The organism is Pseudomonas sp. Pdm06, from assembly GCF_014851795.1.
Classification (GTDB): Bacteria; Pseudomonadota; Gammaproteobacteria; order Pseudomonadales; family Pseudomonadaceae; genus Aquipseudomonas; species Aquipseudomonas fluorescens_AA.
Genome location: NZ_JACVAH010000012.1, coordinates 111478 through 168145 on the forward strand (window position 1 = coordinate 111478; position 56668 = coordinate 168145).

Below are 56668 nucleotides of genomic sequence, written 5' to 3' on the forward strand. Positions count from 1 at the left end.
CGTCAGGCTCCCGGTTTCCACCACCTTCACGTAAACGGTCATTGCCTGGAACAGGTCCATTATCAAGCTCGGCTTTTAAATGATTGAAGTAAAGCAGCGTTTATCCAGCCTTGGTTGCTAACCATACTGGAAAAAACCACCCGATGGAGCTTGATGCCATGACCGCTGCCTGCCTGATGACCACTTACCAACCCCTGGCGCTGAATTTCACCCATGGCTTGGGGACGCGCCTGTGGGACCAGGACGGTCGCGAATACCTCGATGCGGTGGCGGGCGTGGCGGTGACCAATGTCGGCCATTCCCACCCGCGGCTGGTGGCCGCCATCAGCGAGCAGGCCGGCCTGCTGTTGCACACCTCCAATCTGTACAGCATCGATTGGCAGCAACGCCTGGCGCAAAAGCTCACCCAGCTGTCGGGGATGGAGCGGGCGTTTTTCAATAACTCAGGCGCCGAGGCCAACGAAACCGCGCTGAAGCTGGCGCGCCTCTACGGCTGGCACAAGGGTATCGAGCAGCCCTTGGTGGTGGTCATGGACAACGCATTCCATGGACGCACCTTGGGCACCATGTCAGCCAGTGATGGCCCGTCCGTACGGCTGGGCTACAACCGGTTGCCGGGGGACTTCCTCAAGGTACCGTTCGGCGATCTCGCGGCGCTGGAACAGATTCAACAGGCTCACGCCGAGCGCATCGTCGCGGTGCTGGTGGAGCCGATCCAGGGTGAGAGCGGTGTGCAACTCGCTCCACCGGGGTACCTCAAGGCCTTGCGGCAGTTGTGCAGTCGGCGCGCCTGGCTGTTGATGCTTGACGAGATCCAGACCGGCATCGGGCGCACCGGCCAATGGTTCGCGTTCCAGCACGAGGGCATCGTGCCGGATGTCATGACCCTGGCCAAAGGCCTGGGCAACGGTGTGCCCATCGGTGCCTGCCTGGCACGGGGCAAGGCTGCCGAGCTGTTTACCCCAGGCAGCCATGGCAGTACGTTCGGCGGTAATCCGCTGGCCTGCCGGGTCGGTTGCACAGTGTTGGACATCATCGAGGAACAAGCGCTGGTGGATAACGCCAGGCACCAGGGCGAACAATTGCTGAGCCGGCTGCGGACCGAGCTGGCGGACAACCCGAATGTCTTGGCGATTCGCGGCCAGGGCTTGATGATCGGCATCGAACTCAAGCAACCGGTCCGCGACCTGACCCTTCGCGCCGCCCGGGACCACGGCCTGCTGATCAATGTCACCCGGGGCCAGACCATCCGCCTGCTGCCGCCACTGACGATCGATGGGCGGGAAGTGGAGATGATTGTCAGGGGTGTGAGCCGCTGTCTGGCGCAAGGCTGAGGCAACCCGCCCAGACGACGGTTTTTTCTGAAGCAGCCGGGCGAAGCGCAACGCAGCGGGACGGAATTTTTAACGATTGCCGCGTTCCAACGCCTGCCAGAGTCGATTGCCTACGCCCTGGCACTTCAGACTGAAAACCAGGAGCATTCCATGTTCACCTCGCGTCGCTTGATCGTTGTCGCTACTGCTGTGGCCTTGTTGTCCGGCTGTGCGTCGCCTAACCCCTATGACAACCAGGGCCAGGCCTCTACCGAATCGTCGGGCATGAGCAAAACCGCCAAGTACGGCGGCCTCGGTGCGCTGGCGGGGGCGTTGGCCGGTGCGGCCATCGGTCACGATAACCGGGGCAAGGGTGCGTTGATCGGTGCGGCGGTGGTGGGGGCTTCCGCGGCCGGCTACGGTTACTACGCCGACCAGCAGGAAAAGAAACTGCGCGCCAGCATGGCCAATACTGGCGTTGAAGTGCAGCGCCAGGGCGACCAGATCAAGCTGATCATGCCGGGCAACATCACCTTCGCCACCGACTCGGCGAACATCGCGTCCAGCTTCTACCAGCCGCTGAACAACCTGGCCAACTCCCTCAAGGAGTTCAACCAGAACCAGATCGAGATCGTCGGTTACACCGACAGCACCGGCAGCCGCCAGCACAACATGGACCTGTCCCAGCGCCGTGCCCAGAGCGTGGCGACCTACCTGACGTCCCAGGGCGTGAGCGGTGCCAACCTCTCGGCCCGTGGCGCCGGCCCGGACAACCCGGTGGCCAGCAACGCCGACGTCAATGGCCGCGCGCAAAACCGTCGTGTCGAGGTCAACCTCAAGGCCATTCCTGGCCAGCAATATCAGGAGGCGCCGCAGCAGCAGGGGCAGACTTACCAACAGTACCCATAACGGCTGGGCGGTAAATGAAACGGGGGCTCTGGAAACAGGGCCCCCGTTTTTTGTGGCTGGCGCCAACCCCTGTGGGAGCGAGCTTGCTCGCGATAGCGGTCTGTCTGAGCCGGTGATGTGGGATGTGCCGCCATCATCGCGAGCAAGCTCGCTCCCACAGGGGGAGGGATTTTCCTGGACTAAAAAAAAGCCCGCCCGATCATGTGATCGGGCGGGCTTTTGGTGTCGCTCGCAAATTACTTCTTCAAACCGTAATGCTCATCGAGCATGCCGGGCGAATTCGGGGCCTTGGGGGCGTAGTCCCGCGGCGGTTCCTGGATCCCTTTTGGTGGGGTCAGGCGTTCCCGTGGAGTCTGTGCCGCATCGGCTTGCAGGGCGGCCAGCAGGCGCTGGCGAGTCTGCTCGTCCAGGGCCAGGCGATTGGCACCCTCGGACAAATGATCCTGGACATCCTGGTAGCTCTGGGTGAGTTTTTTCACCAGAGAAGCGGTGCTGTTGAAGTGGGTGACCACTTCATTCTGATAACTGTCGAAACGTTCCTGAATGTCGTCCAGCTGACGTTGCGTGCTGTTGGGCACCGCATTGGGCAGCAGTCGGGCAAGCAGGAATCCAATGGCGACACCGGCAACCAGGGCAAGAGTCGGCAACAACCAAACTAAGAGCGAGTGTTCCACGAGTCCTTCCTCTATAAACGGCTTTGCTTTACGTTAACGGCTCGGACCTGCGCTGTATACCGCGAAGAACATCGCAATCATGCCAGGCACAGACTTTAGCTAGACGAGTCGACCCAATTCGGGGTCACGGAGTTCTTTCCCTTGCTTATGCGCGAAACCCCTGTCGTCATCGATGGCCCCGTGGGCCAACTGGAAGCCTTATACCTGGACAGCGAGGCCCCCCGTGGCCTGGCGCTGATCTGCCACCCGAACCCGGTGCAGGGCGGGACCATGCTCAACAAAGTGGTCTCGACCCTGCAACGCACTGCCCGCGATGCTGGGCTCGTTACGTTGCGTTTCAATTATCGTGGCGTGGGTGCCAGTGCCGGCACTCATGACATGGGCACCGGCGAAGTGGATGACGCCCAGGCTGTCGCCCAATGGTTGCGTGAAAAATACCCGCAATTGCCCCTGACCCTGTTCGGTTTTTCCTTCGGCGGCTTTGTCGCCGCCAGCCTGGGCGGGCGCCTGGAAGCCCAGGGGCAACCGGTCAAGCACCTGTTCATGGTGGCCCCGGCGGTGATGCGCCTGGACGAGCGATCGCCCTTGCCGACCGGTGGCGAGTTGACCGTGATCCAGCCGGAAACCGACGAAGTGGTCGATCCGCAGCTGGTTTACGAATGGTCCGACACGCTCCAACGCCCCCATGAGCTGCTGAAAGTGGCAGAATGCGGACACTTTTTTCATGGCAAGCTGACCGATCTCAAGGATCTGATCCTGCCGCGCCTCTCGAATTGATAGCAGTCTGACAAGCGATAACCCATGACGACGCGTACCCGTATCCTGACCGGCATCACCACCACCGGCACCCCGCACCTGGGCAACTATGCCGGCGCCATCCGTCCGGCGATTCTCGCCAGCCGCGACAGCAACGCCGATTCGTTCTACTTCCTGGCCGACTACCACGCCCTGATCAAGTGCGATGACCCGCTGCGTATCCAGCGTTCGCGCCTGGAGATCGCCGCCACTTGGCTGGCCGGCGGCCTGGACGTGGAGCGCGTGACGTTCTATCGCCAGTCCGATATTCCCGAGATCCCGGAACTGACCTGGCTGCTGACCTGCGTCGCGGCCAAGGGCCTGCTCAACCGTGCCCACGCCTACAAGGCTTCGGTGGACAAGAATGTCGAGGCCGGTGAAGACCCGGACGCCGGTGTCACCATGGGCCTCTACAGCTACCCGATCCTCATGGCCGCCGACATCCTGATGTTCAACGCCCACAAGGTCCCGGTCGGCCGCGACCAGATCCAGCACGTGGAAATGGCCCGTGACATCGGCCAGCGCTTCAATCACCTGTTCGGCCAGGGCAAGGAGTTCTTCACCATGCCCGAGGCGCTGATCGAAGAAAGCGTGGCCACGTTGCCGGGCCTAGATGGCCGCAAGATGTCCAAGAGCTACGACAACACCATCCCATTGTTCAGCAGCGCCAAGGACATGAAGGACGCGATCTCGCGGATCGTCACCGACTCCCGTGCCCCGGGCGAAGCCAAGGATCCGGACAATTCGCACCTGTTCACCCTGTTCCAGGCCTTCGCCACTGCCGAACAGTCCGCCGAGTTCCGCAGCGAACTGCTGCAAGGCCTGGGTTGGGGCGAAGCCAAGAACCGCCTGTTCCAGTTGCTCGACAACGAGCTGGGTGAAGCGCGCGAGCGCTATCACCAGTTCATCGAACGTCCGTCGGACCTTGAAGATATCCTGCAACTGGGCGCGAGCAAGGCCCGGGCCGTGGCAACGCCGTTCCTCAACGAACTGCGCGAGGCCGTTGGCCTGCGTTCGTTCGTCAGCCAGGTCCAGGTGGCAACCCAGGCCAAAAAGAAAGCGGCCAAGGCCGCACGTTTCGTCAGCTTCCGCGAGGATGACGGCAGTTTCCGTTTCCGCCTGCTTTCTGCCGATGGCGAGCAACTGTTGCTCTCGAACAATTTTGCCGACGGCAAGACCGCAGGGCAGGTGACCAAGCAATTGCAATCCGGCCAACCCTTGGACGTACGCAGCGACGACCTGGGTTTCAGTGTCTGGCTCGACGGTGAGTGCGTGGCGAACAGCCCGGCCTTCGCCGACAGCGCCGCCCGGGATACGGCCATCGATACGCTGCGCGTTGCCCTGACGCCTGCCCAGGACTGATTCAGGCGCGCTACCCGACCATCGGCCCGAATAAGGGCCGATTGCCATTCCTCTGGGCCATCGCTACAGTGACGGCCCGTTTTTGTTGCCTTGCTAACGAATATGACGCCCCTAGAACGATATCAAGCTGATCTGAAACGCCCGGAGTTCTTCCACGACGCAGCCCAGGAAACGGCGGTGCGGCATTTGCAGCGCCTGTACGACGACTTGGTCGCGGCCTCGAACAACAAGCCGGGCCTGTTGGGCAAACTGTTCGGCAAAAAAGACCTGGCACCGGTCAAGGGCCTGTATTTCTGGGGCGGCGTTGGCCGTGGCAAGACCTACCTGGTGGACACCTTCTTCGAAGCGCTGCCGTTCAAGGAAAAGACACGCACGCACTTCCACCGCTTCATGAAGCGCGTGCACGAGGAAATGAAGACCCTGGGGGGCGAGAAGAACCCGCTGACCATCATCGCCAAGCGTTTTGCCGACGAGACCCGGGTGATCTGCTTCGATGAGTTCTTCGTTTCCGACATCACCGACGCCATGATCCTGGGCACCTTGATGGAAGAGCTGTTCAAGAATGGCGTGACCCTGGTCGCCACCTCGAACATCGTGCCGGACGGCCTGTACAAGGACGGCCTGCAGCGGGCGCGGTTCCTGCCGGCCATCGCGCTGATCAAGGAACACACCGAAATCGTCAACGTCGACAGCGGCGTCGACTACCGCCTGCGTCACCTCGAACAAGCGGAGTTGTTCCACTTTCCGTTGGATGCCGCCGCCGAAGAAAGCCTGCGCAAGAGCTTCCGCGCCCTGACGCCGGAATGCACCCAGGCGGTGGAAAACGATGTGCTGATCATCGAAAACCGCGAAATCCGCGCCATCCGCACCTGTGACGACGTGGCCTGGTTCGACTTCCGCGAACTGTGCGACGGCCCGCGCAGCCAGAACGACTACATCGAGCTGGGCAAGATCTTCCACGCCGTGTTGCTCAGCGGCGTCGAGCAGATGAGCGTCACCACCGACGACATCGCCCGTCGCTTCATCAACATGGTCGACGAGTTCTACGACCGTAACGTGAAGCTGATCATTTCGGCCGAAGTCGAACTCAAGGACCTCTACACCGGCGGTCGCCTGACCTTCGAGTTCCAGCGGACCTTGAGTCGTTTGCTGGAGATGCAGTCCCACGAATTCCTGGCGCGAGCGCATAAGCCGTAGGGCGATTCGCAAAGCAAAAAAAGGCCTGCGATTGCAGGCTTTTTTGCGTGCGAAATTTAGCAGTTCACTACATGACCCTGTGGGAGCGGGCTTGCTCGCGAAGGGGGCGGCATGTTCAGCATAAATGCAAGCTGACCCACCGCTTTCGCGAGCAAGCCCGCTCCCACATGGGATTGCATTCAGCTCTGGTTCACGCCGCCTGCTGAAACTGCTGCCGATACTGGTTCGGCGACAGGTCGGTATGTTGCCGGAACAACCGTGCGAAAAAGCTCGCGTCGTCGTAGCCGACTTCGTAGCTGATGGTCTTGATGCTCTTGCGGCTGCCGGAGAGCAGGCCCTTGGCGGTTTCGATCCGCAGTCGTTGCAGGTAATGCAGCGGCTTGTCGCCCGTGGCAGTCTGGAAGCGGCGCATGAAATTGCGGATGCTCATGCCATGCTCCCGGGCAACATCCTCGAAGCGGAATTTATCGGCGAAGTGCTCTTCGAGCCACTGCTGGATCTGCAGGATGATCACGTCCTGATGCAGTTTCTGCCCGCCAAAGCCGATCCGTCCCGGCGAATAGCTGCGTTGCACTTCATACAGGATGTCCCGCGCCACGGCCTGGGCCACATTGGCGCCGCAGAAGCGTTCAATGAGGTAAATGTAGAGGTCGCAGGCTGAGGTCGTGCCGCCGGCGCAAAACAGGTTGTCGGCGTCGGTCAGGTGCTTGTCCTGGTTCAGGTGCACCTGGGGGAAGCGCTCCTTGAAGGCATTGAAGAAGCGCCAGTAGGTGGTCGCTTCCTTGCCGTCGAGCAGACCGGCTTCGGCCAGCCAGAACACCCCGGTGGCTTCGCCGCAGAGGACCGCGCCGCGAGCGTGTTGTTCGCGTAGCCAGGGCAGTACCTGGGGGTAGCGTTGGCAGAGGCTGGCGAAATCATCCCAGAAGGCCGGCAGGATGATGACGTCGGTGTTTTCCAGGCCTCCGTCCACCGGCATGATCACATCGCTGAAGCTGTTCACCGGTTTGCCATCGGGGCTGACCAGCCGGGTTTCAAACGCCGGTGTCAGACCGTGGCCCAGCTGTTTGCCATAGCGCAGGCTGGCCAGGTGGAAAAAATCCTTGGCTTGCATGAGGGTGAAGGCGAAGACCCGGTCGATTGCCAGGATGCTGACGCGCCGCAAGGGCGTGGAGGCGTGCATAGACATAATTCATCTTTATTTTTATAGGGGAAAGTGGTCACTAGACGGCTGGATCGTCTTATTTTTTGTCGGATGTGTCCAGTGTCCTGTCGTACACCGCAGGCTTAGGCTCTGTCGGATAACCACGTCCAACAATAATCAAAGGTGCGCCATGATCCCAAGAACACTGTTCAGTCCCGAGCACGAATTGTTTCGCGACAGCGTACGAACCTTCCTCGAAAAAGAAGCCGTGCCGTACCACAGTCAGTGGGAAAAACAGGGGCATGTCGATCGCCAGCTCTGGAACAAGGCGGGGGAGGCGGGCATGTTGTGCTCGCACCTTCCAGAGGCTTATGGCGGGCTGGACGCGGACTTCCTCTACAGCACGGTGGTGATCGAGGAGATCGGTCGCCTGGGGCTGACGGGGATCGGTTTCTCGCTGCATTCCGACATCGTCGCGCCGTACATCCTGCATTACGGCAGTGAGGCGTTGAAACACAAGTACCTGCCGAAACTGGTGTCTGGCGAAATGGTCACGGCCATCGCCATGACCGAGCCGGGCGCCGGTTCCGACCTGCAAGGGGTGAAGACCACGGCGGTGCTGGACGGTGACGAATACGTCATCAACGGCTCCAAGACGTTCATCACCAATGGTTTCCTGGCGGACCTGGTGATTGTGGTCGCCAAGACCGATCCCAAGGCTGGCGCCAAGGGCACCAGCCTGTTCCTGGTGGAGGCGGGCACGCCGGGCTTCGAAAAGGGCAAGCGCCTGGAAAAAGTCGGAATGAAGGCCCAGGACACGTCGGAATTGTTCTTCCAGGATGTCCGCGTGCCGAAGGACAACCTGCTCGGGCAGGCCGGAATGGGCTTTGCCTACCTGATGCAAGAGCTCCCCCAGGAGCGCCTGACCGTCGCCATCGGCGGCCTGGCTTCGGCCGAAGCGGCGCTGCAATGGACCCTGGACTACACCCGCGAGCGCAAGGCGTTCGGCAAAACCATCGCCGACTTCCAGAACACCCGTTTCAAGCTCGCGGAAATGGCTACCGAAATCCAGATTGGCCGGGTCTTCGTCGACCGCTGCCTGGAATTGCACCTGCAAGGCAAGCTGGACGTGCCGACGGCGGCGATGGCCAAGTACTGGGGTACCGACCTGCAATGCAAGGTGCTCGACGAGTGCGTGCAGTTGCATGGCGGCTACGGCTTCATGTGGGAATACCCGGTTGCCCGGGCGTGGGCGGATGCGCGGGTGCAGCGGATCTATGCCGGGACCAATGAAATCATGAAGGAGATCATTGCGCGGTCGCTTTGATGCAGGGTGAACTCAAGATCGTCTTCGCGAGCAAGCCCGCTCCCACAGGAGTCCTGCGTCGATCACAAAAGAGTGTTCAGACACAAATCCCCTGTGGGAGCGGGCTTGCCCGCGAAGACTTTTTACCGGCCGATCAAGGAGCAGGGTTCGGCTGATCCTTGTGAATCGCCTCGATCCCCGCCAGCACTTCGTCCGACAGCTTCAGGTCGACGCTGGCGATGTTGCTGTCCAGTTGCTCCAGCGTGGTGGCGCCAATGATGTTGCTGGTCACGAACGGCTGTTGGGTGACGAACGCCAGGGCCATCTGCGCCGGGTCCAGGCCATGTTCGCGGGCCAGGGCCACATAACGGCTGCAGGCCGCTTCCGATTGCGGGTTGAAGTAACGCATGAAGCGGCTGTACAGGGTCAGGCGGCCCTTGGCGGGCCGTGCGCCGTTTTCGTATTTGCCCGACAGGAAGCCGAACGCCAGGGGTGAGTAGGCCAGCAGGCCGCACTGTTCGCGGATAGCGATTTCCGCCAGACCGACCTCGAAGCTGCGGTTAAGCAGGTTGTACGGGTTCTGGATCGACACCGCCCGCGGCCAGCCACGGGCCTCGGCCAGGGCCAGGAACTTCATGGTGCCCCACGGTGTTTCGTTGGACAGGCCAATGTGGCGGATCTTGCCGGCCCGGACCTGCTCGTCCAGGGCTTCGAGGGTTTCCTCCAGTGGGGTGAACGTTTCGTCGGCCTTGTGCTGGTAGCCCAGTTGACCGAAGAAGTTGGTGCTGCGCTCCGGCCAGTGCAACTGATAGAGGTCGATGTAGTCGGTTTGCAGGCGCTTGAGGCTGGCGTCCACCGCTTCGACGATGTGCTGGCGGTTGTGCTTGAGGTTCTTGTCGCGGATGTAGTCGATGGTGTTGCCGGGACCGGCGATCTTGCTCGCCAGGATCCAGTCGGCACGGTCGCCGCGGCTTTTGAAATAATTGCCGATGTAGCGCTCGGTGGTGGCGTAGGTCTCGGCCTTGGGGGGCACCGGGTACATCTCGGCGGTGTCCATGAAATTGATGCCGGCACCCTTGGCGCGTTCGATCTGGGCGAAGGCCTCGGCCTCGCTGTTCTGCTCACCCCAGGTCATGGTGCCGAGGCACAGGGCACTCACGTTCAGATCGGTACGGCCTAGCTGGCGATAGTCCATCGGGAACTCCTTGGGCAAAACAATCATAAAAGCAGGTTGAAATATTTTTCGCAATCTGCATAATTGCGCACCTCTTTCTGCAGTGGAAGTGATGCGCCGCCGCCGAAGAATCTTGCCGTTGAACGGACGCGCCGACCCGAGCCCCCGAAAGCGTCTGTATCCGGCTGCCTTTGACTTGTCAAAGTACGCACTATTCAGTAAGATCCGCCGTCTAATTTACAGGGCGGCCCCTGAGGCTATAAAGAATGAAAACTTTTACTGCTAAACCGGAAACAGTAAAGCGCGACTGGTTTGTCGTCGACGCTGCTGGTCAGACCCTGGGTCGTCTGGCCACCGAAATCGCGAGCCGTCTGCGTGGCAAGCACAAGCCTGAGTACACCCCTCACGTTGACACCGGTGACTACATCGTCGTGATCAACGCTGAGCAAGTACGTGTTACTGGCGCTAAAACCACTGACAAAATGTACTACTCCCACTCCGGTTTTCCTGGCGGCATCAAGTCGATCAACTTTGAAAAGCTGATCGCCAAAGCCCCTGAGCGCGTGATCGAGACCGCGGTTAAAGGCATGCTGCCTAAGAACCCACTGGGTCGCGACATGTATCGTAAGCTGAAGGTTTATGCGGGCGCTGCTCACCCTCATACTGCTCAGCAGCCCCAAGAACTGAAGTTTTAACGGAATAGTTCATTATGTCGGCGACTCAAAATTACGGCACTGGCCGTCGCAAGACTGCAACCGCACGCGTTTTCCTGCGTCCGGGCACTGGTAACATCTCCATCAACAACCGCTCCCTGGATAACTTCTTCGGCCGCGAAACTGCCCGCATGGTAGTTCGTCAGCCGCTGGAACTGACCGAGACCGTCGAAAAATTCGACATCTACGTCACTGTTATCGGTGGTGGTGTAAGTGGTCAAGCTGGCGCAATCCGCCACGGCATCACTCGCGCCCTGATGGATTACGACGAGACTCTGCGTGGTGCTCTGCGCAAAGCCGGCTTCGTAACTCGCGATGCTCGCGAAGTTGAACGTAAGAAAGTCGGTCTGCGTAAAGCGCGTAAGCGTCCGCAGTACTCGAAGCGTTAATTTCGCTTCCGCTTTCAAAAGGCGCCCAGTTCCTCACGGAGCTGGGCGTTTTTTTATGGGCAAAAGAATTGCTCTGTGACAACTTGCCACATTCGTAGAGCCCCTATACTACAAGGCTTGGCGGTTTGGCCGCTTGGTAATTACCTTGTCAGAATTGGGGCTTTTCATTACCATTCGGCAAAATTTTTATAAGTTCAGATTTTTACTTAGTAGACGCCTGATCTAACAGGCCACAAAGCTGATGGGAGAGGACTGAATGAGCAATGACGGCGTGAATGCAGGCCGGCGTCGCTTCCTGGTAGCAGCCACATCCGTGGTGGGTGCTGCAGGAGCGGTGGGGGCTGCGGTCCCGTTCGTGGGGTCATGGTTTCCCAGCGCCAAGGCGAAAGCCGCAGGTGCACCGGTGAAAGTGAATGTCAGCAAGATCGAGCCAGGCCAGCAGATGATTGCTGAGTGGCGCGGCCAGCCGGTGTTCATCGTCCGCCGTACAGAGGAAATCCTGGGGAATCTGAAAAAGATCGAGGGTCAGTTGTCCGACCCGTCCTCCAAGAACTCTACGCAACCGACCTATGTCGACCCGCAGACGCGTTCGATCAAGCCAGAGGTCCTGCTGCTGATCGGGATCTGTACGCACCTGGGGTGCTCGCCAACGTTCCGTCCTGAAGTGGCGCCTGCCGACCTGGGCAAGGACTGGGTCGGTGGTTATTTCTGCCCTTGCCACGGCTCCCACTACGACCTGGCCGGTCGCGTCTACAAGTCGCAGCCTGCACCTCTGAACCTGCCAGTTCCCCCGCATTCCTATGAGACCGATGACATCATTGTCGTTGGCGTCGATACGGAGAAAGCGTGATGAGCAAACTAATGGATTGGGTTGATGCGCGCTTTCCCGCGACCAAAATGTGGGAAGACCATCTCAGCAAGTACTACGCTCCGAAGAACTTCAACTTCTTCTACTTCTTTGGCTCCCTGGCGCTGCTCGTTCTGGTCAACCAGATCGTCACCGGTGTCTGGCTGACCATGAGCTACACCCCGTCGGCGGAAGAAGCGTTTGCCTCTGTCGAATACATCATGCGCGACGTCGAGTACGGCTCGATCCTGCGTCTGCTGCACTCCACCGGTGCTTCGGCGTTCTTCATCGTGGTCTACCTGCACATGTTCCGTGGCTTGCTCTACGGTTCGTACCAGAAGCCGCGTGAACTGGTGTGGGTCTTCGGCATGCTGATCTACCTGGCGCTGATGGCCGAGGCCTTCATGGGCTACCTGCTGCCGTGGGGCCAGATGTCCTACTGGGGCGCCCAGGTGATCATCTCGCTGTTCGGTGCGATCCCGGTCATCGGTGACGACCTGACCCAGTGGATTCGTGGTGACTACCTGATCTCGGGCATCACCCTGAACCGCTTCTTCGCCCTGCACGTGGTCGCCCTGCCGATCGTGATCCTCGGCCTGGTGGTGCTGCACATCCTCGCGCTGCACGAAGTCGGCTCGAACAACCCGGACGGCGTGGACATCAAGAAACACAAGGACGAGAACGGCGTACCGCTGGATGGCATCGCCTTCCACCCGTACTACACCGTGAAAGACATCGTCGGCGTGGTGGTCTTCCTGTTCATCTTCTGCTCCATCGTGTTCTTCTTCCCGGAAATGGGCGGTTACTTCCTCGAGAAGCCGAACTTCGAGCAGGCGAACGCGTTCAAGACTCCTGAGCACATTGCCCCGGTCTGGTACTTCACGCCGTTCTACGCGATCCTGCGGGCGATCCCGGACAAGCTGCTGGGCGTTATCGCCATGGGCGCGGCCATCGCCGTGCTGTTCGTCCTGCCGTGGCTGGACCGCAGCCCCGTCAAGTCGATGCGCTACAAAGGCTGGCTGAGCAAGATCTGGCTCGTGGTGTTCTGCATTTCGTTCGTGATCCTGGGCGTGCTGGGCGTACTGGCACCGACACCGGGACGCACGCTGCTGTCGCAGGTTTGCACCTTCCTGTACTTCGCCTACTTCATTCTGATGCCGTTCTACACCAGGCTCGAGAAGACCAAACCGGTTCCGGAAAGGGTGACTGGCTGATGAAAAAGCTATTTGCTGTACTGATTCTTGCTGCTATGCCTGTACTGTCCTTCGCGGCTGAACACGGTGGTCCGGAGCTGGAAAAAGTCGACATCGACGTTTCCGACAAAGCGGCCATGCAGGACGGCGCACGTACGTTCGCCAACTACTGCATGGGTTGCCACAGTGCCAAGTTCCAGCGCTATGAGCGCGTTGCCGATGACCTGGGCATCCCCCATGAGCTGATGCTCGAGAAGCTTGTGTTCACCGGTGCCAAACTGGGCGATCACATGACCATCGGCATGCAGCCTGCGGATGCCAAGACCTGGTTTGGCGCCGCGCCACCGGACCTGACCCTGGTGGCCCGCGTGCGTGGCACCGACTGGCTTTACGGTTACCTGCGTTCGTTCTACGAAGACCCTGCACGTCCTTGGGGCGTGAACAACAAGGTCTTCCCGAACGTCGGCATGCCTAACGTTCTGGTCGGCCTCCAGGGGCGCCAGGTGGTAGGCTGCAAACAGGTTCAGATCGTTGAAGACGGCAAAAAGCAATTCGATCCGCTGACTGGCTCCGCTTTGACCCATGAAGCCTGCGACCAGCTGACCGTATTGCCGAACACCGGCAGCCTGACCCCGGAGCAGTTCGATGAGAAGGTCAAGAACCTGGTGACCTTCCTGGCCTACTCGGCCAACCCGGTGAAGCTGGAGCATCAGCGCATCGGTACCTATGTATTGTTGTACCTGGCGTTCTTCTTCGTATTCGCTTACCTGCTCAAGCGTGAATACTGGAAAGACGTGCATTGATAAAGCTGTAAGCCATTGCTGTGAATCGTGCGCGCCCAAGGGCGTCTCTAGACATGTAACGAGCCTGGCCCGCCAGGTGTTACGGGAGACGCCCTCTGGGCGCGCTCGTTTTTCCGTTTTTCGATAATTTCAACAAGCGAGGAGGATCGCCATGGGCGTGACCAATCGGTTGGCCTGTTACTCCGACCCCGCCGACCACTATTCCCACCGGGTACGCATCGTACTGGCAGAGAAGGGTGTCAGCGCCGAGATCATTTACGTCGAAGCGGGTCGTCAGCCGCCGAAGCTGATCGAAGTGAACCCTTACGGCAGCTTGCCCACATTGGTCGATCGTGACCTGGCGTTGTGGGAGTCGACCGTGGTGATGGAATACCTGGATGAGCGTTATCCGCATCCACCCTTGCTGCCGGTTTATCCTGTCGCGCGTGCCAACAGCCGTTTGCTGATCCATCGTATCCAGCGTGACTGGTGCGGGTTGGTGGATCTGATCCTGGATTCCCGGACCAAGGAGCCGGCGCGGGTCGTGGCGCGCAAGGAATTGCGTGAAAGCCTGACGGGCGTATCGCCGCTGTTCGTCGACAAGCCGTTTTTCCTCAGTGAGGAACAAAGTCTGGTGGATTGCTGCCTATTGCCCATACTCTGGCGTTTGCCGATTCTGGGTATCGAACTGCCGCGGCCTGCCAAGCCGCTGCTTGATTATATGGAGCGCCAATTTGCGCGTGAGGCATTCCAGGCGAGTCTGTCTGGTGTCGAACGCGACATGCGCTAAGGCTTAGGGAGCCGCTATGAACTCCAGTCGACCTTATCTGGTCCGCGCGCTCTACGAGTGGATTGTGGACAATGATTGCACCCCGCACATGCTCGTCAATGCCGAGTTTCCATCGGTGCAGGTGCCACAGGGTTTTGCCAATGATGGGCAGATTGTCCTGAACGTGTCGCCAGCCGCTGTGCGTCACTTGCACATGGATAATGATGCCGTCAGTTTTGAAGGGCGCTTCGGTGGTGTGCCACACACCCTGTACGTGCCTGTTGCTGCGATTCTGGGGATTTATGCCCGGGAGAATGGCCAGGGCATGGTGTTTGAGCTGGAAGCGCCGCTGGACGGTGAAGAAGAGTTCGAGCCGGATGATGACCTGCCACCGCCGGATGACGAGCCGCCGCGGCCTAGTGGTCGGCCTAGTCTTAAGGTGGTGAAGTAGCGGAGCAGGTAATCTGTTCGCTGTTCGCTGAGGAAAATGCCCGTGTCGTGAGATGCGGGCATTTTTTTGCTGTATTCGCTGGGGGATTGGTGTGTATATCCGTTTCTGCGGTAACGGCTACTGGCGGTTCCGCCCTTACGGCGGCTCACTTTTGAGAAGCGCAAAAGTAAGCAAAACGCTTTTTGCCCCACCACTAGGCACCTCGCCTAGGCTCGGTGTTCCCTCACTCCGGCATTGCTCCGTGGGCCGCCGCGAAGGGCCATCCATGGCCCAGCGCGGCTATCCCGGCATCCATGCCGGGATGCCCACTGCGCAATGCCTGCGTTCGGCCGGCGTGGTTAATGGGGCGCCCAGATCAAAAGCAAAAGCAAAGCAAAGCAAAAGCGAGGCGGCCTTGTAGCCGACCTGTCTCCTCCGGCTGTACCCGATCCCATTGTGGGAGCGAGCTTGCTCGCGATGGCGTCAGGTCAGCAGCATCGATGTTGGCTGATACACCGCAATCGCGAGCAAGCTCGCTCCCACAGTTGATTGGGGTGCAGCCAGGGGAGACAGGCCGGCTATAAGGCCGCCTCGCTTTTGCTTTTGATCTGGGCGCCCCCGACCAAGCAAAAAAACGGCGCTCCCCTGTGATGGATGAGCGCCGTTTTTTCCAGCCGCATGCAGCCTCAAGAGCCGCGAGTCGCCTCAGTCAATATATTCAAACAACTTGACGATTTTCTGCACCCCGGAAACCCCCTGCACCAGGTTGGTCGCCTGGGCGGCTTCCTGCTTGGTCAGCAGGCCCAACAGATAGACGATGCCATTCTCGGTCACAACCTTGATACGCGAGCCAGGAATGCTGGCGTCGGTGAGCATCTGGGTCTTGATCTTGGTGGTCAGCCACGCATCGTTCTGGCGCGCCAGCACCGAGGAGGGTTGCAGGACCTGCAGTTCGTTATGCACGGTCTTGACCCGCTGTACGGCGCTGGCTTCCTGCTCGGCCTTGGCCTTGAGGTCTGCGCGTGGGGTCTGGCCGGCCAGCAGTACGACACCGTTGAAGCTGGTGACGACGATGTGCGAGTTGTTGTCCAGGTCCGGGTCGGCCTTGGCAATGTTCACGCCGACCTTGGTTTCAATCAGGGAGTCGTCGATCTTGCTGCCGAAGGTGCGGGTGCCGCGGTCGTCTTCAATCGGCTTTTCCCGGCTGGCGTTAACCACCGATGTGCAGCCGCTGATGCCGAGGCATAGGGTCAGGGCCAGAAGGCCTAGGCGATTAGGGGTCATTCTTCACTCCCGAACAGTTGGCTGTCGATCAAGTCGCAAAGGCAGTGGATCGCCAGCAGGTGGACTTCCTGGATACGTGCGGTGACATTGGCCGGTACGCGGATCTCGACGTCTTCAGGCAATAGCAGTGATGCCATGCCACCGCCGTCACGACCGGTCAATGCTACGACAATCATTTCGCGATCATGTGCGGCCTGGATCGCTTGAATAATATTGGCCGAGTTGCCGCTGGTGGAAATTGCCAGCAGCACATCGCCGGGTTGGCCCAGGGCGCGGATCTGTTTGGAGAAGACTTCGTTGTAGCTGTAGTCGTTGGCGATCGAGGTGATCGTCGAGCTGTCGGTGGTCAGGGCGATCGCCGGCAGGCTCGGGCGTTCGCGCTCGAAGCGGTTGAGCAGCTCCGACGAGAAATGCTGGGCGTCGCCGGCCGAGCCGCCATTGCCGCACGAAAGCATTTTGCCCTCGTTGAGCAAGGCGTTGACCATCACTTGGCTGGCTTGCTCGATGTGCGGTGCAAGTACGTCCATCGCCTGTTGCTTGGTGTCGATACTGGCCTGAAAAAGCTGGCGAATTCGCGATTGCATGTCCATCTGTGTGACCTTAAGTAGCGCGGCTTATAGGCACAAACATGTGCGGCGCGCAAAGCAAAGAGCAAAAAAGTTGGGTGAAGGTGTCCGGCTCGGCATGGGCGCTCAACTGTCGAAGGCGTTCTGCAGCCAGTTCAACTGGGCGGCGTTGCTGTCGATGGCAACCACGTCGAAGCGGCAGGGGTAATCGGCCCAGCGAGACTCGCGTTGCAGGAAATACTGCGCGGCGAACACCAGCTTCTGGCGCTTGCGCTCGTCAATGCTGTCGAGCGCGCCACCCCATTGGGTATTTTTTCTGTAGCGGACTTCGACGAATACTACTGTATCGCCGTCAAGCATGACCAGATCAAGCTCGCCGCGTTTGCACAACCAGTTCTGCGCCACCAGCCGCAGGCCGTGTTGCTGGAGATGCGCGAGGGCCTGGCCCTCGGCATCCCGTCCGCTTTGCTGGCGTGATCGGTCAGGCATCAGCGCTGGGTGTCCGGCAGGCGCTGCACCTGGCCGTTGACGAACTCGGCCCATGGCAGTTGACGCTGTACACGCTGGGTGGAAGACACGGCCAGGCTGCCCGACAAACCTTCGATGCGGCTATCCGGCAGCGTCTTGAGTTGGCCCAGGCGTGGTGCCAGGCGATAGGCATCCGCGCCCATCGCGTATAGCCGACCCAGGCTGCCGCCCGCCTGTGGCCACTGCGCGGTGACCTGCTTGCGCAGCGGGTCATTGGCGTCGAGCAGCCACGGGGTTTCGCAGAAGCGGATGCCGCTCATGTCGTTGTACTGGTTCTGGTCGCCGCTGGCGCTGAACACCGAAGACGTCGCGTAGACCGGTACGTCGCCGGCGTATTGGAAGTTCAGGGTTGGCTTGATCTGCTGGGCCTGCTGCGGTGTCGAGGCCAGGAAGATGAACTCGATGTCCTGGCGACGGGACGGCTGGGCCGCGACTGTGGTGCCAACGGTGCTTTGCAGGCTCTTGGCGCGACCTTCGCTCTGGCGCAACTGGAACATGTCGGCGATCTGCTGGGCCAGTTGGACCGGCTGGTCGACACGTTCGATCGCGACGATGGTGCCGCCGTTGGCCTGCCAGTCCTGGCTGAAGGCTTTCAGTACGCGATCGCCCCATTCGCCCTTCGGTACCATGGCGGCGGCGCGGTGCAGGCCATCGGCGCGGGCGCGACGGGACACTTCGCGAGCTTCATCCTCGGGTGCCAGGCCGAACTGGAACAGTTGCGGTGGCCCTTGCTCGCCTTCGCTGTAGTTCAGCGCCAGGGTAGTGATTGGCAATTGCGGGCGGGTGCTGATCTGCTTGACCAGGGGTTTTTCCAGCGGGCCGATGACCAGTTGCACGCCGTCGGCCTGGGCCTTGCGATAGAACTCGTCCATGGAGGTCAGGCTGGCGCTGTCATAGAACTGGATGCTTGGCGGCGTTTGCCCGGCCTGCTGGGCCTGGTAGTGCGCGGCCATGAAACCCTCGCGCAAGGCCTTGGCAACCGCTGCCAGCTGGCCACTTTGTGGCAGCAGCAGGGCGATCTTGCTCAGTGGCTGGCTGGCCAGTTCCTTGAGCTTGACCAGGGGTGTCGGCAGTTGCAGGGCGGCGGGGTGCTTCGGGTTCTGTTCGCGCCAGTGGTCGATGGCCGCCTGCTGCTGTTCCAGGGTGCCGGCGGTCTTGACGGCCTGGGCCAGGCTCAACCAGCCGCCGAGGTCGTCGTTGGAGGCGGGCTGCAACTGGTCGGTGGGCAGTGAGGCGATCAGCGACCAGATGGCTTCGTGGTTTTTCGCCGCGGCGTCGTCCTTCAGCAAGGGTGCGATGAAGATGCGCTCCTTGGCGGCGGCCAGGGTCTGGCCGTCGGCTTCGAGCGCGCGGGCGCGGACGGTACCGGTGCGGACCTGCTGCTCCACTGGCATTTCGCTCAGGTGTTGCAGGCTTGGGTGGCTCAGGGCGGTCAGCGCGGCTTTGGGCTGGTTGCGGGTCATCGCCAGTTCCGCCGACAGCGTGCTGGCGAAAATCTGCTGGCCGGGCTTGAGTTGCTCCATCGGCACTTGTTGCAGGATCTGTGCGGACTGGCCGGCATTGCCCTGGCGGTAGGCCAGGTCTGCGGCGCTCAGGCGCAGCAGGGCGGCTTTTTCCGGGGTTTTGCTTTGGGTGGCCTGTTCGAGCAACTGCTCGATACTGGCATCCGGGGTCCGTGGAAGTTCGCCAAGGCTGGACGAGGGCGAGCTGGCGCAGGCCGCCAGGAGGGCAGCGAGGCAGAGGGCGGAGAGCAGCCGCAGGCAAGCGATCATGTAAGTGTTCCTGATACGAGATCAAATTAGCGTCGAATTGTACCCAAGCGCTGGCCGGGGCGCGATGTTACTGGCGTGAATCGATCAATTTAGGTATTTCAAAGAGTGCGGCGCGCCACAAAAGACAGGGTATTGCCTCTGTGGTGAACAGCTGAGACGGCCGTCACACGCTACAATGGCGGTTTTTACGATCATGAGGTGCGCGTTTTGACTGCTCCAGGTGCTTTGAATTCCGCTGCCGGCTCGCTTTATGTGGTGGCGACGCCCATCGGCAACCTGGACGATATCAGTGCCCGGGCGCTGAAAATCCTGCAGGAGGTTGCGCTGATCGCGGCTGAAGATACGCGTCACTCCCAGCGCCTGCTGCAACATTTCGGCATCTCCACACCGTTGGCGGCCTGTCATGAACACAATGAGCGGGACGAAGGCAGTCGTTTCATTACCCGGCTGTTGGCAGGCGATAACATCGCGCTGATTTCCGATGCGGGTACGCCGTTGATTTCCGATCCCGGCTATCATCTGGTGCGCCAGGCCCGGGCGGCGGGTATCAGCGTGGTGCCGGTGCCGGGGGCTTGCGCGTTGATCGCGGCGCTGTCGGCGGCAGGCCTGCCGTCGGACCGTTTCATCTTCGAAGGTTTCCTGCCGGCCAAGGCGGTGGGGCGGCGGGCGCGCCTGGAAGCTATAAAGGAAGAGCCGCGCACGCTGATCTTCTATGAGGCGCCGCACCGCATCCTGGAGTGCCTGCAGGACATGGAGCTGGTGTTCGGTGCCGAACGCCAGGCGCTGCTGGCCCGGGAGTTGACCAAGACCTTTGAAACCCTCAAGGGGCTGCCGTTGACCGAGTTGCGCGCCTTTGTGGAAAACGACAGCAACCAGCAACGCGGCGAGTGCGTCGTGCTGGTGGCGGGCTGGACGCCGCCGCAAAGCGAGGATGCCGTCAGCGGCGAGGCGATGCGCGTCCTGAACCTGCTGCTCGAGGAAATGCCCCTCAAGCGCGCCGCGGCCCTTGCGGCGCAGATCACTGGCGAGCGCAAGAATGTGCTGTATCAGGTCGCCCTGGGAAAACAGAAAGACCAGTGAAACCGGGACAAGGTGCTGGCCCGGGGCTTTTAGCGCTTGTTCTTCAAGCGCTCTACCGTTAACCTTCGCGGCGGAGAGTCGATCGGACAGTCGCTGCCCTCTATGAGAATTAGGGGGGGGAGGAAAGTCCGGGCTCCATAGGGCGAAGTGCCAGGTAATGCCTGGGAGGCGTGAGCCTACGGAAAGTGCCACAGAAAATAACCGCCTAAGCGTTTCGGCGCCGGTAAGGGTGAAAAGGTGCGGTAAGAGCGCACCGCACGGCTGGCAACAGTTCGTGGCTAGGTAAACCCCACTTGGAGCAAGACCAAATAGGGTCCCAAGGCGTGGCCCGCGCTGGGACCGGGTAGGTTGCTAAAGATGTCCAGTGATGGCCATCGTAGACGAATGACTGTTCAAGACAGAACCCGGCTTACAGATCGACTCTCCACCTTTTCCCTTCCTGCCGGAATCACTGGCAGACGCAGTTCCTAAGACCAAAAAAATCTTACTCTTAACAAATCACTTTAACTTGTGCGCGCAGTCCCCTGTGCTGCTTCAGGTTGGGGCGAATTTTCCTACGTCAGATTCTTGTTACCCCTCCTGAAACGCTCCTAAATCTCCGATCTATAAGGCTTTTCCTTCATTACGCGCCTTGACGGTGCGGTGGGCGCATTCCTATAGTGTGCGCAAGTGGCGGAAAGTGGCATGAAGTGGGTTTTTTTGAAGGTAAAACGCCAAAAAGTGGAGAAACGCTGACGTGTTTCGCGGAGCTAACGCTATCAGTCTCGATGCAAAAGGCCGGCTCGCCATGCCCAGCCGGTATCGTGACGAGCTCGTTTCGCGAAGTTCGGGGCAGTTAATCGTCACGATCGACGCCGTTGACCCATGTTTGTGTGTTTACCCTCTGGATGAGTGGGAAATCATCGAAACCAAACTGCGCGCACTGCCTTCGCTGCGTGAAGAAAACCGCCGTCTGCAACGCTTGCTGATCGGTAATGCCGTCGACCTCGAACTCGATGGCAGCGGTCGTTTCCTGGTGCCACCGCGCCTGCGCGAGTACGCCAAGCTGGATAAGCGCGCGATGCTGGTGGGCCAACTGAACAAGTTCCAACTGTGGGACGAAGATGCCTGGAATGCGGTTTCTGCCGCTGACCTCGCTGCTATTCAACAACCGGGCGCCATGCCTGACGAACTGCGTGATTTGATCCTGTGACTATTGATAGCGGCTTTAACCACATCACCGTACTGCTTGACGAAGCCGTCGAGGCTCTCGCCGTACGTCCTGATGGCTGCTATCTGGACGGCACGTTCGGGCGTGGCGGACACAGCCGGTTGATTCTCAGCCAGCTCGGTCCGGACGGCCGGTTGCTGGGGTTCGACAAGGATCCTCAAGCGATTGCCACCGGGCAAGCGCTGGCGGCCGAAGACGGCCGCTTTGTCGTTGTGCAGCGCAGCTTTGCCGAGCTGGGCGCGGAAGTCGCCGAGCGTGGCCTGGCCGGCAAGGTCAGTGGCGTGCTGCTTGACCTGGGCGTGTCGTCGCCACAACTGGACGACCCGGAGCGCGGCTTCAGTTTCCTCAATGACGGCCCGCTGGACATGCGTATGGACCCGTCCCGCGGGATCAGCGCCGCCGAATTCGTCAACACCGCCCCGGTGGAAGAAATCGCCCGTGTCTTCAAGGAGTACGGTGAAGAGCGTTTCTCCGGTCGCATGGCACGCGCCGTGGTCGAGCGCCGCGACATCAAGCCTTTCGAGCGCACCGGCGACCTGGCCGAGGTGTTGAAAGTGGCCAACCCGGCCTGGGAAAAGGGCAAGAACCCGGCGACCCGGGCTTTCCAGGGCCTGCGCATCCACGTCAATAACGAACTGGGCGATCTGCAGGTGGGTCTCGAAGCGGCGCTTGAGGCGCTGGAGATCGGCGGTCGTCTGGTGGTGATCAGCTTCCATTCCCTGGAAGACCGTATCGTCAAGCTGTTCATGCGCAAGCTCACCAAGGGTGAAGCCGATAACCTGCCGCGCAACCTGCCGGTGCGTTTCGAAGCCTTTGTGCCGAAAATCAAGATCCATGGCAAAGCGCAGTTCGCTTCCGAAGCCGAACTCAAGGCCAACCCACGCGCCCGTAGCGCCGTCATGCGCGTCGCGGAGAAGTTGCGGTGAGCAAGCTCTTCGCCAAGCCCCTGCCCGGCGGCAGCTTTTTCATGCTGCTGCTGTTTATAGGCGTGCTCGTGTCGGCCATCGCCGTGTCCTATAGCGCGCACTGGAACCGGCAGTTGCTCAATACCCTTTATAACGAACTCAGCGTGCGCGACAAGGCGCAGGCCGAGTGGGGGCGTTTGATCCTGGAACAGAGCACCTGGACCGCCCACAGCCGTATCGAAGTCCTGGCCACCGAACAGTTGAAAATGCGCATTCCCGGCGCCGCCGAAGTGCAGATGGTGGCGCCATGATGAAACTCGAAGGGGCGCTGTTCCCGTGGCGGTTTCGTCTGGTCCTGGGCTTGCTCGGGATCATGGTGGCGGCGATTTCGTGGCGCATCATCGACCTGCAGGTCGTCGACCGTGACTTCCTCAAGGGGCAGGGCGATGCCCGCAGTGTGCGGCATATTCCGATCCCGGCTCACCGAGGCCTGATCACCGACCGCAATGGCGAACCCCTGGCCGTGAGTACCCCGGTGACCACCTTGTGGGCCAACGCCAAGGAAATGCAGCTGGCCAAGGAAAAATGGCCGGCCTTGGCCGCCGCCCTCGGGCAGGACCCCAAGGCCCTGGCCGAGCGCCTCGAAGCCCAGGCCAACAAGGAATTCATTTACCTGGTGCGCGGCTTGACGCCCGAGCAGGGCCAGAGCGTGCTCGATTTGAAAGTACCCGGTGTCTACGGCATCGAGGAGTTCCGGCGTTTCTACCCGGCCGGTGAGGTCACGGCCCACATGGTCGGGTTTACCGACATCGATGACCGGGGCCGGGAAGGTGTCGAACTGGCCTATGACGAATGGCTCGCCGGGGTCGCCGGCAAGCGACAGGTCATCAAGGACCGGCGCGGCCGGCTGATCAAGGATGTCCAAGTCACCAAAAACGCCAAGGCCGGCAAGCCCTTGGCGTTGTCCATTGACCTGCGCCTGCAATACCTGGCCAACCGCGAGCTGCGCAATGCCATCGTCGAGAACGGTGCCAAGGCTGGCAGCCTGGTGATCATGGACGTGAAGACTGGCGAGATCCTGGCGATGGTCAACCAGCCGACCTACAACCCGAACAACCGTCGCAACCTGCAGCCGGCGATGATGCGCAACCGCGCGATGATCGACGTGTTCGAGCCGGGTTCGACCATGAAGGCCGTGTCCATGGCCGCCGCCCTGGAAACCGGGCGCTGGAAGCCGAGCGACACCGTCGAGGTGTACCCGGGCACCCTGCAGATCGGCAAGTACACCATCCGCGATGTGTCCAAGACCGAAGGTCCGGTGCTTGACCTGACCGGCATCCTGATCAACTCCAGTAACGTCGGCATGAGCAAGATCGCCTTCGATATCGGCGGCGAAACGATCTATCGCCTGGCCCAGAAAATCGGCCTCGGCCAGGACACCGGCCTGGGCTTCCCGGGCGAGCGTGTCGGCAACCTGCCGAACTACCGTGACTGGCGCAAGGCTGAAACCGCCACGTTGTCCTACGGCTACGGTGTTTCCGTGACCGCGATCCAGTTGGTCCATGCGTTTTCCGCCCTGGCGAACAACGGGCGCATGGCACCGCTGACCCTGATCAAGACCGACAAGGCGCCGCAGACCACCCAGGTGATCCCGGAAAATGTCGCCAAGACCATGCAGGGCATGCTGCAGCAGGTGATCGAGGCGCCGCGTGGTGTCTATCGCGCCCAGGTGCCGGCGTACCACGTGGCAGGTAAATCGGGTACGGCCCGTAAAACCTCCGTGGGCACCAAAGGCTACGCCGAGAACTCCTACCGTTCGCTGTTTGCCGGCTTCGGCCCGATGAGCGACCCGCGCTACGCCATCGTCGTGGTCATCGACGAACCGAGCAAGGCGGGTTATTTCGGTGGCCTGGTCTCGGCGCCGGTGTTCAGCAAAGTGATGTCCGGCACCCTGCGCCTGATGAACATTACCCCGGATAACCTGCCGCCGACCCAGCAGGCCAATACCGCACCGGTCGTTCCCTTGAAAGCCGAAGGAGGGCGTGGCTGATGTCCCTGAGCCTGAACAAGATTTTTGCCCACGCCGGTCACGATCTGCTGATTCGTGAATTGGCCCTGGACAGCCGCAATGTACGTGCCGGGGACTTGTTCCTGGCGGTGCCGGGCGCCCGTGTCGATGGCCGTGACCATATCGCCGACGCCTTGAAGCGTGGCGCGGCTGCCGTGGCTTATGAAGTGCAAGGTGCCACCGTGCTGCCCATCACTGATGTGCCCTTGATTCCGGTCAAGGGCCTGGCGGCGCAGCTGTCGGACATCGCCGGGCGTTTTTATGGCGACCCGAGCCGTCACCTGAACCTGGTGGGCGTGACGGGTACCAACGGCAAGACCAGCGTGACCCAACTGGTGGCCCAGGCATTGGACCTGCTCGGCCAGCATTGCGGGATTGTCGGCACCTTGGGTAACGGTTTTCATGGCGCGCTGGAAAGCGGCCTGCACACCACGCCGAACCCGATTGCCGTGCAAGCGACCCTGGCGGACCTGAAGAAGGCCGGTGCCAAGGCCGTTGCGATGGAAGTCTCGTCCCATGGCCTGGACCAGGGCCGAGTGACGGCGCTGGCATTCGATGTGGCGGTGTTGACCAACTTGTCCCGGGACCACCTGGATTACCACGGCACCATGCAGGCCTACGGCGAAGCCAAGGCCAAGCTGTTTGCCTGGAATGACTTGAAATGCCGGGTCATCAACCTCGATGACGAGTTCGGTCGGCAACTGGCCGCCGACAAGCGCGAGTCCCGGTTGATCACCTATAGCCTGGAAGATACCAGCGCCTACCTTTATATACGTCAGGCGCAGTTCAATGACGAAGGCGTACGCGCCACGCTGGTCACGCCCCAGGGCGAGCACCACGTGCGCAGCCCTTTGCTCGGCCGCTTCAACCTGAGCAACGTATTGGCGGCCATCGGCGCCTTGCTCGGCCTGGACTATGCGCTGGACGAAATTCTCAAGGTGTTGCCAAAGCTCGAAGGGCCAGCCGGGCGCATGCAGCGCCTGGGCGGTGGGGCCCAACCGTTGGTGGTGGTCGATTACGCCCATACCCCCGACGCGTTGGAAAAAGTCCTCACGGCCCTGCGTCCTCACGCCAAGGGCAAGTTGCTGTGCCTGTTCGGCTGCGGTGGCGATCGTGATCGCGGCAAGCGCCCATTGATGGCCGAAGTCGTGGAGCGGCTGGCAGACGGTGTGCTGGTCACCGACGACAACCCGCGCAGCGAAGACCCACTGCGAATTTTCGACGACATCCGCGCCGGTTTTACCGCTGTGGATAAGGTCAACTTCGTCGCCGGTCGCGGCCAGGCCATCGCCCAATTGATCGCCAGCGCTTCGGCGGACGATGTCATCGTCCTGGCAGGCAAGGGCCACGAGGACTATCAGGAAATCAACGGCGAACGCCATGCGTTCTCCGATCTGGTGGAAGCCGATCACGCCCTGACCGCGTGGGAGGTGGCTCATGCTTAAGGCCCTGAAACTCAGCGAACTGACCAACGCCCTGAATGCGCGCCTCATCGCCGCGGACGCCAGCTTCGACGGCGTCAGCATCGACAGCCGGGCGATCGCACCGGGGCAATTGTTCGTCGCCCTGGCCGGGCCGCGTTTCGACGGTCACGATTACTTGAACGAGGTCGCGGGCAAAGGTGCGGTCGCGGCCCTGGTCGAGCGGGAAGTGAGCAACAGCACGTTGCCGCAATTGCTCGTCAACGACACTCGCCAGGCCCTGGGCCAGCTCGGTGCACTGAACCGTGCGGCGTATGGCAACCCGGTCGCCGCCATCACCGGCTCCAGCGGCAAGACCACGGTCAAGGAAATGCTCGCCAGCATCCTGCGCACCCGCGGTCCGGTGCTGGCGACCCGGGGCAACCTGAACAACGACCTCGGCGTGCCGCTGACCTTGCTGGAGCTGGCGCCGGAGCACAGCGCCGCCGTCATCGAGCTGGGGGCTTCGCGGCTTGGCGAGATTGCCTACACCGTGGCGATGACCAAGCCTCATGTGGCGGTGCTCAACAACGCCGGTACCGCCCACGTCGGCGAGTTCGGCGGCCCGGAAAAAATTGTCGAGGCCAAGGGCGAGATCATCGAGGGGCTGGATGCCGATGGCGTCGCCGTGTTGAATCTCGATGACAAGGCTTTCGAAATCTGGAAGACCCGGGCAGGCGAGCGCAAGGTGCTGACCTTTGCCCTGAGCAACCTCGCCGCGAATTTCTACGCCAGCGACCTGGATCGTGATGCCCGCGGTTGCCCGGCCTTCAACCTGCACAGCCCCGACGGCGCCGAGCGGGTCCAGTTGAACCTGCTGGGCACCCATAACGTTGCCAACGCCCTGGCCGCCGCGGCTGCCGCCCATGCCCTGGGCGTGTCGCTGCCGGGCATCGTCGCCGGGCTGAACGCCGTGCAGCCGGTCAAGGGGCGCTCCGTCGCGCAACTGGCCAGCAACGGCATGCGCGTGATCGACGACACCTACAACGCCAACCCGTCGTCCATGTGCGCGGCCGTGGACATCCTCGCCGGTTTCTCCGGCCGCACCGTGCTGGTGCTGGGGGATATCGGTGAACTGGGCGAATGGGCGCAACAGGGCCATCACGACGTTGGTGCCTATGCGCGCGGCAAGGTCGATGCGCTGTATGCGGTCGGTCCGATGATGGCCCATGCGGTCGCCGCGTTTGGCGAACACGCGCGGCATTTCACCACTCAAGCCGAACTGATCCAGGCCCTGGGCGCCGAGCAGGACCCGAACACCACCTTATTGATCAAGGGCTCACGCAGCGCAGCGATGGAAAACATCGTCGCGGCACTGTGCGGCGCCTCCACGGAGAAACATTAATGCTGCTGCTGCTAGCGGAGTACCTGCAACAGTTCCACAAAGGCTTCGCGGTCTTCCAGTACCTGACCCTGCGCGGGATCCTGGGTGTGCTGACCGCGTTGTCGTTGTCGCTGTTCCTGGGCCCGTGGATGATCCGCACCCTGCAGAACCTGCAGATCGGCCAGTCGGTCCGTAACGACGGTCCGCAATCGCACCTGTCCAAATCCGGCACCCCGACCATGGGTGGCGCGTTGATCCTGTCGTCCATCGGCATCAGTACCTTGCTCTGGGCCGACCTGGCGAACCGCTACGTCTGGGTCGTGCTGTTGGTGACTTTGCTTTTCGGTGCCATTGGCTGGGTCGACGATTACCGCAAGGTGATCGAGAAGAACTCCCGGGGGCTGCCGAGCCGCTGGAAATATTTCTGGCAGTCGGTGTTCGGCCTCGGCGCGGCGATCTTCCTTTACATGACCGCCGCCTCGCCGGTGGAAACCACCCTGATCCTGCCGATGCTCAAGGACTACAGCATTCCGCTGGGCGCCGGTTTCATCGTGCTGACCTACCTGGTCATCGTTGGGTCGAGTAACGCGGTCAACCTCACCGACGGCCTCGACGGCCTGGCGATCATGCCGACGGTCATGGTCGGTGGCGCGCTGGGGATCTTCTGCTACCTGTCGGGTAACGTGAAATTCGCCGAATACCTGCTGATCCCTTATGTGCCGGGGGCGGGCGAGCTGATCGTGTTCTGCGGTGCACTGATCGGTGCCGGCCTGGGCTTTTTGTGGTTCAACACCTACCCGGCGCAAGTCTTCATGGGCGATGTCGGCGCGCTGGCGCTGGGCGCGGCCCTGGGCACCATCGCGGTGATCGTTCGCCAGGAAATCGTCCTGTTCATCATGGGCGGCGTGTTCGTGATGGAGACCCTGTCAGTCGTCATTCAGGTTGCTTCCTTTAAATTGACCGGCCGCCGCGTATTCCGCATGGCGCCGATTCACCACCACTTTGAACTCAAGGGCTGGCCCGAGCCGCGTGTGATCGTCCGTTTCTGGATCATCACCGTGATTCTGGTGCTGATCGGCCTTGCCACCCTGAAGCTGAGGTAGAACGAGTGTCCCTGATCGCTTCTGACCACTTCCGCATCGTTGTCGGCCTCGGCAAGAGCGGCATGTCCCTGGTTCGCTTCCTGGCGAACCGGGGCGTGTCGTTTGCCGTGGCCGACACGCGGGAAAATCCGCCTGAGTTGGCCACGCTGCGCCGTGACTATCCCCAGGTGGACGTGCGTTGTGGCGAGCTGGACGTCGAGTTCCTGTGCCGCGCCGATGAGCTCTACGTGAGCCCCGGCCTGGCCCTCGCGACTCCGGCCCTGCAGGCGGCCGCTGCCCGTGGCGTGAAACTGTCCGGCGACATCGAGCTGTTCGCGCGTAACGCCAAGGCGCCGATCGTTGCCATCAGCGGTTCGAACGCCAAGAGCACCGTCACCACCCTGGTGGGCGAGATGGCCGCGGCGGCCGGCAAGCGCGTCGCCGTGGGCGGCAACCTCGGTACCCCGGCCCTGGACCTGCTCAGCGACGACGTCGAGCTGTACGTGATGGAGCTGTCGAGCTTCCAGCTGGAAACCACCGACCACCTGGGCGCCGAAGTGGCCACCGTGCTCAACGTCAGCGAAGACCACATGGACCGCTACAGCGGCCTGCCGGCCTATCACCTGGCCAAGCACCGGATCTTCCGGGGTGCCCGGCAGGTGGTGTTCAACCGCCAGGACGCCTTGACCCGTCCGTTGCTGGGCGAGGGCATGCCGTGCTGGTCCTTCGGCCTGGGTGTTCCGGATTTCAAAGGCTTCGGTTTGCGCGAAGAGAATGGCGAGAAATACCTGGCCTTCGAATTCCAGAACCTGATGCCGGTGCGTGAACTGAAGATTCGTGGCGCCCATAACCAGGCCAATGCCCTGGCCGCGTTGGCCCTGGGGCATGCGGTCGGCCTGCCGTTCGACGCCATGCTATCGGCCCTGCGCACGTTTGCCGGTCTCGAACACCGCTGCCAGTGGGTGCGCGACCTCGATGGCGTGGCCTGGTACAACGACTCCAAGGCCACCAACGTCGGTGCCGCGCTGGCGGCCATCGAAGGGCTGGGGGCGGACATCGCAGGCAAGCTCGTGCTGATCGCCGGCGGCGACGGCAAGGGCGCCGACTTCAAGGACCTGCGCGATCCCGTGGCAGCCAACTGCCGTGCCGTGGTGCTGATGGGCCGCGACCGCGAATTGATCGCCCAGGCCCTCGGCGATGCCGTGCCGCTGGTTCGCGTCGGTTCGCTGGACGAGGCGGTGCAGCAATGCCGCGCTCTCGCGCACCCGGGCGACGCGGTGCTGTTGTCGCCGGCCTGCGCCAGTTTCGACATGTTCAAGAACTATGAAGAGCGCGGGCAGTTGTTCGCCCGGGCCGCGGAGGACTTGGCATGAGCCTGATGAACATCATCAAGCCGTACCCGTCGCCGTTGATCACCGGACGTGGCATCGACCTGGATTTCCCGATGCTCGCCGGTTGCCTGGCCTTGCTGGGCCTGGGCCTGGTGATGATCACCTCCGCGTCGTCGGAAGTGGCCGCCGTGCAGTCGGGCAACACCCTTTACCACATGATCCGCCACCTCGTTTACCTGGTGATCGGCCTGGGCGCGTGCATCGTCACCATGATGGTGCCAATCGCTACCTGGCAACGCCTGGGCTGGTTAATGCTGCTCGGTGCCTTCGGCCTGTTGGTGATGGTGCTGGTGCCGGGGATCGGCCGCGAGGTCAACGGCTCGATGCGCTGGATCGGCTTCAGCTTCTTCAACGTGCAGCCCTCGGAGATCGCCAAGGTCTTCGTGGTGATTTTCCTGGCCGGTTATCTGGTGCGTCGCCAGAAAGAAGTGCGCGAGAGCTGGATGGGCTTCTTCAAGCCGTTCATCGTCTTGCTGCCCATGGCGGGCCTGCTGCTGATGGAGCCGGACTTCGGCGCCACGGTGGTGATGATGGGCGCCGCAGCGGCGATGCTGTTCCTCGGTGGGGTCGGGCTGTTTCGCTTCATCCTGATGGTGGCGTTGGCGGTGGCGGCCGTGACCGTGCTGGTTCAGGCGCAACCGTACCGGATGGCGCGCCTGATCACCTTTACCGACCCGTGGGCCGACCAGTTCGGTTCCGGCTATCAATTGACCCAGGCCTTGATTGCCTTCGGTCGCGGCGAATGGTTGGGCGTGGGCCTGGGCAACAGCGTGCAGAAGCAGTTCTACCTGCCGGAAGCCCACACCGACTTCGTATTCTCGGTACTGGCCGAAGAGCTGGGCGTCGTCGGCTCCCTGTGCACCGTCGCCCTGTTCGTGTTCGTCTGTGTACGCGGCATGTACATCGGCTTGTGGGCCGAAAAGGCCAAGCAGTTTTTCGCCGCTTACGTGGCGTATGGCTTGTCGTTCCTGTGGATCGGCCAGTTCCTGATCAACATCGGCGTGAACGTCGGCCTCTTGCCGACCAAGGGTCTGACGCTGCCGTTCCTCAGTTATGGCGGCAGTTCCCTGGTGATCTGCTGCGCGTGCCTTGGTTTGTTGCTGCGCATCGAATGGGAGAGCCGAACCCACCTGGGCAGCGAAGAGATGGAATTCCAGGAGAGCGACTTCGCCGAGGAGCCGACTCATGGGCGCTAACGTGCTGATCATGGCGGGCGGTACCGGCGGGCACGTGTTCCCGGCGCTGGCCTGTGCCCGGGAGTTCCAGTCACGGGGCTACACCGTGCACTGGCTGGGTACGCCGCGGGGCATCGAGAACGAACTGGTGCCTGGCGCCGGCCTCGAACTGCACCGGATCGACGCCAGCGGCCTGCGGGGCAAGGGCAAGTTGTCGTTGCTCAAGGCGCCGCTGATGCTGCTCAAGTCGATCTGGCAGGCACGAGCGATCATTCGTCGGTTGCGCCCGGTGTGCGTGGTCGGGTTCGGTGGTTATGTGACCGGCCCTGGCGGCGTTGCGGCAAAACTGGCCGGCGTGCCGGTGATCGTCCACGAGCAGAACGCCGTGGCCGGTACCGCCAATCGGTTACTGGTGCCGTTGGCCGCCCGGGTCTGTGAAGCCTTTCCCGACACCTTTACCCTGTCGGGCAGCCGCCGCACCACCGGTAATCCGGTGCGTACCGAGCTGTTCCTGGAGACACCGCGCCCGGCCCTGGCTGGACGCAAGGCGCGTTTGCTGATCCTGGGTGGAAGCCTGGGGGCGGAACCGTTGAACAAATTGCTGCCCGAAGCCTTGTCGCTGGTCGCTCCCGACCTGCGGCCGGAAGTGTTCCATCAGGCTGGCAAAAATCACGATGAAGTGACCGCCGAGCGCTACCGCGCCGCTGGCGTCGAGGCGCAAGTGCAGCCTTTCATCAAAGACATGGCCCAAGCCTATGGCTGGGCCGACCTGGTGGTCTGCCGCGCAGGCGCGCTGACCATCAGTGAACTGGCTGCCGCCGGTCTGCCCTCGATGCTGGTGCCTTTGCCCCACGCCATTGACGATCACCAGACCCGTAACGCCGATTATTTGGCCCGTGAAGGCGCTGCCTTCCTGATGCCGCAAAGAACGACTGGCGCCGCGGATCTCGCCGCCCGCCTGACAGAGGTTTTGATGCAGCCGCAACGACTTGAAGACATGGCCCGCGCCGCCCGCCGCCTGGCCAAACCCGATGCCACGGCCCAAGTGGTCGATACCTGCCTGGAGGTGGCCCATGGTTGAGAATCGCAAAGCCATGCCGCAACCGGAAATGCGCCGTATCCGCCGCATCCACTTCGTCGGTATCGGCGGCGTGGGCATGTGCGGGATCGCCGAGGTATTGCTGAACCTGGGTTACCAGGTCTCGGGTTCCGACCTGAAAGCTTCCCCGGTCACCGAGCGCCTGGAGTCCTTCGGTGCGCAGATCTTTATCGGTCACCGTGCCGAGAACGCCGCCAATGCTGACGTGCTGGTGGTTTCCAGCGCCGTGAACACCTCCAACCCGGAAGTCGCCACCGCCCTGGAGCGTCGCATTCCGGTGGTGCCACGGGCTGAGATGCTCGCCGAGCTGATGCGCTATCGCCATGGCATCGCCGTCGCCGGTACCCACGGCAAAACCACCACCACCAGCCTGATCGCCTCGGTGTTCGCGGCCGGTGGCCTGGACCCGACGTTTGTGATCGGTGGTCGTCTGAATGCCGCGGGCACCAATGCCCAGCTGGGCACCAGCCGCTACCTGATCGCCGAAGCCGACGAGAGCGATGCGAGCTTCCTGCACCTGCAACCGCTGGTGGCCGTGGTGACCAACATCGACGCCGACCACATGGCGACCTACGACGGTGACTTCAACAAATTGAAGAAAACCTTCGTCGAGTTCCTGCACAACCTGCCGTTCTACGGTCTGGCCGTGGTGTGCCTGGACGACCCGGTGGTGCGTGAAATCCTGCCGCTGATCAAGCGTCCGACCGTGACCTACGGCTTTGGCGAAGACGCCGACGTGCGCGCCATCAACGTGCGCCAGCAAGGCATGCAGACGTTCTTCACCGTCTTGCGCCCTGATCGCGAGCCGTTGGACGTGTCGGTGAACATGCCCGGCAACCACAACGTGCTCAATTCCTTGGCCACCATCTGCATCGCCACCGACGAAGGCGTCAGCGATGAAGCCATCGTCCAGGGCCTGTCCGGGTTCCAGGGCGTGGGCCGGCGTTTCCAGGTCTACGGCGAACTGCCGGTGGAAGGCGGCAACGTGATGCTGGTGGACGACTATGGCCACCACCCGACCGAAGTCGCGGCGGTGATCAAGGCCGTGCGCGGTGGCTGGCCGGAGCGGCGCCTGGTGATGGTTTACCAGCCGCACCGCTATAGCCGCACCCGCGACCTGTATGACGATTTCGTCCAGGTGCTGGCCGACGCCAACGTGCTGCTGTTGATGGAAGTCTACCCGGCCGGTGAAGAACCGATCCCAGGGGCCGACAGCCGCCAGCTGTGCCACAGCATCCGTCAACGCGGCCAATTGGACCCGATCTACATCGAACGTGGCGTAGACCTCGCGCCGCTGGTCAAGCCGTTGCTGCGCGCCGGCGACATCCTGCTGTGCCAGGGGGCCGGTGACATCGGTGGCCTGGCCCCGAAACTGTTGAAAAGTCCGTTATTCGCCGGAGCAATCGTGGCCTCCAGCGAGGGGAAACTGAAATGACTGCTGCCTACGCCAACCTGGTCTCGACCCTCGATCCGAAAGCCTTCGGCCGCGTGGCCGTGCTGTTCGGTGGCAAGAGCGCCGAGCGCGAGGTGTCCCTCAAGTCCGGCAACGCCGTGCTGCAAGCCTTGCAAAGTGCCGGCGTCGACGCCTTCGGTATCGACGTGGGCGACGATTTCCTGCAGCGCCTGCTGAGCGAAAAGATCGATCGCGCGTTCATCATCCTCCATGGTCGCGGCGGCGAAGACGGCAGCATGCAAGGCCTGCTCGAATGCCTGGGGATCCCCTACACCGGCAGCGGCATCCTGGCATCCGCCCTGGCGATGGACAAACTGCGCACCAAGCAGGTCTGGCACAGCCTCGGCATTCCGACGCCGCGTCACGCCGTGCTGGCGTCCGAGGCCGATTGTATTTCGGCGGCCACGGAACTGGGCTTCCCTTTGATCGTCAAACCGGCCCATGAAGGTTCAAGTATCGGCATGGCGAAAGTGAATTCGCTGCCTGAGTTGACCGCGGCATGGAAGGACGCCAGTTCCTACGATTCGCAAGTGTTGGTCGAACAATGGATCACCGGTCCCGAGTTCACCATCGCCACCCTGCGTGACCAGGTGTTGCCCCCGATTGCGCTGGGCACGCCCCACACGTTCTACGACTACGACGCCAAGTACATCGCCAACGATACCCAGTACCGCATTCCCTGCGGGCTGGACGCTGCCAAGGAAAAAGAACTGATGGACCTCACGGCCAAGGCCTGTGAGGCGCTGGGTATCGCCGGTTGGGGCCGGGCAGACGTGATGCAGGACGCCGATGGGCAGTTCTGGTTCCTGGAAGTCAACACCGCGCCCGGCATGACCGATCACAGCCTGGTACCGATGGCGGCCCGTGCCGCCGGTCTGGATTTCCAGCAACTGGTGTTGTCGATCCTGGCGGCCAGTGTCGGCCCTCAAGAGCCAAGAGGTTAAGCCATGCAAGGCGCATCGCTTCGTCATCAGCCATCCGCACCCGGTCGCAAGCCGGTGCCGCGGGGTGCCAGCCGAATGGTGGCCAAAGAGCCGATGTCGGCGCGCTTGCCGAAAGCCAATTTTGGTTTTCTCAAGAGCCTGTTCTGGCCGGTGCTGCTGGTGGCGTTGGGGTTCGGTACCTATGAAGGCGCGCAACGGTTGCTGCCTTATGCCGACCGGCCGATCGCCCGGATCAACGTCCAGGGCGACCTGAGCTACATCAGCCAGCAGGCAGTGCAGCAGCGGATCGCCCCGTTCGTCGCGTCGAGTTTCTTCACCATCGACCTGGCGGGCATGCGCACGGAGCTGGAGCAGATGCCCTGGATCGCTCACGCCGAAGTCCGGCGGGTGTGGCCCGACCAGGTGTCGATTCGCCTGGAAGAGCAACTGCCGGTGGCCCGTTGGGGCGACGAGTCGCTGTTGAATAACCAGGGCCAGGCGTTTACGCCGCGAGAACTGGCCAACTATGAACATTTGCCACAACTGTTCGGTCCACAGCGGGCCCAGCAGCAAGTGATGCAGCAATACCAGGTGTTGAGCCAGATGTTGCGGCCGTTGGGCTTCTCCATCGCGCGCCTGGAATTGCGTGAGCGCGGCAGTTGGTTCCTGACCACTGGCGCGGGCAGCTCGGGGCCGGGCATCGAGCTGTTGCTCGGGCGCGGCAACCTGGTGGAAAAGATGCGCCGCTTCATCGCCATCTACGACAAGACGCTCAAAGAACAGATTACGAACATTGCGCGCATCGATCTGCGCTACGCCAACGGCCTGGCCGTTGGCTGGCGGGAACCTGTAGCGCCGACGACGGCCGAACCCGCCGTCGCGAAGAATTAAGAAGAGGCAGGACCCATGGCAAACGTGCAAAGCGGGAAAATGATCGTCGGTCTCGATATCGGCACTTCCAAGGTGGTGGCGCTGGTAGGCGAAGTCGCGGACGACGGCACGCTGGTCATCGTCGGGATCGGTACACACCCGTCTCGCGGCTTGAAAAAAGGCGTGGTGGTGAATATCGAGTCCACCGTGCAATCGATCCAGCGCGCCATCGAAGAGGCGCAGCTGATGGCCGGTTGCCGGATCCACTCGGCGTTCGTCGGCGTGGCGGGCAATCACATCCGCAGCCTGAACTCCCACGGCATCGTGGCGATTCGTGATCGCGAAGTCAGCTCCGCGGACCTTGAGCGCGTACTCGACGCGGCCCAGGCCGTGGCGATCCCGGCCGACCAGCGTGTGCTGCACACCCTGCCGCAGGATTACGTGATCGATAACCAGGAAGGCGTGCGTGAGCCCCTGGGCATGTCCGGCGTGCGCCTGGAAGCCAAGGTCCACGTGGTGACCTGTGCGGTGAACGCCGCGCAGAACATCGAGAAATGCGTGCGTCGCTGCGGCCTGGAAATCGACGACATCATCCTCGAGCAACTGGCCTCGGCCTACTCGGTGCTGACCGACGACGAGAAAGAACTGGGCGTGTGCCTGGTGGACATCGGCGGCGGCACCACCGACATCGCGATCTTCACCGAAGGCGCGATCCGCCACACGGCCGTGATCCCGATTGCCGGCGACCAGGTGACCAACGACATCGCCATGGCGTTGCGCACTCCGACCCAGTACGCCGAGGAAATCAAGATCCGTTACGCCTGCGCCCTGGCGAAGCTGGCCGGTGCCGGTGAAACCATCAAGGTGCCGAGCGTCGGCGACCGCCCACCGCGCGAATTGTCGCGCCAGGCCCTGGCCGAAGTGGTCGAGCCGCGCTACGACGAGCTGTTCACGCTGATCCAGGCCGAACTGCGTCGCAGCGGCTACGAAGACCTGATCCCGGCCGGCATCGTGCTGACCGGCGGTACGTCGAAGATGGAAGGTGCGGTGGAGCTGGCCGAAGAAATTTTCCACATGCCGGTGCGCCTGGGCGTGCCCCATGGCGTCAAGGGCCTGGATGACGTGGTCCGCAACCCGATCTATTCCACCGGCGTGGGCCTGTTGATGTACGGCCTGCAGAAACAGTCCGACGGGATCTCGTTTTCAGGGATCGGCAGCCGCGACAGCTACAGCAGCGACGAGCCGAAGGCACCGCTGTTCGAGCGGCTCCAGGCTTGGGTCAAAGGCAACTTCTAAACAGTTTCAAAGCTTCACGCGGCAGGTTTCAGGCTTGGCGCTGGAAGACGCAGCAAACGCAGTAGGCGAAAAAACTAGAGAATGAAAGGAGAGGGAAAATGTTCGAACTCGTAGACAACATCCCCGCTAGCCCGGTTATCAAAGTAATCGGTGTCGGCGGTGGCGGCGGCAACGCTGTCAACCACATGGTCAAGAGCAACATTGAAGGCGTTGAATTCATCTGCGCCAACACTGATGCCCAGGCGCTGAAATCCATCGGCGCGCGGACCATCCTGCAACTGGGCACTGGCGTGACCAAAGGCCTGGGTGCCGGCGCCAACCCTGAGGTCGGTCGTCAGGCCGCTCTCGAAGACCGTGAGCGCATCGCTGAAGTCCTGCAAGGCACCAACATGGTGTTCATCACCACCGGCATGGGCGGCGGCACTGGTACGGGTGCGGCGCCAATCATCGCCGAAGTGGCCAAGGAAATGGGGATCCTCACCGTTGCGGTGGTGACCCGTCCGTTCCCTTTCGAAGGCCGCAAGCGTATGCAGATCGCCGACGAAGGTATCCGTCTGCTGTCTGAAAGCGTCGACTCGTTGATCACCATTCCCAACGAGAAGCTGCTGACCATCCTGGGTAAAGACGCAAGCCTGCTGTCGGCTTTCGCCAAGGCTGACGATGTACTGGCCGGTGCCGTTCGCGGTATCTCCGACATCATCAAGCGTCCAGGCATGATCAACGTCGACTTTGCCGACGTACGGACTGTCATGAGCGAAATGGGCATGGCAATGATGGGCACTGGCTGCGCCAGCGGTCCGAACCGTGCACGCGAGGCCACCGAAGCGGCCATCCGCAACCCGTTGCTCGAAGACGTGAACCTGCAAGGTGCACGCGGCATCCTGGTGAACATCACCGCCGGTCCTGACCTGTCCCTGGGTGAGTACTCCGACGTGGGTAGCATCATCGAAGCCTTCGCTTCCGAGCACGCGATGGTCAAGGTCGGTACCGTTATCGATCCGGACATGCGCGACGAGTTGCACGTTACCGTGGTTGCCACCGGTCTGGGCGCGAAAATCGAGAAGCCTGTGAAGGTCATCGACAACACCGTTCACACCTCCATGGCTTCGCAACCGCAACAACAAGTGGCTTCGCGCCAGGAAGCGCCTGCGGTGAACTACCGTGACCTGGACCGTCCGACCGTCATGCGCAACCAGGCTCAGGCCGGTACTGCGACTGCCGCGAAGATGAATCCGCAAGACGATCTGGATTACCTGGACATCCCGGCTTTCCTGCGTCGTCAGGCCGATTGATGAAATGTATCAGGGGGATACGGGTGATTGGTGTTCAGCAAAGGTCTGGTCTGCTATCATCGCCAGCCTTTGTTGATACCAGTTCGCAATTTGCGCTGAAGCGGCCCATGCCATGATTAAACAACGCACCCTGAAGAATATTATCCGTGCCACAGGTGTCGGCTTGCACTCCGGCGAGAAGGTCTACCTGACCCTCAAGCCCGCGCCTATCGATACCGGCATTGTGTTTTGTCGTGCCGACCTCGACCCTGTGGTGCAGATTCCTGCTCGCGCGGAAAACGTTGGTGAAACCACTATGTCGACCACACTGGTCAACGGTGACACCAAAGTGGATACGGTGGAGCATTTGCTCTCGGCCATGGCTGGCCTGGGCATCGATAACGCCTACGTCGAGCTCTCCGCGTCCGAAGTCCCGATCATGGATGGCAGTGCCGGACCCTTCGTATTCCTGATTCAATCGGCTGGCCTGGAAGAGCAGGACGCAGCCAAGAAGTTCATCCGCATCCTGCGGGAAGTGACAGTGGAAGACGGCGACAAGCGCGCCACTTTCGTCCCTTTCGAAGGTTTCAAGGTGAGCTTCGAGATCGATTTCGATCATCCGGTTTTCCGTGACCGCACCCAAAGTGCAAGCGTGGATTTTTCCAGCACTTCGTTCGTAAAAGAAGTCAGCCGCGCCCGTACCTTTGGTTTCATGAGTGATATCGAGTACCTGCGCAAGCACAATCTCGCACTCGGCGGCAGTGTTGAAAACGCGATCGTGGTCGATTCCGATGGTGTATTGAACGAAGACGGTCTTCGTTATGAAGACGAGTTCGTCAAGCACAAGATCCTCGATGCAATCGGCGACCTCTACCTGCTGGGCAATAGCCTGATTGGTGAGTTCAAGGGCTTCAAGTCCGGCCACGCACTGAACAACCAGCTGCTGCGCAAGTTGATTGAGCAGAAAGATGCTTGGGAAGTCGTGACGTTCGAAGACGCCAGTACCGCACCAATCTCTTACATGCGCCCTGTCGCGGCGGTGTAAGCAAAAAACCTCTCTAGTTTTTTAAGGGCTGCCTTTGGGTGGCCTTTTTTTATGGCCGGGTTTTCGTTGGGAGCGATGGGAGAACCTGTGGCGAGGGAGCTTGCTCCCGCTGGGGCGCGCAGCGGCCCTGAAATCTGGCGCCGCGGTGTATCAAACTCATTAGCCAGGGCCGTTTGGGGCTGCTGCGCAGCCCCGCGGGAGCAAGCTCCCTCGCCACGGAGAGCTGTGTCCATAGCCTTTGGGTGTTGCGGTGTTACATCGCGCAGACCACACGGTTGCGCCCGCTGGCCTTGGCCTGGTACAGCGCCTTGTCCGCGGCGAACAAGAGTTGTGTGAGTTCGTTGTACGGTCCCTGAGTCCAAGTGGCGATGCCGATACTGACCGTCATGGGCGCTTCCCCCTCGGACACCGGTGGCAGTTGTTCGACCGCGTCGCGAATATTCTGGGCCATGGTGAAGGCGCCAGCGGTGGTGGTCTCCGGCAGCACCACCGAGAACTCCTCACCGCCATAGCGCGCCGCCAGGTCGGCGGGGCGTCGGACATGCTGGCCGATCAATTGCGCCAAGGTGCGCAGGGCCTCGTCACCTTGCTGATGACCATGGCGATCGTTGAACGCCTTGAAATGATCGGCATCGATCATCAGCACAGACAACGGTTGGCCCGAACGTTGGGCGCGCAGCCATTCCTGTTGCAACGTCTCGTCCAGTGTTCGTCGGTTGGCCAGGCCCGTGAGGGCGTCGACGGACGCCAGTTGGGCCAACTCCCGTTCAGCTCTGTAACGGCGGCGCAATTCGCGGCGCAGCAGCCAGGTGAGCCAGAGCAAACCGATGCACAGCGCGCCGGTGGCGCCGCTGACCAACAACGCCGTGCGTTGCCATGAGGCGAAGACCTCTTGGTAGGAGAGCGCTACCACGACAATCAATGGCAGGTCGCCCACCTGGGAAAAGGTGTACAGCCGCTGTGTCTGATCAACGCTGGAGATGCTGGTAAAACTGCCGTTACCTTCACGCAGGATGCGTACGAAGTTCGGTCGGTTGCTGAAGTCCTTGCCGATCATGTCGTCGGCCAGGGGCGGTTCCTGGGCCAACAGAATCCCATCGCGGCTGATCAGGTTGACCGTCCCGTGGCCGATGTTCAGGCTTTTGAACAACTGGCTGAAGTAGTTCAGGCGCATTGCGGCCTCGGCCACGCCCATGAATTCACCCCGCTCGTCGCTCAGTCGATAGCTGAAACTGATGCGCCAATCCTGGGCGGCACTCCTGGAACGGAACGGGCGACTGATCATCATGCCCAGGCTCGGGTCCTGGACATGGGACTGGAAATATTCCCGGTCGGCGTAATTGCCTTTGCGCGGTTCGAGCGAGGCGGAGTCGGCGATTACATCGCCACGCTTGTCGAGCAGCAGGATGTCGCCTTTGTAGGGGGCGGCGGTGGCGCGGTCGAACAGCGCCAGATGGCGAATCGCCGGCGAAACGTCTTTCAGGTCGTCGCGTTTGGCGGCGGCGGCCAAACCTTGCAGCGACAGATCGTAGAGCTCCACGTTACGCAGCACATCGGCGTCAATCAGTTGCACGATATTGGTCGCCGCACGTGTCGCAGCCTGTTGTGCGGCGGCATGTTCGCGAATCAACAGAAACGTCACGATGCTCAGGATGGCAATGACAACCAGCGAGCTGGCCAGTACGAATACCCGTTCCGAACGTCTCGAAAGCGGGGTGTTGCCGGGTGTCGCACTGCGCGCGCTCATGGTTCCGATGTCTGCATTGTCATGTGGCTGGGGTCCGTCCCAAAGGATTGCAAACCGGCAATGAACCAGATGCTGGCCTTTTGCTGATTGTGCTTGGATCAATGAGAGCGGGCAATCAGTGTTTGCGCAATTACCCGGTAATTAATGAAAGCTGGGGGGGGCGCGTTCGGACGGTATTCCGATTTTGCTACAGTTGGCTTTCGCCCAGCATTCATTGGTCTGGAAAGACTTGATGACGGATACAAACCTATGGGGGGAGGGGGTCAGGCTGGCAAGCGGATCCCGAACGTGTTGGCACCCTGGTCGCTGTGCACAAACACATCGCCACCATGCATCAGCGCAATGGCCTTGACGATGGCCAGCCCCAGCCCATGGTTGGCGCCACTGTTGCTGCGTGAGGCATCGACGCGATAGAAACGTTCGAACAGGCGTGGCAGATGCTCGCCGGCGATCGGTTCGCCGGGGTTGGTGACGGCGAGGGTGATCTGGTCGCCAAGGGCTTCGATGCGCACGTCGATCACTTGCCCGGGCGCGGTGTGCTGCACGGCATTGCTCAGCAGGTTGATCAGCGCCCGCCGCAGGTGAGCGATCTCGATGTTGGCCTGGGCGTCGCCGCTGACCCGGACCTGGACCTGGGCATCTTCCAGAATGAAGTCCAGGTAATCGAGGGTGGTCGCCACTTCGCCGGCCAGGGAGGCGCTGGTCAACTTGGTGGCCTTGCTGCCCTGGTCGGCGCTGGCCAGGAACAGCATGTCGTTGATGATCGAGCGCAGCCGCTCCAGCTCCTCGAGATTCGATTGCAACACTTCGAAGTAATGTTCAGCCGAGCGGCCACGGGTCAGCGCCACCTGGGTCTGGCCGATCAGGTTGGTCAGGGGCGAGCGTAATTCATGGGCGACGTCGGCATTGAACGACTCCAGCCGCGAGTAAGCCTGTTCGACCCGGTCCAGGGTGGCGTTGAAGGAGCTGACGAACTGGCTCAGCTCCGGCGGCAAGGGCGACAGTTGCAAGCGCCCAGAGAGGCGGGGTGGGGCCAGGCGCCGGGCTTCCTCGGACAGCTTGATCAGCGGTTTGAGACCGATGCGTGCGACCCAGTAGCCCAGCAACGAGGCCAGGACTACGCCGACAATCGCCAGGCTCACCAGCGCCACCAACAGGCGATGCTGGGTCTGGTAGAAGGTCTCGGTGTCGATGCCGATCATGAAGCGCAGCGGCGGGCGTTGGTCCTTGGCCGGGAATTGGCTCACCAGCACTTTCATCGGGTAGTGCCGATGGGGCAACGTCAGGTCGTGTTTACCCAGCGGGCCTTGGGCAAAGGTGCGGATCTGCGCATCGGGATCGCCGTATTCAAAGCGCGGATCGTCGCTGACGATCCAGAAATGGATGCGCTTGTCTTCTTCACCGAGCAATCGCAGCTTGTTGTTGATCTTCACCCAGTGTTCAGGCGTGCCGTAGCGGCCGACGGTGGACTCCAGGACACTGTAGCGGGCATCGAGCTCGGCTTCGGGCAACAGGCCCAGGCCCTTGCCGACCTGTTGGTACAAAGCGCCACCGATCAACAGGAACACCAGCGCCGCCACCAGCGTGAACATGGCGCTCAAGCGCAGGGCGATGCTCTCAGGGACGCTCATCGCTGCGACTCTCCAGCACATAACCCATGCCGCGAATGGTGTGTAGCAACTTCTGTTCGAATGGCCCGTCGAGCTTGGCCCGCAAGCGTTTGATCGCCACTTCCACCACGTTGGCGTCACTGTCGAAGTTGATGTCCCAGACCATTTCGGCAATGGCGGTTTTCGAGAGGATTTCGCCCTGGCGGCGAGCCAGGACGCTGAGCAGGGAGAACTCCTTGGCGGTCAGGTCCAGGCGCTGGCCGGCGCGGGTGGCCTTGCGGCTGATCAGGTCAATCCACAGGTCGGCGATGCTCACCTGCACCGGTTCATGGCCACCGCTGCGGCGGGTAAGGGCTTGCAGGCGGGCCACCAGTTCGAGGAAGGAGAAGGGCTTGCCCAGGTAGTCGTCGGCCCCGTCGCGCAAGCCCTTGATGCGGTCCTCGACCCGTTCCCGGGCGGTGAGCATGATCACCGGTGTCTGCTTGCGGGCGCGCAGGGCCCGCAGTACGCCGAAGCCGTCCAGGCCCGGCAGCATCACGTCGAGCACGATCACCGCATAGTCGGTTTCCAGGGCCAGGTGCAGCCCTTCGATGCCGTCCGGCGCCACGTCAACGGTGTAACCCTGTTCGGTCAGGCCGCGGTGCAGGTAGTCCGCGGTTTTTTCTTCGTCTTCGATGATCAGAACGCGCATGGCCCCGCCTCAGTGGTCTGTGCTCGCCAGCGCCGCCGTCGGCGCCGACCCTGGCTGCTGGGCGGGCCGATGGAACACTCGCTCGAGCCACAAGTATATGACCGGTGTCGTGAACAGCGTCAGCGCCTGGCTCACCAACAGGCCGCCCACCACCGCGATGCCCAGGGGCTGGCGCAGTTCCGCGCCGGGGCCATATCCGAGCATCAGCGGCAGGGCACCGAGCAGGGCCGCCAGGGTGGTCATCATGATCGGGCGGAAGCGTGTCAGGCACGCCTGGAAAATCGCCTCCTGGGGGGCCAACCCTTTGTTGCGCTGGGCGTCGAGGGCGAAGTCGATCATCAGGATGCCGTTCTTCTTGACGATCCCGATCAGCAGCACCAGCCCGATCAGCGCCATGATCGAAAAGTCCCGGCCCAGCAGCCAGAGCATGATCAGCGCGCCGAGGCCGGCCGAGGGCAGGGTGGAGATGATCGTCAGCGGGTGCACGAAGCTCTCGTAGAGCACGCCGAGAATGATGTACACGGCCACCAGCGCGGCGAGGATCAGCCACGGCTGGCTCGCCAGCGAGCTTTGGAAGGCCTGGGCCGCACCCTGGAAATTGCCAGTGATGGCGGCCGGCATGCCGATTTCGTTCTTCGCCTGGTCGAGCAGGCGCACCGCGTCTCCCAGGGCCACGCCGGGCGCCAGGTTGAACGACAGGTTGGCGGCCGGGAACATGCCGTCGTGGGCAATCGACAACGGGCCGTTGCTCGGCGCATCGAAGCGGGCCAGGGCCGAGAGCGGCACCATTTCCCCACTCAGGGGCGAACGCAGGTAGAAATACGCCAGGCTTTCGGCCTTGCCCCGCTGCGCGGTATCGAGCTCCAGGATCACGTTGTACTGGTTGGTCTCGGTCTGGAATTCATTGATCTGCCGCTGGCCGAAGGCGTCGTACAGGGCCTGGTCGACATCGGTGGCGGTGAGGCCGAAGCGGGCCGCCGCGCTGCGGTCGATGTTGATGTGGGTGATGCTGCCGCCCAGTTGCAGGTCGTTGGAGATGTCACGGAACGCCGGGTTGCCGCGCAGCTTGTCGGTGAGTTTTTGCGTCCAGGCGTTGAGGCTCGGCCCGTCGTTGCTCTTGAGCACGTATTGATACTGGGCGCGACTGGGACCGGAGCTGAGGTTGATGTCCTGCCCGGCCCTGAGGTACAGCACCACGCCGGGGATTTTCAGCAGTTGCGGGCGGATCCGGTCGATGAAGCCGCTGGCCGACACATCACGCTCGCCCCGGGGCTTGAGGGCGATCCAGAAACGGCCGTTGGCGATGGTCTGGTTGTTGCCCGAGACGCCGACGGAGTGGGAGAAGGTCTGCACCGCGGGGTCGGCGGCGACGATGTCGGCCAGGGCCTTGTGCTTGGCCACCATGTCCGGGAACGACACATCGGCGGCGGCTTCGCTGGTGCCCAGCACCAGGCCGGTGTCCTGTACCGGGAAGAAGCCCTTGGGAATGAACACATAGCCCACCACCGCCAGTGCCAGGGTCAGGCCGAACACGCCGATCATCAGCTTCTGATGGGCCAGGGCCTTGCGCAGGCCCCGCTCATACCCGCCCAGCAGACGTTCGCCGAACCCCGCCTTGCCATGGGCGTGATGTACCGGGGCGCGCATGAACAACGCGGCCAGGGTCGGCGCCAACGTGAGGGACACCACCACCGAGATCAGGATGGTCGAGGTGGCGGTCAGGGCAAACTCCTTGAACAGGCGCCCGACCACGCCGCCCATGAACAGCAGCGGAATGAACGCGGCGATCAGCGAGAAACTGATGGAGACCACGGTAAAGCCAATTTCGCCGGCCCCCTTGATCGCCGCCTCGCGCATGCCGTCGCCGGCCTCCAGGTGCCGGTGGATGTTCTCCACCACCACAATCGCATCGTCCACCACGAACCCTACCGAGATGACGATCGCCACCAGGGTCAGGTTGTTCAGGCTGAAACCCATCACGTACATCAGGGCGAAACTGGCGGTCAGCGACACCCCCAGCACCGCCGAGACGATCAGGGTCGCCGAGAGCTGGCGCAGGAACAACGCCATCACCGCCACCACCAGCAGTACCGCGATCAGCAAGGTGATTTCCACTTCGTGCAGCGAGGCGCGGATGGTCTGGGTGCGGTCGATCAGCACCTTGACCTGCACCGCCGCGGGCAACATGGCTTGCAGGGTGGGCAGGGCCGCCTGGATGCGGTCGACGGTCTCGACGATATTGGCCCCCGGTTGCCGGAAAATCACCAGGTTGACCCCGGGCTCGTTGTCGGCCCAGGCCTGGACGTAGGCGTTTTCCGAGCCGTTGACCACCTTGGCGATGTCCTTGAGGTGAACCGGTGCCCCGTCCCGGTAGGACACGATCAGCTCTCCATACTCCGCAGGCTTGAACAACTGGTCGTTGGTGGACAGGGTGGAAATGCTCGACTCACCGTACAAGGCGCCCTTGGCCAGGTTGAGGCTGGCCTGTTGGAGCGCCAGGCGAATGTCCGCCAGGGTCAGGCCGATGGCGGCGAGCCGGTCGGCCGAGGCCTGGACCCGGATCGCCGGACGCTGCTGGCCAGTGATGTAGATTTGTCCTACGCCATCGATCTGGCTGATCTGACGGGAGAGCAGGGTTTCGACGTAGTCGCTCAGTTCGGTGCCGGGCATCAGCGTGGAACTGATGCTGAGGATCAGCACCGGGCTGTCGGCAGGGTTGACCTTGCGCCAGGTCGGCAGGTTCGGCATGTCGTTGGGCAGTTTGCCGGCGGCGGTGTTGATCGCCGCCTGCACTTCCTGGGCGGCGGTGTCGATGCTTTTATCGAGGCTGAATTGCAGGATCAGGTTGGTCGAGCCCAGGGCGCTGCTGGAGGTCATCTGGGTAATGCCGGGAATGGCACTGAATTGCACTTCCAGCGGCGTCGCCACCGACGACGCCATGGTTTCGGGGCTGGCCCCGGGCAACTGGGCGTTGACCTGGATGGTCGGGAATTCCGCCTCCGGCAACGGCGCGACGGGCAGGCGAGGAAACGCGATCACCCCCAGCAGCACCAGGGCAAAGGTCAGCAGTACCGTGGCGATAGGGTGGTCGATGCACCACGCCGAAACCGAACCGCGTCCCTTCATGGCTGCGGCTCCGCGGTCTTGGCCAGGGCGGGTGGATCGCTGAGCACCTGGATGTGGCTGCCCGGCTTGAGCCGCGACTGGCCGTCGCTCACCAGTTGGTCGCCGGCGTTCACCCCCTTGATGATGTGCAGGTCGCTGTCCTGGTAAACCATCACCACCGGCACGCTCTCGACCTTGTCGCCCTTTATGCGGTACACGAAGTGTTGCTCCAGGCCGCGCTGGACCACGGTAGGCGGTACCACCAGGGCGTCCTTGTCGATGGCGGTCTGGATTTTCAGTGTCACCAGTTGCCCCGGCCACAGCCGTTGCGCGGCGTTGTTGAATTCAGCCTTGGCTCGCAGGGTTCCGGTGTTGGCGTTGATCTGGTTGTCGATGAGGCTCAGGCGCCCCTCGCCGAGCAGCTCCCCGGTGGCGCCATCGGCACCGATATAGGCCTTGACCAAGGCTTGCTCGGGGGCGGCGATCAACCGTTGCAAGGTGGGCAGCATTTGCTGGGGCAGGGAGAATTCCACGGCGATCGGGTCGATCTGGGTCACCGTGAACAGGCCTTCGGTGTCGCTGGTGCGCAGGAAGTTGCCTTCGTCCACGTTGCGAATGCCGACGCGACCGCTCACAGGGGAGCGGATCTGGGTATAGGACAGTTGCACCTGTGCCGAGTCAATGGCCGCCTGGTTGCCCTGGGCGGTCGCCTTGAGCTGGTTGACCAGCGCCTGTTGCTGGTCGTAGGTCTGCTTCGAGACGCCGTCATCGACGCTCAGCAATTTGTAGCGCTTGAGATTGACCTGGGCCACCGCCAGTTGTGCCTGGCTTTCGCCGAGCTGGGCCCGGGCCTGGTCGAGGCTGGCGCGGATCGAGCGGTCGTCGATGGTCGCCAGCAGGTCACCCTTCTTGACCAGTTGCCCTTCCTTGACCAGCAGCCGGGTGAGGATGCCGTCGATCTGCGGGCGGATCACCACGCTGTGCAGCGACAGCACCGTGCCGATGCCGCTGGCAAAGCGCGGTACATCCTGTTGAATCACGCTGACGGCCCGTACCGGAACGGCGGCGGGAGCGCCGGGCCTGGCGGTCACGGGCTTGAGCACAAACCAGAGGGCGAGGGCCGCCAGGGCGATCAGCAGCACGACAATCAGGACAGTTTTCTTCTGGATGCGCATGGATATGAAGGGCCGATTCGAGACGCAAGAGTTGGAGCTTTCTTATATAGCGTTGCGAGCCGGTCAGGAAGGTGACGCCTAACTGACAGGCTTGTCAGTTTTGTCCCGGCTTGCTGTCGGATGAATGCATATGCCGGATGAAACTGCCAGCGCGCAGTGATATCGGGCAGGTATACTGCCGCCTTTCGCGGCTCGCCCTTCGGGCCCGACTTGCATGCATGACCCGGAGCCTTACATGACTTCCCCGACACCTTCGCCCGCGGACGATCTCCCCGGCGGCGAACAGGCCGACTTGCCCGACAGCGATGTTTCCAGCAGCGAGGACATCAAAGCGGCGATCCCGGCTTTCAAATTCCCGTTCAAACCCGGTGAACTGGCGGCGGCCAAGGGCGCCGGGCAACAGCCGTGGTACAAGAACGGCGCGAAGAATGGCCATACCAAGACCCCGGGCGCTGCGCCTCCCGGCACGCGACGTTCCATGGGCAAGCGCTGAATTGCTCCTTCGAGCACGGGGACGACTTCAGCTCGTGACCCGTGCGCCTGCCAGGCTGCCACTCAATTCGTAAGCCGTCAGTTCAGCCTGGTGCGCCGCGAGGATTTCCGGCAACGAGCCGCGCAGGTACTCGACCCAGGTCTTGATCTTCGCATCCAGGTATTGGCGCGACGGGTAGATGGCGTAGAGGTTCAGTTCCTGGGAGCGGTAGTTGGGCATGACCCGCACCAGCGTGCCGTTGCGCAAGCCTTCGATGGCCGCGTACACCGGCAATACCCCCACGCCCATGCCGCTGGTGATCGCGGTTTTCATCGCATCGGCGGAGTTCACCAGGAACGGTGAGCTGTTGATGGTGACCATCTCTTGGCCTTCCGGGCCGTCGAACACCCATTTTTCCAGCGGGATGACCGGGCTGACCAGGCGCAGGCAGGCGTGGTTGAGCAGGTCGCTGGGTTTTTGCGGGCAGCCGCTGGCTTTCACGTAGGCGGGGGAGGCGCAAACAATGCTGTAGGTGATCCCCAGGCGCTGGGAGACGAAGCCCGAATCCGGCAGTTCGCTGGCGAGCACGATGGAGACGTCGTAGCCCTCGTCGAGGATGTCCGGCACCCGGTTGGCCAGGGTCAGGTCGAAGGTCACGTCCGGATGCGTCTTGCGGTAGCGGGCGATGGCGTCGATCACGAAATGCTGGCCGATGCCGGTCATGGTGTGGACCTTCAACTGCCCGGCCGGTCGCGCATGGGCGTCGCTGGCCTCGGCTTCCGCTTCTTCGACGTAAGCCAGGATCTGCTCGCAACGCAGCAAGTAGCGTTTACCCGCCTCGGTGAGTGCAATACGCCGCGTGGTGCGGTTGAGCAGGCGGGTTTGCAGATGGGCTTCCAGGTTGGAAACCGCACGCGAGACGTTGGCTGTGGTGGTATCCAGTTGCACGGCGGCGGCGGTGAAACTGCCGGCTTCGGCCACACAGCTGAACGCGCGCATGTTTTGCAAGGTGTCCATGGAGGGCTCTCTTGGGAGGTGGCAAATTGTGACATGAAGTTACAGAGATGCGGGACCCGACTAATGGATTATCGCGTTAACGGTAACAAAGATTCGCAGAAAGGTCGGCTTATCGCCGTCCGGCGGGGTGCCTAGAATTGCCGCCAAAGCAGGAGCGGGCCTTGGTGGGCACCTGTGGGAGCGAGCTTGCTCGCGATGAGGTCATTGCATTCAACATTTGAGGTGAATGTCCGGACGCCATCGCGAGCAAGCTCGCTCCCACAAGTTTGCGTCAACAGGCAGCCATCCTCGTCGTCATGCCCCCCCTCAGGAATTTTGCGCAAGTGCCGCGTTGCATCAGCAGAGAGCTGAAGACTCTCAGTGTTTGGGTTTTGACATTAGCCATCAGCGGTTGCATCGGCACAGGTGGTATTGCGCCGCAAGGCCAGGTGCTGCCGGCCAATCAACTGGCGACCGATGCCGCGATCCGCGAGGCCGCCCGCGACGCCCACTGGCCCACCCGCCAGTGGTGGCAAGCCTATGGCGATCGGCAACTGGATCGCTGGATCGACCTGGCCGTGCAAGGCAGTCCGAGCCTGGCCATGGCCGCGGCACGAGTACGCCAGGCCCAGGCCATGGCCGGTATTGTCGAGGCCGCCGAGTCGTTGCAGATCAATGGCGAGTCGACCCTCAAGCGCCATAACTGGCCCTCCGATCAGTTCTATGGCCCGGGCGAGTTGGCCGACACCACGACCTGGGACAACAGTGCTGCCCTGGGCTTGAGTTATGCCCTGGACCTGTGGGGCCGTGAGCGCAATGCCAGCGAACGGGCGGTTGACCTGGCCCACGTCAGCGTCGCCGAGGCACGGCAGGCGCAACTGGAATTGCAGAACAACATCGTGCGCGCCTACATCCAGTTTTCGTTGCACTACGCCCAGCGCGATATCGTCGCCGCGACCCTGCGCCAACAAGAGCAGATTCTCGACCTGGCGCAGAAGCGTCTGGACGGTGGCATCGGCACCCATTTCGAAGTCAGCCAGGCCCAGGCGCCGCTGCCCGAGACCCATCGCCAACTCGACGCCCTGGACGAGGCCATCGCCTTGAGCCGCAATCAATTGGTGGCCTTGGCGGGCAAGGGGCCGGGAGCGGGTGCGCAGTTGCAACGTCCGACCCTGGTCCTCGGCGCGCCCTTGAAGCTGCCGTCGGCCTTGCCCGCCGAACTGCTTGGCCAGCGTCCGGATGTGGTGGCCAGGCGTTGGCAAGTGGCGGCCCAGGCCCGGGGCATCGATGTGGCCCGGGCCGGTTTTTATCCCAACGTCGACCTGGTGGGGAGCCTCGGCTACATGGCCACCGGTGGCGGGGCGCTGGAGTTTTTGACCGGCAAGAAACTCACCTACAACGTCGGGCCGGCGATCACGTTGCCGATCTTCGACGGCGGGCGCCTGCGTTCGCAGTTGGGCGAAGCGGCCGCCGGGTATGACATCGCCGTGGCGCACTACAACCAGACACTGGTGAACGCGCTCAAGAGCATTTCCGATCAGTTGATCCGTCGCGAATCCATGGACAAGCAACGGGCCTTCGCCGCCGAGTCGGTGGCCGCGGCCCAGCGTACCTACGACATCGCGATGGTAGCGTTCCAGCGTGGCCTGACGGACTACCTCAATGTGCTCAACGCCCAAAGCCTGTTGTTCAAGCAGCAACAGGTGCAACAACAGGTGGAGGCGGCTCGCCTGACGGCCCATGCCGATCTGGTGACGGCGTTGGGCGGTGGGCTGGAGGCCGGCAGCGGCAGCCCCGCCCTGAACCACAATGCTGAGTAGACCTGTCGTGATGTCCTTACTTGCCCCCGCACGCCGGCTGTATCGCCTCGAATGGCGCCGTGGTTTCTTCGACTGGGCCCGCAGCGACGGAGTGACCTGGGTCTATATCTTCAAGGTCCTGTTCGCCGCGTTCCTGACCTTGTGGCTGGCGATGCGCCTGGAATTGCCACAACCGCGCACGGCCATGATCACCGTGTTCATCGTCATGCAGCCCCAGAGCGGGCAGGTGTTCGCCAAGAGCTTCTACCGTTTCCTCGGCACCCTGGCGGGGTCTGCGGTGATGGTGGCGCTGATCGCCCTGTTCGCCCAGAACACCGAGCTGTTCCTTGGCTGCCTGGCGATTTGGGTCGGCATCTGTTCGGCAGGGGCGGCGCGGTATCGTAACTTCCGCGCCTATGGTTTCGTGCTGGCTGGCTACACTGCGGCGATGATCGGCTTGCCAGCGTTGGCCCACCCCGAAGGGGCGTTCATGGCGGCGGTCTGGCGGGTGCTGGAGATTTCCCTGGGAATTCTCTGCTCGACCCTGGTCAGTGCCGCGATCCTGCCGCAAACCGCCAGCGCCGCCATGCGCAACGCCTTGTACCAGCGCTTTGGCGTGTTCGCCCTGTTTGTCACCGACGGCTTGCGCGGACGAAGCAAGCGGGAGGCCTTCGAGGGCGGTAACGTGCGCTTCATCGCCGAAGCCGTCGGCCTGGAGAGCCTGCGCAGCGTGACGGTGTTCGAAGACCCGCACATGCGTCGGCGCAATGGTCGGCTCAGCCGCTTGAACAGCGAATTCATGGGTGTCACCACCCGTTTCAATGCCTTGCACCAATTGCTCGAACGCTTGCGCGGCGGGGCGGCGGATCATGTGGTGAACGCCATCAAGCCTGGTTTGCAAACCCTTGCCGAGCTGCTGGACGGCTTTAGCGCACGGGCCTTGACCGACGCCGACGCAGCGCGGTTGGCGGCGGCGCTGGCGGACTACAAGGCCGACCTGCCGGCCCAGGTACGGCGCTTGCGGGCAGCGTTCCAGGACACCGCGCCAAGCGATGGCGAGCAGTTGGACTTTCATACCGCTTATGAGCTGCTTTATCGCTTTGTCGACGACTTGCACGGCTACGCCCAGACCCATGCCTCCCTGGCCGAGCATCGCCACGAACGCGAGCGCTGGGACGAACCGTTCGTGCCCCAGACCAACTGGCTGGCCGCCACGGCATCGGGGGTTCGCGCCGCCTTCATTCTGTTGGAGCTGGGCAGCTATTGGGTCGCCACGGCCTGGCCGAGCGGCGCGACCATGACCATGATCGCCGCGGCCACCGTGGGTCTCTCGGCCGCCACCCCGAACCCCAAGCGCATGGCTTTCCAGATGGCCTGCGGTACGTTGTTCGGGGCGCTGGTCGGCTTCGTCGAGATGTTTTTCATTTTCCCGCTGATCGATGGTTTTCCGTTGCTCTGCGTGATGCTCGCCCCCGTCATCATGTTCGGTTCGTTCCTCAGTTCCAGGCCGCAATACGCCGGGGTCGGACTGGGGCTGCTGATTTTCTTCTGCACCGGCTCAGTGCCGGACAACCTGACGGTCTACAACCCCTACGCCTTCATCAACGACTACATTGCGATGATCCTTGGCATGTTGGTGTGCGCCGCTGCCGGGGCGATCATCCTGCCGCCCAACAGCCGCTGGTTGTGGCGTCGCTTGGAGCAGGACCTGCGTGAGCAAGTGGTGTTCGCCATTAGCGGTCGTCTGAAGGGGCTGGCCTCGAGTTTTGAAAGCCGCACCCGCGACCTGCTGCACCAGGCCTACGGTCTGGCGGCGGGGCAACCCCAAGTGCAACGGGACTTGCTGCGCTGGATGTTCGTGGTGCTGGAAGTCGGTCACGCGATCATTGAGTTGCGCAAGGAGCAGGCGATCTTGCCGGTGCACCCGGCGTATGCCGAAAGCCAGCCATGGCGCCAGGCGATACGGGTGATGGGGCGGGCGCTGGTGCGACTGTTCCGCCAGCCGGGCCAGAGCAATCTGGAGCGTGCGTTGGTGGCGGTGGATCATGCCATCGGCCGCGTACAGGCCACCGACGAACCCTTCGCCCCGCATTTCGACACCTCGGCCCTGCGCCGGGTGAAGAGCTACCTGCATTTCATCCGTACTTCGCTGCTGGACCCGCAATCGCCATTGGCCGGCTATGCCATGGCGCATGCCACATCGCTTCCCCAGGAACCTGAACATGCCCCGTGAGATCGCCTTCCATGGCGTGTACATGCCCACCATGACCCTGATGTTCTTCATCGCCGCCGGCCTGGCCTGGGCCTTGGACCGCTTCCTGTCGGGGTTGGACCTGTACCGTTTCTTCTGGCACCCGGCGTTGTTGCGCCTGAGTCTGTTTACCTGTCTGTTCGGCGCGCTGGCGCTGACGGTCTACCGTTGAGAGCGATGCGATGAAAAAGTTTTTCAGCCTGCTGGCGACGCTGTTGGTACTGGCCCTGGCGTTGTGGATCGGCCGTACGCTGTGGGTCCATTACATGAACACGCCCTGGACCCGCGATGGCCGGGTGCGGGCCGACATCATCAATGTGGCCGCCGATGTCAGTGGCGAGGTGGTCGAGGTGCCGGTGCGCGACAACCAGTCGGTGAAAAAGGGCGACTTGTTGATGCGCATCGACCCCGAGCATTACCGCATCGCCGTGAAGCAGGCGCGCTCCCTGGTGGCATCGCGCAAGGCCACCTGGGAGATGCGCAAGGTCAACGCCCATCGACGTGCCGACTTGGACAGCCTGGTGATCTCCCGGGAAAACCGCGACGACGCCAGCAATATCGCCGACTCGGCCCTGGCCGACTATCAGCAGGCCCAGGCCCAGTTGGAAGCCGCGGAGCTGAACCTGTCGCGCACCGACGTTCGCGCGGCGGTGGATGGCTACGTCACCAACCTCAACGTGCACCGCGGCGACTATGCGCGCATCGGCGAGGCGAAAATGGCCGTGGTGGACATGCATTCGTTCTGGGTCTACGGCTTCTTCGAAGAGACCAAGTTGCCCAAGGTGCGGGTCGGTGATCCGGCGCAGTTGCAGTTGATGAGCGGTGAGACGCTCAAGGGCCATGTGGAAAGTATTTCCCGAGGCATCTACGACCGCGACAACCCCGAAAGCCGCGAACTGATCGCCGATGTGAACCCCACGTTCAACTGGGTTCGCCTGGCCCAGCGAGTGCCGGTGCGCATTCATCTGGATGAAGTGCCGGACGGCGTGCTGCTGGCGGCGGGGATGACCTGCACGGTGGTGGTCGAGCCTAACGACAAACGCTGAGATCACTGGCTACTTGTGGTCGAGAGTAAAATTTTTCGCACACCATAAATCCTCTGTGGGAGCGGGCTTGCTCGCGAAAGCGGCGGTTCAGCTTGCACTGATATCGACTGTGCCGGCGTCTTCGCGAGCAAGCCCGCTCCCACATTGGATCTTCGCTAAAGATGCGTTTTGTATTCGCCTCCGACTCCCTCGCCACAGAAGTAATGCCTGTTACTTCTCCGGTACTTACAGCGATTTTCCCAACCCGAACCGCTTCATCAACCCCTTCTCCAACAACCCTTTGGGCAGCAAACCCGCCATCAACGGCAGCGCCCGGCTGCCGTTGCCCAGACGCAGCAAGCGGGGTGGCTTGGGTTGTTGAACCGCCTTGAGCAGCGCCGCGGCGAATTCGTGGGTGGGGGTCGGGTTGTCCTGGGAAGCCTTGGCCCGGGCGCGGATGCCATCGCGCAGGGGCCACCAGGGCGATTGTTCGCTGATCAGTTGTTCGGCCTCATGGCCGGCATTCTTGGCGAAGCTGGAGGCAATCGCGCCGGGCTGGACCTCCATCACGCGGATGTCGAACGGTGCCAGTTCCATGCGCAAGGCATCGCTCAAGGCATGCACCGCCGCCTTCGAAGCGCAATAGGCGCCAGCGAACGGCGTGACCAGCACCCCGGACACACTGCCGATGTTCACCACCAGCCCCCTGGCCCGACGCAGCACCGGGAACAACGCCCGGGTGACCCCGACGATGGCGAACACGTTGGTTTCGAACTGACGCTGCATGGCCGGCACGCCGCCGTCCAGCAGCGGACCCATGGCGCCGTAGCCGGCATTGTTGACCAGCACATCCAGGCCGCCACATTGCTGGTTGATCCGCTCACCCAGTTGTTCCAGGGCCTGGCCATCGTTGACGTCCAGTTGCACGGCGGTGAACCCGGCGCTGGCGAGTGTCGCCACGTCTTCAGCCTTGCGCGCCGTGGCCCAGACCTGATAACCCGCGGCCTTGAAGGCATCGGCGAGGGCGCGACCAATGCCGCTGGAACATCCGGTAATCAACGCAACAGGCATGGCGCGTTCCTTGTGCAAAAAGTTGGGGGAGGGCAATCAGTTGGAAAAGCTACCGTGCAATCGCTCGGCGCGAAACTCCAGGGTCTGCGGGCGATAACCCGGGCGCAGGGGCGGCAGCGGCAGGCAGTCTTGCCAGTCGGCGCCGGCTTGCAGTTCGCCGGGGCCACGGTAGCGCGGAGCGTTGTAGGGGCTGTCGGCCAGGTTGATGGTATCCCCGGGCGCATAGGCCGCGACCCGCCAGCGCAGCTCGATCAGCGGCACGTCGTTGTTGTTTTTCAGGGTCAGCGACAGCGGCCGGTCGACAGGGCATTGTTCGGGGGCATAGCGGATGCGCAGTTCCAGGCGCTCCAGTTGCCGGGTCTCGCGGTTTTCCTGCCAGAGCACCCACGCGGCGACCAGTCCCAGCCCGATGAAGGCCGCCAGGGAGACCGGCAAGGCCTTGGCCGGGTAGCGCAACAGCAGGATGAGCCAGGTGATGACCAGCAAGACGCCGATAAGCATGGTGGAAGCCTCCGTTACCGTAGGCACATCCTACCGAAGGGCGCGGGTAATGTTGAAGCAATGATGCCAGGCGATCACCCGACTCAAAAAAAAGCCCCCACCCAACCCACTGCGGATAGGGGACGCAGTGGGCTGGACGGGGGCTTCTCGTAACGCTGATCTTTACTGATCGTTGTCGATCATTACTGGGCGATGGTTTTCACCGAGACGCCGCGTTCGATCGGGGTGGAGCGACCGTAGATGTCTTCGAAACGCTCGATGTCATCTTCGCCCAGGTAGCTGCCGGATTGCACTTCGATGATTTCCAGCGGGATCTTGCCCGGGTTGCGCAGACGGTGGACCGATGCGATCGGGATGTAGGTCGACTGGTTTTCGCAGAGCAGGAACACGTTCTCGTCGCAGGTCACTTCGGCGGTGCCGCTGACCACGATCCAGTGTTCGGCGCGGTGGTGGTGCATCTGCAGCGACAGGCACGCGCCCGGCTTGACCGAGATGTGCTTGACCTGGAAACGACCGCCCATGTCCACCGAGTCATAGGAACCCCACGGACGATAGACCTCGCAGTGGTTCTGGGTCTCGGTGCGGCCCTGTGCGTTGAGGGTGTTGACCATCTGCTTGACGCCTTGGACCTTATCCTTGTGGGCGATCATCATGGCGTCCTTGGTTTCGACCACCACGATGTTGTCCAGGCCGATCACCGACACCAGCTTGCCGTTGCCGTGGATCATGCAGTTGCGGCTGTCCTGGACGACCACGTCGCCCTTGGTGACGTTGCCGTTGGCGTCCTTGGCATTGACTTCCCACAGCGACGACCAGCAGCCGACATCGCTCCAACCGGCCGACAGTGGGACCACACAGGCGCGCTGGGTCTTTTCCATCACCGCGTAGTCGATGGAGTTGTCCGGGCAGCAGGCGAAGGTGGCTTCGTCGAGGGTAATGGTGTCGGCCGTCTGCTCACTGCGCTCCAGGGTCAGCAGGCAGGTGTCGTAGATGTCCGGATCGTGCTTTTTCAGCTCTTCGAGGAAGCGGCTGGCGCGGAACAGGAACATGCCGCTGTTCCAGAAGTAACCGCCGGCCTCGACGAACTCGGTGGCACGCTTGACGTCGGGTTTTTCGACGAAGTGCGAGACGCGGCTCACGCCTTCGGGCAGCAGCGCATCGTTGGTCGACTTGATGTAGCCATAGCCGGTTTCCGGTTTGGTGGCCGGTACGCCGAACAGCACCATCTCGCCACGCTCGGCGGCCACGGTGGCCAGGGCCAGGGCGCGTTGCAGGGCTTTCTGGTCTTCCAGCACGTGGTCAGCCGGCAGCACCAGCATCAACTCGTCGCGGCCTTCGTTGACCAGCATCATCGCCGTCAGCGCCACGGCCGGTGCGGTGTTGCGCCCGAACGGTTCCATCAGGATGCGCTGGGCTTCGAGCTTACGGT

52 protein-coding genes and 1 other RNA gene (2 of these 53 running past the window's edge) are annotated in these 56668 nt (G+C 62.1%); 36 read left to right on the forward strand and 17 right to left on the reverse strand.

Going from position 1 to position 56668, the window contains the following annotated elements:
• A protein-coding gene (locus IB266_RS19715; protein WP_103308303.1) for a LysR family transcriptional regulator crosses the window boundary here: on the reverse strand, nucleotides 1-60 show its start. Its footprint begins 858 nt before the window's first position; the window shows 60 of its 918 coding nt (coding positions 1-60); the start codon lies at nucleotides 58-60; its stop codon lies beyond the left edge, outside the window.
• 98 nt (nucleotides 61-158) lie between these two features.
• Here IB266_RS19715 and IB266_RS19720 point away from each other — a divergent pair, with 98 nt between their 5' ends.
• Nucleotides 159-1334, forward strand: coding sequence for an aspartate aminotransferase family protein (locus IB266_RS19720; protein WP_192262166.1), 1176 nt, complete (start codon nucleotides 159-161; stop codon nucleotides 1332-1334).
• Between the two features lie 150 nt (nucleotides 1335-1484).
• A complete protein-coding gene (locus tag IB266_RS19725) occupies nucleotides 1485-2222 on the forward strand; it encodes an OmpA family protein (RefSeq protein ID WP_063324469.1) in 738 nt (245 codons plus the stop codon).
• A 236-nt stretch (nucleotides 2223-2458) separates the two neighbouring features.
• Here IB266_RS19725 and IB266_RS19730 read toward each other — a convergent pair whose 3' ends face one another.
• Entirely contained in the window at nucleotides 2459-2896 is a 438-nt protein-coding gene (locus IB266_RS19730) for a YhcB family protein (protein ID WP_003205372.1), read from the reverse strand.
• A 147-nt stretch (nucleotides 2897-3043) separates the two neighbouring features.
• Between IB266_RS19730 and IB266_RS19735 the strand changes: the two genes are divergently transcribed.
• From IB266_RS19735 to zapE, 3 genes are all read left to right on the forward strand, one after another.
• The gene (locus tag IB266_RS19735; RefSeq protein ID WP_060740740.1) at nucleotides 3044-3673 is read left to right on the forward strand and encodes an alpha/beta hydrolase; all 630 of its coding nucleotides are present in this window, start codon (nucleotides 3044-3046) and stop codon (nucleotides 3671-3673) included.
• 24 nt (nucleotides 3674-3697) lie between these two features.
• Complete coding sequence (locus IB266_RS19740; RefSeq protein WP_192262167.1) at nucleotides 3698-5053, forward strand: tryptophan--tRNA ligase; 1356 nt, start codon at nucleotides 3698-3700, stop codon at nucleotides 5051-5053.
• Between the two features lie 102 nt (nucleotides 5054-5155).
• The gene (gene zapE, locus IB266_RS19745) at nucleotides 5156-6250 is read left to right on the forward strand and encodes a cell division protein ZapE (protein ID WP_192262168.1); all 1095 of its coding nucleotides are present in this window, start codon (nucleotides 5156-5158) and stop codon (nucleotides 6248-6250) included.
• A gap of 190 nt (nucleotides 6251-6440) precedes the next feature.
• Here zapE and IB266_RS19750 read toward each other — a convergent pair whose 3' ends face one another.
• On the reverse strand, nucleotides 6441-7337 hold the full coding sequence (locus tag IB266_RS19750) for a GlxA family transcriptional regulator (protein ID WP_173667209.1): 897 nt from the start codon (nucleotides 7335-7337) through the stop codon (nucleotides 6441-6443).
• A gap of 244 nt (nucleotides 7338-7581) precedes the next feature.
• Here IB266_RS19750 and IB266_RS19755 point away from each other — a divergent pair, with 244 nt between their 5' ends.
• Nucleotides 7582-8718, forward strand: coding sequence for an acyl-CoA dehydrogenase family protein (locus IB266_RS19755; RefSeq protein ID WP_192262169.1), 1137 nt, complete (start codon nucleotides 7582-7584; stop codon nucleotides 8716-8718).
• A gap of 133 nt (nucleotides 8719-8851) precedes the next feature.
• Here the strand turns inward: IB266_RS19755 and IB266_RS19760 are convergent, their stop codons facing one another.
• Nucleotides 8852-9892 (reverse strand): NADP(H)-dependent aldo-keto reductase, encoded by a 1041-nt coding sequence (locus IB266_RS19760; protein ID WP_192262170.1) that lies wholly within the window; start codon nucleotides 9890-9892, stop codon nucleotides 8852-8854.
• Between the two features lie 245 nt (nucleotides 9893-10137).
• Between IB266_RS19760 and rplM the strand changes: the two genes are divergently transcribed.
• The 7 genes from rplM to IB266_RS19795 all read left to right on the forward strand — a co-directional run bounded on the left by rplM (nucleotide 10138) and on the right by IB266_RS19795 (nucleotide 15015).
• Complete coding sequence (rplM, locus tag IB266_RS19765; protein ID WP_003205365.1) at nucleotides 10138-10566, forward strand: 50S ribosomal protein L13; 429 nt, start codon at nucleotides 10138-10140, stop codon at nucleotides 10564-10566.
• 14 nt (nucleotides 10567-10580) lie between these two features.
• Nucleotides 10581-10973 (forward strand): 30S ribosomal protein S9, encoded by a 393-nt coding sequence (rpsI, locus tag IB266_RS19770; protein ID WP_003205364.1) that lies wholly within the window; start codon nucleotides 10581-10583, stop codon nucleotides 10971-10973.
• Nucleotides 10974-11229: 256 nt separating this feature from the next.
• The gene (gene petA, locus IB266_RS19775) at nucleotides 11230-11823 is read left to right on the forward strand and encodes a ubiquinol-cytochrome c reductase iron-sulfur subunit (RefSeq protein WP_060740746.1); all 594 of its coding nucleotides are present in this window, start codon (nucleotides 11230-11232) and stop codon (nucleotides 11821-11823) included.
• Entirely contained in the window at nucleotides 11823-13034 is a 1212-nt protein-coding gene (locus tag IB266_RS19780; RefSeq protein ID WP_030138561.1) for a cytochrome b, read from the forward strand. Before petA ends, IB266_RS19780 begins: the two co-directional genes overlap by 1 nt.
• Nucleotides 13034-13816, forward strand: a complete 783-nt coding sequence (locus IB266_RS19785) for a cytochrome c1 (RefSeq protein ID WP_060740747.1) — start codon at nucleotides 13034-13036, stop codon at nucleotides 13814-13816. The genes IB266_RS19780 and IB266_RS19785 overlap by 1 nt, the downstream gene beginning before the upstream one ends.
• A 151-nt stretch (nucleotides 13817-13967) precedes the next feature.
• Complete coding sequence (locus IB266_RS19790; protein WP_003178195.1) at nucleotides 13968-14585, forward strand: glutathione S-transferase N-terminal domain-containing protein; 618 nt, start codon at nucleotides 13968-13970, stop codon at nucleotides 14583-14585.
• A gap of 16 nt (nucleotides 14586-14601) precedes the next feature.
• Entirely contained in the window at nucleotides 14602-15015 is a 414-nt protein-coding gene (locus IB266_RS19795) for a ClpXP protease specificity-enhancing factor (RefSeq protein ID WP_053124982.1), read from the forward strand.
• A 684-nt stretch (nucleotides 15016-15699) separates the two neighbouring features.
• Here the strand turns inward: IB266_RS19795 and IB266_RS19800 are convergent.
• The 4 genes from IB266_RS19800 to IB266_RS19815 form a co-directional block, all read right to left on the reverse strand.
• Nucleotides 15700-16278, reverse strand: coding sequence for a BON domain-containing protein (locus tag IB266_RS19800; protein WP_192262171.1), 579 nt, complete (start codon nucleotides 16276-16278; stop codon nucleotides 15700-15702).
• Nucleotides 16275-16868, reverse strand: a complete 594-nt coding sequence (locus IB266_RS19805) for a phosphoheptose isomerase (protein ID WP_007928463.1) — start codon at nucleotides 16866-16868, stop codon at nucleotides 16275-16277. The genes IB266_RS19800 and IB266_RS19805 overlap by 4 nt, the downstream gene beginning before the upstream one ends.
• 102 nt (nucleotides 16869-16970) lie before the next feature.
• The gene (locus IB266_RS19810; RefSeq protein ID WP_060740748.1) at nucleotides 16971-17333 is read right to left on the reverse strand and encodes a YraN family protein; all 363 of its coding nucleotides are present in this window, start codon (nucleotides 17331-17333) and stop codon (nucleotides 16971-16973) included.
• A complete protein-coding gene (locus tag IB266_RS19815; RefSeq protein WP_192262172.1) occupies nucleotides 17333-19144 on the reverse strand; it encodes a penicillin-binding protein activator in 1812 nt (603 codons plus the stop codon). Before IB266_RS19815 ends, IB266_RS19810 begins: the two co-directional genes overlap by 1 nt.
• A 207-nt stretch (nucleotides 19145-19351) precedes the next feature.
• Here IB266_RS19815 and rsmI point away from each other — a divergent pair, with 207 nt between their 5' ends.
• From rsmI to lpxC, 18 genes are all read left to right on the forward strand, one after another.
• Nucleotides 19352-20224 carry a 16S rRNA (cytidine(1402)-2'-O)-methyltransferase gene (gene rsmI, locus IB266_RS19820; RefSeq protein WP_225613596.1) on the forward strand — a complete coding sequence of 291 codons (873 nt, stop codon included), beginning with the start codon at nucleotides 19352-19354 and terminating at the stop codon, nucleotides 20222-20224.
• A gap of 74 nt (nucleotides 20225-20298) precedes the next feature.
• Nucleotides 20299-20652: RNase P RNA component class A (rnpB, locus tag IB266_RS19825), an RNA gene on the forward strand.
• Between the two features lie 308 nt (nucleotides 20653-20960).
• Nucleotides 20961-21416 carry a division/cell wall cluster transcriptional repressor MraZ gene (mraZ, locus tag IB266_RS19830; RefSeq protein ID WP_003205355.1) on the forward strand — a complete coding sequence of 152 codons (456 nt, stop codon included), beginning with the start codon at nucleotides 20961-20963 and terminating at the stop codon, nucleotides 21414-21416.
• Nucleotides 21413-22360 (forward strand): 16S rRNA (cytosine(1402)-N(4))-methyltransferase RsmH, encoded by a 948-nt coding sequence (gene rsmH / locus IB266_RS19835; protein WP_060740751.1) that lies wholly within the window; start codon nucleotides 21413-21415, stop codon nucleotides 22358-22360. The genes mraZ and rsmH overlap by 4 nt, the downstream gene beginning before the upstream one ends.
• On the forward strand, nucleotides 22357-22650 hold the full coding sequence (gene ftsL, locus IB266_RS19840; protein ID WP_003178214.1) for a cell division protein FtsL: 294 nt from the start codon (nucleotides 22357-22359) through the stop codon (nucleotides 22648-22650). Before rsmH ends, ftsL begins: the two co-directional genes overlap by 4 nt.
• The gene (locus IB266_RS19845; protein ID WP_170842280.1) at nucleotides 22650-24389 is read left to right on the forward strand and encodes a peptidoglycan D,D-transpeptidase FtsI family protein; all 1740 of its coding nucleotides are present in this window, start codon (nucleotides 22650-22652) and stop codon (nucleotides 24387-24389) included. The genes ftsL and IB266_RS19845 overlap by 1 nt, the downstream gene beginning before the upstream one ends.
• On the forward strand, nucleotides 24389-25852 hold the full coding sequence (locus IB266_RS19850; RefSeq protein ID WP_192262173.1) for a UDP-N-acetylmuramoyl-L-alanyl-D-glutamate--2,6-diaminopimelate ligase: 1464 nt from the start codon (nucleotides 24389-24391) through the stop codon (nucleotides 25850-25852). Before IB266_RS19845 ends, IB266_RS19850 begins: the two co-directional genes overlap by 1 nt.
• On the forward strand, nucleotides 25845-27212 hold the full coding sequence (locus IB266_RS19855; RefSeq protein ID WP_060740754.1) for a UDP-N-acetylmuramoyl-tripeptide--D-alanyl-D-alanine ligase: 1368 nt from the start codon (nucleotides 25845-25847) through the stop codon (nucleotides 27210-27212). Before IB266_RS19850 ends, IB266_RS19855 begins: the two co-directional genes overlap by 8 nt.
• Complete coding sequence (gene mraY / locus IB266_RS19860) at nucleotides 27212-28294, forward strand: phospho-N-acetylmuramoyl-pentapeptide-transferase (RefSeq protein WP_003205349.1); 1083 nt, start codon at nucleotides 27212-27214, stop codon at nucleotides 28292-28294. Before IB266_RS19855 ends, mraY begins: the two co-directional genes overlap by 1 nt.
• Nucleotides 28295-28299: 5 nt before the next feature.
• On the forward strand, nucleotides 28300-29646 hold the full coding sequence (gene murD / locus IB266_RS19865) for a UDP-N-acetylmuramoyl-L-alanine--D-glutamate ligase (protein ID WP_192262174.1): 1347 nt from the start codon (nucleotides 28300-28302) through the stop codon (nucleotides 29644-29646).
• Complete coding sequence (ftsW, locus tag IB266_RS19870) at nucleotides 29643-30860, forward strand: putative lipid II flippase FtsW (protein ID WP_092166204.1); 1218 nt, start codon at nucleotides 29643-29645, stop codon at nucleotides 30858-30860. Before murD ends, ftsW begins: the two co-directional genes overlap by 4 nt.
• Nucleotides 30850-31920 carry an undecaprenyldiphospho-muramoylpentapeptide beta-N-acetylglucosaminyltransferase gene (gene murG, locus IB266_RS19875; RefSeq protein WP_092166206.1) on the forward strand — a complete coding sequence of 357 codons (1071 nt, stop codon included), beginning with the start codon at nucleotides 30850-30852 and terminating at the stop codon, nucleotides 31918-31920. The genes ftsW and murG overlap by 11 nt, the downstream gene beginning before the upstream one ends.
• Entirely contained in the window at nucleotides 31913-33373 is a 1461-nt protein-coding gene (gene murC / locus IB266_RS19880; protein WP_092204138.1) for a UDP-N-acetylmuramate--L-alanine ligase, read from the forward strand. The genes murG and murC overlap by 8 nt, the downstream gene beginning before the upstream one ends.
• On the forward strand, nucleotides 33370-34335 hold the full coding sequence (locus IB266_RS19885) for a D-alanine--D-alanine ligase (RefSeq protein ID WP_192262175.1): 966 nt from the start codon (nucleotides 33370-33372) through the stop codon (nucleotides 34333-34335). The genes murC and IB266_RS19885 overlap by 4 nt, the downstream gene beginning before the upstream one ends.
• 3 nt (nucleotides 34336-34338) lie before the next feature.
• Nucleotides 34339-35205: a cell division protein FtsQ/DivIB gene (locus IB266_RS19890; RefSeq protein WP_042729561.1), complete on the forward strand. Its 867-nt coding sequence runs from the start codon at nucleotides 34339-34341 to the stop codon at nucleotides 35203-35205.
• Nucleotides 35206-35220: 15 nt separating this feature from the next.
• Entirely contained in the window at nucleotides 35221-36480 is a 1260-nt protein-coding gene (gene ftsA, locus IB266_RS19895) for a cell division protein FtsA (protein ID WP_003205342.1), read from the forward strand.
• A gap of 98 nt (nucleotides 36481-36578) precedes the next feature.
• On the forward strand, nucleotides 36579-37772 hold the full coding sequence (gene ftsZ, locus IB266_RS19900; protein WP_003205341.1) for a cell division protein FtsZ: 1194 nt from the start codon (nucleotides 36579-36581) through the stop codon (nucleotides 37770-37772).
• A gap of 112 nt (nucleotides 37773-37884) precedes the next feature.
• Nucleotides 37885-38796 (forward strand): UDP-3-O-acyl-N-acetylglucosamine deacetylase, encoded by a 912-nt coding sequence (gene lpxC, locus IB266_RS19905; RefSeq protein ID WP_003178240.1) that lies wholly within the window; start codon nucleotides 37885-37887, stop codon nucleotides 38794-38796.
• A gap of 253 nt (nucleotides 38797-39049) precedes the next feature.
• Here lpxC and IB266_RS19910 read toward each other — a convergent pair whose 3' ends face one another.
• From IB266_RS19910 to IB266_RS19930, 5 genes are all read right to left on the reverse strand, one after another.
• Nucleotides 39050-40543, reverse strand: a complete 1494-nt coding sequence (locus tag IB266_RS19910) for a sensor domain-containing diguanylate cyclase (RefSeq protein ID WP_192262176.1) — start codon at nucleotides 40541-40543, stop codon at nucleotides 39050-39052.
• 263 nt (nucleotides 40544-40806) lie between these two features.
• Entirely contained in the window at nucleotides 40807-42174 is a 1368-nt protein-coding gene (locus IB266_RS19915; RefSeq protein ID WP_192262177.1) for a heavy metal sensor histidine kinase, read from the reverse strand.
• The gene (locus tag IB266_RS19920) at nucleotides 42161-42844 is read right to left on the reverse strand and encodes a heavy metal response regulator transcription factor (RefSeq protein ID WP_060740762.1); all 684 of its coding nucleotides are present in this window, start codon (nucleotides 42842-42844) and stop codon (nucleotides 42161-42163) included. Before IB266_RS19920 ends, IB266_RS19915 begins: the two co-directional genes overlap by 14 nt.
• A 9-nt stretch (nucleotides 42845-42853) precedes the next feature.
• On the reverse strand, nucleotides 42854-45970 hold the full coding sequence (locus IB266_RS19925) for a multidrug efflux RND transporter permease subunit (RefSeq protein WP_192262178.1): 3117 nt from the start codon (nucleotides 45968-45970) through the stop codon (nucleotides 42854-42856).
• Nucleotides 45967-47124, reverse strand: coding sequence for an efflux RND transporter periplasmic adaptor subunit (locus tag IB266_RS19930; protein ID WP_192262179.1), 1158 nt, complete (start codon nucleotides 47122-47124; stop codon nucleotides 45967-45969). The genes IB266_RS19925 and IB266_RS19930 overlap by 4 nt, the downstream gene beginning before the upstream one ends.
• 235 nt (nucleotides 47125-47359) lie before the next feature.
• Here IB266_RS19930 and IB266_RS19935 point away from each other — a divergent pair, with 235 nt between their 5' ends.
• Nucleotides 47360-47617 (forward strand): hypothetical protein, encoded by a 258-nt coding sequence (locus IB266_RS19935; RefSeq protein ID WP_092166214.1) that lies wholly within the window; start codon nucleotides 47360-47362, stop codon nucleotides 47615-47617.
• Nucleotides 47618-47644: 27 nt separating this feature from the next.
• Here the strand turns inward: IB266_RS19935 and IB266_RS19940 are convergent, their stop codons facing one another.
• A complete protein-coding gene (locus IB266_RS19940) occupies nucleotides 47645-48613 on the reverse strand; it encodes a LysR family transcriptional regulator (RefSeq protein WP_060740766.1) in 969 nt (322 codons plus the stop codon).
• Between the two features lie 323 nt (nucleotides 48614-48936).
• Between IB266_RS19940 and IB266_RS19945 the strand changes: the two genes are divergently transcribed.
• From IB266_RS19945 to IB266_RS19960, 4 genes are read left to right on the forward strand one after another with little or no spacing between them, the layout of a single operon-like run.
• Nucleotides 48937-50412 carry an efflux transporter outer membrane subunit gene (locus tag IB266_RS19945; RefSeq protein WP_192262180.1) on the forward strand — a complete coding sequence of 492 codons (1476 nt, stop codon included), beginning with the start codon at nucleotides 48937-48939 and terminating at the stop codon, nucleotides 50410-50412.
• 7 nt (nucleotides 50413-50419) lie between these two features.
• The gene (locus IB266_RS19950; RefSeq protein WP_192262181.1) at nucleotides 50420-52624 is read left to right on the forward strand and encodes an FUSC family protein; all 2205 of its coding nucleotides are present in this window, start codon (nucleotides 50420-50422) and stop codon (nucleotides 52622-52624) included.
• The gene (locus tag IB266_RS19955) at nucleotides 52614-52814 is read left to right on the forward strand and encodes a DUF1656 domain-containing protein (RefSeq protein WP_003205331.1); all 201 of its coding nucleotides are present in this window, start codon (nucleotides 52614-52616) and stop codon (nucleotides 52812-52814) included. Before IB266_RS19950 ends, IB266_RS19955 begins: the two co-directional genes overlap by 11 nt.
• A 10-nt stretch (nucleotides 52815-52824) precedes the next feature.
• Nucleotides 52825-53688: an HlyD family secretion protein gene (locus tag IB266_RS19960; RefSeq protein ID WP_192262182.1), complete on the forward strand. Its 864-nt coding sequence runs from the start codon at nucleotides 52825-52827 to the stop codon at nucleotides 53686-53688.
• A gap of 225 nt (nucleotides 53689-53913) precedes the next feature.
• Here IB266_RS19960 and IB266_RS19965 read toward each other — a convergent pair whose 3' ends face one another.
• From IB266_RS19965 to IB266_RS19975, 3 genes are all read right to left on the reverse strand, one after another.
• Nucleotides 53914-54738, reverse strand: a complete 825-nt coding sequence (locus IB266_RS19965) for an SDR family oxidoreductase (RefSeq protein WP_192262183.1) — start codon at nucleotides 54736-54738, stop codon at nucleotides 53914-53916.
• A gap of 36 nt (nucleotides 54739-54774) precedes the next feature.
• On the reverse strand, nucleotides 54775-55239 hold the full coding sequence (locus IB266_RS19970) for a multidrug transporter (RefSeq protein WP_192262184.1): 465 nt from the start codon (nucleotides 55237-55239) through the stop codon (nucleotides 54775-54777).
• 182 nt (nucleotides 55240-55421) lie between these two features.
• Nucleotides 55422-56668, reverse strand: partial view of a mannose-1-phosphate guanylyltransferase/mannose-6-phosphate isomerase gene (locus tag IB266_RS19975; RefSeq protein ID WP_060740771.1) — the 3' portion only. It continues 205 nt past the right edge of the window; the window shows 1247 of its 1452 coding nt (coding positions 206-1452); its start codon lies beyond the right edge, outside the window; it ends in the stop codon at nucleotides 55422-55424.

Coding starts and splice junctions, on each gene's coding strand:
- murC (WP_092204138.1), top strand. CDS start 31,913: ATGGTTGAGAATCGCAAAGCCATGCCGCAACCGGAAATGCGCCGTATC.
- IB266_RS19845 (WP_170842280.1), top strand. CDS start 22,650: ATGAAACTCGAAGGGGCGCTGTTCCCGTGGCGGTTTCGTCTGGTCCTG.
- IB266_RS19965 (WP_192262183.1), bottom strand. CDS start 54,738: ATGCCTGTTGCGTTGATTACCGGATGTTCCAGCGGCATTGGTCGCGCC.
- IB266_RS19925 (WP_192262178.1), bottom strand. CDS start 45,970: ATGAAGGGACGCGGTTCGGTTTCGGCGTGGTGCATCGACCACCCTATC.
- IB266_RS19800 (WP_192262171.1), bottom strand. CDS start 16,278: ATGACCCCTAATCGCCTAGGCCTTCTGGCCCTGACCCTATGCCTCGGC.
- IB266_RS19810 (WP_060740748.1), bottom strand. CDS start 17,333: ATGCCTGACCGATCACGCCAGCAAAGCGGACGGGATGCCGAGGGCCAG.
- IB266_RS19855 (WP_060740754.1), top strand. CDS start 25,845: ATGCTTAAGGCCCTGAAACTCAGCGAACTGACCAACGCCCTGAATGCG.
- IB266_RS19815 (WP_192262172.1), bottom strand. CDS start 19,144: ATGATCGCTTGCCTGCGGCTGCTCTCCGCCCTCTGCCTCGCTGCCCTC.
- mraY (WP_003205349.1), top strand. CDS start 27,212: ATGCTGCTGCTGCTAGCGGAGTACCTGCAACAGTTCCACAAAGGCTTC.
- IB266_RS19930 (WP_192262179.1), bottom strand. CDS start 47,124: ATGCGCATCCAGAAGAAAACTGTCCTGATTGTCGTGCTGCTGATCGCC.
- murG (WP_092166206.1), top strand. CDS start 30,850: ATGGGCGCTAACGTGCTGATCATGGCGGGCGGTACCGGCGGGCACGTG.
- IB266_RS19910 (WP_192262176.1), bottom strand. CDS start 40,543: ATGAGCGCGCGCAGTGCGACACCCGGCAACACCCCGCTTTCGAGACGT.
- IB266_RS19760 (WP_192262170.1), bottom strand. CDS start 9,892: ATGGACTATCGCCAGCTAGGCCGTACCGATCTGAACGTGAGTGCCCTG.
- IB266_RS19785 (WP_060740747.1), top strand. CDS start 13,034: ATGAAAAAGCTATTTGCTGTACTGATTCTTGCTGCTATGCCTGTACTG.
- ftsZ (WP_003205341.1), top strand. CDS start 36,579: ATGTTCGAACTCGTAGACAACATCCCCGCTAGCCCGGTTATCAAAGTA.
- IB266_RS19725 (WP_063324469.1), top strand. CDS start 1,485: ATGTTCACCTCGCGTCGCTTGATCGTTGTCGCTACTGCTGTGGCCTTG.
- ftsA (WP_003205342.1), top strand. CDS start 35,221: ATGGCAAACGTGCAAAGCGGGAAAATGATCGTCGGTCTCGATATCGGC.
- IB266_RS19920 (WP_060740762.1), bottom strand. CDS start 42,844: ATGCGCGTTCTGATCATCGAAGACGAAGAAAAAACCGCGGACTACCTG.
- IB266_RS19850 (WP_192262173.1), top strand. CDS start 24,389: ATGTCCCTGAGCCTGAACAAGATTTTTGCCCACGCCGGTCACGATCTG.
- IB266_RS19915 (WP_192262177.1), bottom strand. CDS start 42,174: ATGAGCGTCCCTGAGAGCATCGCCCTGCGCTTGAGCGCCATGTTCACG.
- IB266_RS19780 (WP_030138561.1), top strand. CDS start 11,823: ATGAGCAAACTAATGGATTGGGTTGATGCGCGCTTTCCCGCGACCAAA.
- rplM (WP_003205365.1), top strand. CDS start 10,138: ATGAAAACTTTTACTGCTAAACCGGAAACAGTAAAGCGCGACTGGTTT.
- IB266_RS19795 (WP_053124982.1), top strand. CDS start 14,602: ATGAACTCCAGTCGACCTTATCTGGTCCGCGCGCTCTACGAGTGGATT.
- lpxC (WP_003178240.1), top strand. CDS start 37,885: ATGATTAAACAACGCACCCTGAAGAATATTATCCGTGCCACAGGTGTC.
- IB266_RS19735 (WP_060740740.1), top strand. CDS start 3,044: ATGCGCGAAACCCCTGTCGTCATCGATGGCCCCGTGGGCCAACTGGAA.
- IB266_RS19740 (WP_192262167.1), top strand. CDS start 3,698: ATGACGACGCGTACCCGTATCCTGACCGGCATCACCACCACCGGCACC.
- rpsI (WP_003205364.1), top strand. CDS start 10,581: ATGTCGGCGACTCAAAATTACGGCACTGGCCGTCGCAAGACTGCAACC.
- IB266_RS19955 (WP_003205331.1), top strand. CDS start 52,614: ATGCCCCGTGAGATCGCCTTCCATGGCGTGTACATGCCCACCATGACC.
- IB266_RS19890 (WP_042729561.1), top strand. CDS start 34,339: ATGCAAGGCGCATCGCTTCGTCATCAGCCATCCGCACCCGGTCGCAAG.
- IB266_RS19960 (WP_192262182.1), top strand. CDS start 52,825: ATGAAAAAGTTTTTCAGCCTGCTGGCGACGCTGTTGGTACTGGCCCTG.
- IB266_RS19885 (WP_192262175.1), top strand. CDS start 33,370: ATGACTGCTGCCTACGCCAACCTGGTCTCGACCCTCGATCCGAAAGCC.
- IB266_RS19755 (WP_192262169.1), top strand. CDS start 7,582: ATGATCCCAAGAACACTGTTCAGTCCCGAGCACGAATTGTTTCGCGAC.
- petA (WP_060740746.1), top strand. CDS start 11,230: ATGAGCAATGACGGCGTGAATGCAGGCCGGCGTCGCTTCCTGGTAGCA.
- IB266_RS19805 (WP_007928463.1), bottom strand. CDS start 16,868: ATGGACATGCAATCGCGAATTCGCCAGCTTTTTCAGGCCAGTATCGAC.
- IB266_RS19790 (WP_003178195.1), top strand. CDS start 13,968: ATGGGCGTGACCAATCGGTTGGCCTGTTACTCCGACCCCGCCGACCAC.
- IB266_RS19970 (WP_192262184.1), bottom strand. CDS start 55,239: ATGCTTATCGGCGTCTTGCTGGTCATCACCTGGCTCATCCTGCTGTTG.
- IB266_RS19935 (WP_092166214.1), top strand. CDS start 47,360: ATGACTTCCCCGACACCTTCGCCCGCGGACGATCTCCCCGGCGGCGAA.
- ftsW (WP_092166204.1), top strand. CDS start 29,643: ATGAGCCTGATGAACATCATCAAGCCGTACCCGTCGCCGTTGATCACC.
- IB266_RS19720 (WP_192262166.1), top strand. CDS start 159: ATGACCGCTGCCTGCCTGATGACCACTTACCAACCCCTGGCGCTGAAT.
- IB266_RS19940 (WP_060740766.1), bottom strand. CDS start 48,613: ATGGACACCTTGCAAAACATGCGCGCGTTCAGCTGTGTGGCCGAAGCC.
- zapE (WP_192262168.1), top strand. CDS start 5,156: ATGACGCCCCTAGAACGATATCAAGCTGATCTGAAACGCCCGGAGTTC.